The organism is Sulfitobacter sabulilitoris, from assembly GCF_005887615.1.
Classification (GTDB): Bacteria; Pseudomonadota; Alphaproteobacteria; order Rhodobacterales; family Rhodobacteraceae; genus Sulfitobacter_E; species Sulfitobacter_E sabulilitoris.
Window position 1 is genome coordinate 112,307 of record NZ_VANS01000003.1, and the last position, 55,023, is coordinate 167,329.

At 63.5% G+C, this 55,023-nt stretch carries 54 protein-coding genes and 1 tRNA gene (2 of these 55 only partly in view); 19 read left to right on the forward strand and 36 right to left on the reverse strand.

The genetic code is table 11. From position 1 onward, the window contains the following. The 5 genes from trhA to rimO all read right to left on the reverse strand — a co-directional run. A protein-coding gene (gene trhA / locus FDT80_RS12825) for a PAQR family membrane homeostasis protein TrhA (protein WP_138662711.1) crosses the window boundary here: on the reverse strand, window positions 1-286 show its 5' end (the start). It extends 356 nt beyond the left edge of the window; 286 of the gene's 642 nt are visible here — the first part of the coding sequence; its start codon is at window positions 284-286; its stop codon lies off the left edge, out of view. Window positions 287-366: 80 nt separating this feature from the next. Continuing rightward, entirely contained in the window at window positions 367-747 is a 381-nt protein-coding gene (locus FDT80_RS12830; protein WP_138662712.1) for a thiol-disulfide oxidoreductase DCC family protein, read from the reverse strand. Between the two features lie 57 nt (window positions 748-804). Continuing rightward, window positions 805-1,149 (reverse strand): hypothetical protein, encoded by a 345-nt coding sequence (locus tag FDT80_RS12835; RefSeq protein WP_138662713.1) that lies wholly within the window; start codon window positions 1,147-1,149, stop codon window positions 805-807. A 112-nt stretch (window positions 1,150-1,261) separates the two neighbouring features. Continuing rightward, a complete protein-coding gene (locus FDT80_RS12840; protein ID WP_138662714.1) occupies window positions 1,262-1,504 on the reverse strand; it encodes a CDGSH iron-sulfur domain-containing protein in 243 nt (80 codons plus the stop codon). Between the two features lie 84 nt (window positions 1,505-1,588). Next, a complete protein-coding gene (gene rimO / locus FDT80_RS12845; RefSeq protein WP_138662715.1) occupies window positions 1,589-2,986 on the reverse strand; it encodes a 30S ribosomal protein S12 methylthiotransferase RimO in 1,398 nt (465 codons plus the stop codon). Window positions 2,987-3,086: 100 nt separating this feature from the next. Here rimO and FDT80_RS12850 point away from each other — a divergent pair, with 100 nt between their 5' ends. After that, window positions 3,087-5,036: an AsmA family protein gene (locus FDT80_RS12850; protein WP_138662716.1), complete on the forward strand. Its 1,950-nt coding sequence runs from the start codon at window positions 3,087-3,089 to the stop codon at window positions 5,034-5,036. Between the two features lie 126 nt (window positions 5,037-5,162). On the opposite strand, the gene FDT80_RS12855 is transcribed toward FDT80_RS12850, so the two are convergent. The 5 genes from FDT80_RS12855 to FDT80_RS12875 all read right to left on the reverse strand — a co-directional run bounded on the left by FDT80_RS12855 (window position 5,163) and on the right by FDT80_RS12875 (window position 11,006). Then, a complete protein-coding gene (locus FDT80_RS12855; RefSeq protein WP_425472014.1) occupies window positions 5,163-6,602 on the reverse strand; it encodes a phosphomannomutase/phosphoglucomutase in 1,440 nt (479 codons plus the stop codon). An 80-nt stretch (window positions 6,603-6,682) separates the two neighbouring features. Continuing rightward, a complete protein-coding gene (gene kdsA, locus FDT80_RS12860; protein ID WP_138662718.1) occupies window positions 6,683-7,516 on the reverse strand; it encodes a 3-deoxy-8-phosphooctulonate synthase in 834 nt (277 codons plus the stop codon). Between the two features lies 1 nt (window position 7,517). Next, window positions 7,518-9,269: a KpsE/RkpR family capsule polysaccharide export protein gene (locus FDT80_RS12865; RefSeq protein ID WP_138662719.1), complete on the reverse strand. Its 1,752-nt coding sequence runs from the start codon at window positions 9,267-9,269 to the stop codon at window positions 7,518-7,520. Further along, window positions 9,247-9,906, reverse strand: coding sequence for an ABC transporter ATP-binding protein (locus FDT80_RS12870; protein WP_138662720.1), 660 nt, complete (start codon window positions 9,904-9,906; stop codon window positions 9,247-9,249). Before FDT80_RS12870 ends, FDT80_RS12865 begins: the two co-directional genes overlap by 23 nt. Before the next feature lie 197 nt (window positions 9,907-10,103). Continuing rightward, the gene (locus FDT80_RS12875) at window positions 10,104-11,006 is read right to left on the reverse strand and encodes a cation diffusion facilitator family transporter (RefSeq protein ID WP_138662721.1); all 903 of its coding nucleotides are present in this window, start codon (window positions 11,004-11,006) and stop codon (window positions 10,104-10,106) included. 150 nt (window positions 11,007-11,156) lie between these two features. Between FDT80_RS12875 and FDT80_RS12880 the strand changes: the two genes are divergently transcribed. From FDT80_RS12880 to FDT80_RS12890, 3 genes are all read left to right on the forward strand, one after another. Beyond that, a complete protein-coding gene (locus FDT80_RS12880) occupies window positions 11,157-11,753 on the forward strand; it encodes a uracil-DNA glycosylase family protein (protein WP_138662722.1) in 597 nt (198 codons plus the stop codon). Next, entirely contained in the window at window positions 11,750-12,544 is a 795-nt protein-coding gene (locus tag FDT80_RS12885) for an SseB family protein (protein WP_138662723.1), read from the forward strand. Before FDT80_RS12880 ends, FDT80_RS12885 begins: the two co-directional genes overlap by 4 nt. 197 nt (window positions 12,545-12,741) lie before the next feature. Beyond that, window positions 12,742-13,266 (forward strand): YHS domain-containing (seleno)protein, encoded by a 525-nt coding sequence (locus FDT80_RS12890; RefSeq protein ID WP_138662724.1) that lies wholly within the window; start codon window positions 12,742-12,744, stop codon window positions 13,264-13,266. A 135-nt stretch (window positions 13,267-13,401) separates the two neighbouring features. Here the strand turns inward: FDT80_RS12890 and mdoH are convergent, their stop codons facing one another. From mdoH to FDT80_RS12920, 6 genes are all read right to left on the reverse strand, one after another. Continuing rightward, a complete protein-coding gene (gene mdoH / locus FDT80_RS12895; protein ID WP_138662725.1) occupies window positions 13,402-15,294 on the reverse strand; it encodes a glucans biosynthesis glucosyltransferase MdoH in 1,893 nt (630 codons plus the stop codon). Next, a complete protein-coding gene (locus FDT80_RS12900) occupies window positions 15,291-16,814 on the reverse strand; it encodes an OpgD/OpgG family glucan biosynthesis protein (protein ID WP_138662726.1) in 1,524 nt (507 codons plus the stop codon). The genes mdoH and FDT80_RS12900 overlap by 4 nt, the downstream gene beginning before the upstream one ends. Beyond that, window positions 16,814-18,025 carry an OpgC family protein gene (locus tag FDT80_RS12905; protein ID WP_138662727.1) on the reverse strand — a complete coding sequence of 404 codons (1,212 nt, stop codon included), beginning with the start codon at window positions 18,023-18,025 and terminating at the stop codon, window positions 16,814-16,816. Before FDT80_RS12905 ends, FDT80_RS12900 begins: the two co-directional genes overlap by 1 nt. Window positions 18,026-18,072: 47 nt before the next feature. After that, window positions 18,073-19,422: a tetratricopeptide repeat protein gene (locus tag FDT80_RS12910; protein WP_138662728.1), complete on the reverse strand. Its 1,350-nt coding sequence runs from the start codon at window positions 19,420-19,422 to the stop codon at window positions 18,073-18,075. Window positions 19,423-19,597: 175 nt separating this feature from the next. Further along, window positions 19,598-20,806: a CaiB/BaiF CoA transferase family protein gene (locus FDT80_RS12915; protein ID WP_138662729.1), complete on the reverse strand. Its 1,209-nt coding sequence runs from the start codon at window positions 20,804-20,806 to the stop codon at window positions 19,598-19,600. Beyond that, a complete protein-coding gene (locus FDT80_RS12920; protein ID WP_138662730.1) occupies window positions 20,793-22,427 on the reverse strand; it encodes a thiamine pyrophosphate-binding protein in 1,635 nt (544 codons plus the stop codon). The genes FDT80_RS12915 and FDT80_RS12920 overlap by 14 nt, the downstream gene beginning before the upstream one ends. A gap of 176 nt (window positions 22,428-22,603) precedes the next feature. Between FDT80_RS12920 and FDT80_RS12925 the strand changes: the two genes are divergently transcribed. Next, entirely contained in the window at window positions 22,604-22,939 is a 336-nt protein-coding gene (locus tag FDT80_RS12925; RefSeq protein WP_138662731.1) for an SHOCT domain-containing protein, read from the forward strand. A 117-nt stretch (window positions 22,940-23,056) separates the two neighbouring features. On the opposite strand, the gene FDT80_RS12930 is transcribed toward FDT80_RS12925, so the two are convergent. Continuing rightward, window positions 23,057-23,641, reverse strand: a complete 585-nt coding sequence (locus FDT80_RS12930; RefSeq protein WP_138662732.1) for a GcrA family cell cycle regulator — start codon at window positions 23,639-23,641, stop codon at window positions 23,057-23,059. A 404-nt stretch (window positions 23,642-24,045) separates the two neighbouring features. On the opposite strand from FDT80_RS12930, the gene FDT80_RS12935 reads away from it, so the two are divergent. From FDT80_RS12935 to FDT80_RS12945, 3 genes are all read left to right on the forward strand, one after another. Further along, complete coding sequence (locus tag FDT80_RS12935; RefSeq protein WP_138662733.1) at window positions 24,046-25,221, forward strand: aspartate aminotransferase family protein; 1,176 nt, start codon at window positions 24,046-24,048, stop codon at window positions 25,219-25,221. A 76-nt stretch (window positions 25,222-25,297) separates the two neighbouring features. Continuing rightward, on the forward strand, window positions 25,298-26,203 hold the full coding sequence (gene argF / locus FDT80_RS12940; RefSeq protein WP_138662734.1) for an ornithine carbamoyltransferase: 906 nt from the start codon (window positions 25,298-25,300) through the stop codon (window positions 26,201-26,203). Beyond that, window positions 26,193-27,221, forward strand: a complete 1,029-nt coding sequence (locus FDT80_RS12945; protein WP_138662735.1) for a 2-dehydropantoate 2-reductase — start codon at window positions 26,193-26,195, stop codon at window positions 27,219-27,221. Before argF ends, FDT80_RS12945 begins: the two co-directional genes overlap by 11 nt. 7 nt (window positions 27,222-27,228) lie before the next feature. Here the strand turns inward: FDT80_RS12945 and FDT80_RS12950 are convergent, their stop codons facing one another. Beyond that, a complete protein-coding gene (locus FDT80_RS12950) occupies window positions 27,229-28,710 on the reverse strand; it encodes an inorganic phosphate transporter (protein WP_138662736.1) in 1,482 nt (493 codons plus the stop codon). Window positions 28,711-28,814: 104 nt separating this feature from the next. Then, a complete protein-coding gene (locus FDT80_RS12955) occupies window positions 28,815-29,273 on the reverse strand; it encodes an NUDIX hydrolase (protein WP_170311860.1) in 459 nt (152 codons plus the stop codon). Window positions 29,274-29,503: 230 nt separating this feature from the next. Here FDT80_RS12955 and gndA point away from each other — a divergent pair, with 230 nt between their 5' ends. Beyond that, entirely contained in the window at window positions 29,504-30,901 is a 1,398-nt protein-coding gene (gene gndA, locus FDT80_RS12960; protein WP_138662737.1) for an NADP-dependent phosphogluconate dehydrogenase, read from the forward strand. On the opposite strand, the gene FDT80_RS12965 is transcribed toward gndA, so the two are convergent. Both FDT80_RS12965 and hrpB read right to left on the reverse strand, forming a co-directional pair. Beyond that, complete coding sequence (locus FDT80_RS12965) at window positions 30,886-31,446, reverse strand: sugar O-acetyltransferase (RefSeq protein WP_138662738.1); 561 nt, start codon at window positions 31,444-31,446, stop codon at window positions 30,886-30,888. The genes gndA and FDT80_RS12965 overlap by 16 nt on opposite strands. 46 nt (window positions 31,447-31,492) lie before the next feature. Continuing rightward, window positions 31,493-33,940 (reverse strand): ATP-dependent helicase HrpB, encoded by a 2,448-nt coding sequence (gene hrpB / locus FDT80_RS12970; RefSeq protein ID WP_138662739.1) that lies wholly within the window; start codon window positions 33,938-33,940, stop codon window positions 31,493-31,495. Between the two features lie 94 nt (window positions 33,941-34,034). On the opposite strand from hrpB, the gene meaB reads away from it, so the two are divergent. The 4 genes from meaB to FDT80_RS12990 all read left to right on the forward strand — a co-directional run bounded on the left by meaB (window position 34,035) and on the right by FDT80_RS12990 (window position 36,462). Continuing rightward, window positions 34,035-35,024 (forward strand): methylmalonyl Co-A mutase-associated GTPase MeaB, encoded by a 990-nt coding sequence (gene meaB, locus FDT80_RS12975; protein ID WP_138662740.1) that lies wholly within the window; start codon window positions 34,035-34,037, stop codon window positions 35,022-35,024. 140 nt (window positions 35,025-35,164) lie between these two features. Further along, entirely contained in the window at window positions 35,165-35,464 is a 300-nt protein-coding gene (gene rpmB, locus FDT80_RS12980; protein ID WP_138662741.1) for a 50S ribosomal protein L28, read from the forward strand. A 106-nt stretch (window positions 35,465-35,570) separates the two neighbouring features. Then, window positions 35,571-35,927, forward strand: a complete 357-nt coding sequence (locus tag FDT80_RS18990; protein WP_212733854.1) for a hypothetical protein — start codon at window positions 35,571-35,573, stop codon at window positions 35,925-35,927. 49 nt (window positions 35,928-35,976) lie between these two features. After that, entirely contained in the window at window positions 35,977-36,462 is a 486-nt protein-coding gene (locus FDT80_RS12990) for a copper chaperone PCu(A)C (RefSeq protein ID WP_246039945.1), read from the forward strand. A 19-nt stretch (window positions 36,463-36,481) separates the two neighbouring features. Here the strand turns inward: FDT80_RS12990 and FDT80_RS12995 are convergent, their stop codons facing one another. Together FDT80_RS12995 and FDT80_RS13000 are read right to left on the reverse strand one after the other, a co-directional pair. Then, window positions 36,482-37,201 carry an NAD-dependent deacylase gene (locus tag FDT80_RS12995; RefSeq protein ID WP_138662742.1) on the reverse strand — a complete coding sequence of 240 codons (720 nt, stop codon included), beginning with the start codon at window positions 37,199-37,201 and terminating at the stop codon, window positions 36,482-36,484. After that, the gene (locus tag FDT80_RS13000) at window positions 37,198-38,184 is read right to left on the reverse strand and encodes a LysR family transcriptional regulator (RefSeq protein WP_138662743.1); all 987 of its coding nucleotides are present in this window, start codon (window positions 38,182-38,184) and stop codon (window positions 37,198-37,200) included. Before FDT80_RS13000 ends, FDT80_RS12995 begins: the two co-directional genes overlap by 4 nt. 296 nt (window positions 38,185-38,480) lie before the next feature. On the opposite strand from FDT80_RS13000, the gene infA reads away from it, so the two are divergent. The 4 genes from infA to FDT80_RS13020 are packed head-to-tail and all read left to right on the forward strand — an operon-like array spanning window position 38,481 to window position 40,498. Beyond that, window positions 38,481-38,699, forward strand: a complete 219-nt coding sequence (gene infA, locus FDT80_RS13005; RefSeq protein ID WP_005978431.1) for a translation initiation factor IF-1 — start codon at window positions 38,481-38,483, stop codon at window positions 38,697-38,699. 4 nt (window positions 38,700-38,703) lie between these two features. Beyond that, on the forward strand, window positions 38,704-39,279 hold the full coding sequence (locus tag FDT80_RS13010; RefSeq protein ID WP_138662744.1) for a Maf family protein: 576 nt from the start codon (window positions 38,704-38,706) through the stop codon (window positions 39,277-39,279). Further along, a complete protein-coding gene (locus tag FDT80_RS13015) occupies window positions 39,276-40,301 on the forward strand; it encodes a ribonuclease E/G (protein ID WP_138662745.1) in 1,026 nt (341 codons plus the stop codon). The genes FDT80_RS13010 and FDT80_RS13015 overlap by 4 nt, the downstream gene beginning before the upstream one ends. After that, a complete protein-coding gene (locus FDT80_RS13020; protein WP_138662746.1) occupies window positions 40,298-40,498 on the forward strand; it encodes a DNA gyrase inhibitor YacG in 201 nt (66 codons plus the stop codon). Before FDT80_RS13015 ends, FDT80_RS13020 begins: the two co-directional genes overlap by 4 nt. A 9-nt stretch (window positions 40,499-40,507) precedes the next feature. Here the strand turns inward: FDT80_RS13020 and FDT80_RS13025 are convergent, their stop codons facing one another. From FDT80_RS13025 to FDT80_RS13040, 4 genes are read right to left on the reverse strand one after another with little or no spacing between them, the layout of a single operon-like run. Continuing rightward, entirely contained in the window at window positions 40,508-41,239 is a 732-nt protein-coding gene (locus FDT80_RS13025; RefSeq protein WP_138662747.1) for a proteasome-type protease, read from the reverse strand. Between the two features lie 60 nt (window positions 41,240-41,299). After that, a complete protein-coding gene (locus FDT80_RS13030) occupies window positions 41,300-42,097 on the reverse strand; it encodes a transglutaminase family protein (protein ID WP_138662748.1) in 798 nt (265 codons plus the stop codon). 29 nt (window positions 42,098-42,126) lie between these two features. Next, a complete protein-coding gene (locus FDT80_RS13035; RefSeq protein ID WP_138662749.1) occupies window positions 42,127-43,068 on the reverse strand; it encodes an alpha-E domain-containing protein in 942 nt (313 codons plus the stop codon). Between the two features lies 1 nt (window position 43,069). After that, a complete protein-coding gene (locus FDT80_RS13040; RefSeq protein WP_138662750.1) occupies window positions 43,070-44,497 on the reverse strand; it encodes a circularly permuted type 2 ATP-grasp protein in 1,428 nt (475 codons plus the stop codon). Window positions 44,498-44,792: 295 nt separating this feature from the next. Between FDT80_RS13040 and FDT80_RS13045 the strand changes: the two genes are divergently transcribed. Further along, a tRNA-Phe gene (locus FDT80_RS13045) sits at window positions 44,793-44,867 on the forward strand. A gap of 399 nt (window positions 44,868-45,266) precedes the next feature. Here FDT80_RS13045 and FDT80_RS13050 read toward each other — a convergent pair. The 4 genes from FDT80_RS13050 to FDT80_RS13065 all read right to left on the reverse strand — a co-directional run bounded on the left by FDT80_RS13050 (window position 45,267) and on the right by FDT80_RS13065 (window position 50,050). Beyond that, entirely contained in the window at window positions 45,267-46,580 is a 1,314-nt protein-coding gene (locus tag FDT80_RS13050; RefSeq protein ID WP_138662751.1) for a reverse transcriptase domain-containing protein, read from the reverse strand. Window positions 46,581-47,107: 527 nt separating this feature from the next. After that, on the reverse strand, window positions 47,108-48,667 hold the full coding sequence (locus tag FDT80_RS13055; RefSeq protein ID WP_138662752.1) for an endonuclease NucS domain-containing protein: 1,560 nt from the start codon (window positions 48,665-48,667) through the stop codon (window positions 47,108-47,110). Window positions 48,668-48,977: 310 nt separating this feature from the next. Beyond that, a complete protein-coding gene (locus tag FDT80_RS13060; RefSeq protein ID WP_138662753.1) occupies window positions 48,978-49,178 on the reverse strand; it encodes a hypothetical protein in 201 nt (66 codons plus the stop codon). Window positions 49,179-49,267: 89 nt separating this feature from the next. Beyond that, a complete protein-coding gene (locus tag FDT80_RS13065; RefSeq protein ID WP_170311861.1) occupies window positions 49,268-50,050 on the reverse strand; it encodes a hypothetical protein in 783 nt (260 codons plus the stop codon). A gap of 258 nt (window positions 50,051-50,308) precedes the next feature. On the opposite strand from FDT80_RS13065, the gene FDT80_RS13070 reads away from it, so the two are divergent. Beyond that, the gene (locus tag FDT80_RS13070; RefSeq protein ID WP_138662755.1) at window positions 50,309-50,566 is read left to right on the forward strand and encodes a hypothetical protein; all 258 of its coding nucleotides are present in this window, start codon (window positions 50,309-50,311) and stop codon (window positions 50,564-50,566) included. 358 nt (window positions 50,567-50,924) lie between these two features. On the opposite strand, the gene FDT80_RS13075 is transcribed toward FDT80_RS13070, so the two are convergent. The 5 genes from FDT80_RS13075 to FDT80_RS13095 form a co-directional block, all read right to left on the reverse strand. After that, complete coding sequence (locus FDT80_RS13075; RefSeq protein WP_138662756.1) at window positions 50,925-51,917, reverse strand: AAA family ATPase; 993 nt, start codon at window positions 51,915-51,917, stop codon at window positions 50,925-50,927. Beyond that, a complete protein-coding gene (locus FDT80_RS13080; RefSeq protein WP_138662757.1) occupies window positions 51,914-52,870 on the reverse strand; it encodes a DNA-primase RepB domain-containing protein in 957 nt (318 codons plus the stop codon). Before FDT80_RS13080 ends, FDT80_RS13075 begins: the two co-directional genes overlap by 4 nt. 90 nt (window positions 52,871-52,960) lie before the next feature. Next, window positions 52,961-53,185, reverse strand: a complete 225-nt coding sequence (locus FDT80_RS13085; protein ID WP_138662758.1) for a helix-turn-helix transcriptional regulator — start codon at window positions 53,183-53,185, stop codon at window positions 52,961-52,963. Between the two features lie 132 nt (window positions 53,186-53,317). Further along, on the reverse strand, window positions 53,318-53,959 hold the full coding sequence (locus tag FDT80_RS13090) for a hypothetical protein (protein WP_138662759.1): 642 nt from the start codon (window positions 53,957-53,959) through the stop codon (window positions 53,318-53,320). Beyond that, on the reverse strand, window positions 53,893-55,023 hold the 3' portion of the coding sequence (locus tag FDT80_RS13095) for a tyrosine-type recombinase/integrase (RefSeq protein WP_246039946.1). The gene runs 60 nt beyond the window's last position; only the last 1,131 of its 1,191 coding nucleotides appear in the window; its start codon lies off the right edge, out of view; its stop codon occupies window positions 53,893-53,895. The genes FDT80_RS13090 and FDT80_RS13095 overlap by 67 nt, the downstream gene beginning before the upstream one ends.

Sequence of the window (55,023 nt, forward strand, 5' to 3'; positions counted from 1 at the left end):
CCAGCGGCGTGTAGGTGCCCGCGATCTTGAGGTAGATCGCGGCGTGATCGATCCGGTGCAAAAGAGGACGGGTGCGATCCCAGGGCAGCAGATGATAGGCGGCCGACGCGCCAAACGACAGCAGCATCATCGCGGCATATAGGATGACGGCCGTTGTCGTACCCGCCTGTGCCGCTGGCGCCGTCTGCATCAGCAGCGCCACGACGGCGATGATCGACGCACCAAGGGCGAGCGCATGCACCGTACCGTCCGCAATCGTCTCTTCGCGTGAATAGGGATAAGCCATATTCACGAACTTAGAAGCGTTCAGGCGTTTGCCAAAGCGTTTCGTGGGGTCAATCCTGTGTGGCGCAGGCGGTTCATCGCCTAGGCCTTGCCGCGTTTCAACCGTGACTTGTGCCATGCGAACAGCAGCGGCGCGAGAACGTGATCATAGGCCAGAACCGCAGTACCATGCAGGATCGGAAGGCTGACGACACGGGCCAGCCAGCGATAGCGCGGCATGTCTTTCCACAAGGCGATGAACGCGGGGATGCCATCGAAAATCTGTCCGTCCTTGCGCACATGCAGGCGCCGTGCGGCCTGCGCCGGGGTCAGCCCCCAAGCCTCAAGCTCTGCCGTGGTCAGATCCTCGTAGACGACCGGCAGGTCACGCGCTTCGGTATAGCGCTGATAATGCTCGATTTCGCGGCTGCAGACCGGGCAGCTTGCATTGTAAAGAACGGTGGTCGGTTGTTGATGATTCATAAGTAGAGAAATAGGCCGCCCGGACCCTGCATCGAAGCGCCGTTTCGTCGCAGCCGCTCAACGCGGTTTGTTTCCGTCGATCCAGCGTGCCATCAGCGTCTTGTCCTGAAAGCACTCGCGCGGAATATCGCGGCGTTTTATCCGCGCGATCCGCTCGGCAAAGGCGACCTGCCGCGACGATGGATAGCTGGTAAATCGCCCCTCCGGCACTTTCGGTCTGTGCGCCTCTATCCATTTCGACAGAGCCGCGCGGTCCGTGGCCCCGGGCATCGCATCCCCGGTCCTGAGCGCCAATTGCCGCGCGTAAAGCATCTGCTTGTGCGTGGGCGGCAGGGCGGGCTCAACGGCCTCGGCACCCTGCCGATGGCTGAATAATCCGGGGAATTCTGGTTGCAGGGACATGCTCTGCCCTCCTTGTGACGACTTATCCACAAGATAGAACAAAATGAGAACATTATCAACAGGCGTTCCGAATGGCGCTCAGCCCTGTGCGGACCGGATTGTCATCGCCGGGTCAGAGCCTGGAATGAGATCCGTCGCACAGCGGCGCATTTCCGGTAGCCTTGCAACCACACAAGAACACGCGTTTGTCCGCTTCGGCGGTGTATTTCACCGGCGCAAGCCCGGTGTCCTTGTGCGATCCGTCGCAGAACGGCTGATTGGCGGATTTACCGCAGGCGCACCAGAAATAGGTCTTTCCGGCGGTCACCTCGACCGGAAAGGGCGACCTCTGGGCGATAATCGGGGTGTCGGGCATCGGGGTCTCCTGCAAGTTGCCAGCGCCCAAGCCTACCGTGCCCGCGCGCGAAAGGACAGCGTTGCAGTACCCGGCGGGCAGCCCTCAGGCCAGCCGCCCCCAAAGATCGTATTCGCCCGCTTCGTCCACGTCGACCGTGACGATATCGCCGACGCTCAGCGCTTCGAACCCCTCGTCGATAAACAGGTTCCCGTCGATTTCGGGCGCGTCGGCCTTGGTGCGGCAGGTGGCGGCATCCTCGTCGATCTCGTCCACGATCACATCCATGCGCCGACCGACCTTGGCGGCCAGCTTGGCCTCGGAAATGCCCTGGGCCTTTTCCATGAAGCGGTCCCAGCGCTCCTGCTTGACCTCGGGGGCAACATGATCCGGCAGGGCGTTGGACCGCGCACCGGCGACGTTCTCGTACTGAAAACATCCCACCCTGTCCAATTGCGCCTCGTCCAGCCAATCAAGCAGGGTCTGGAACTCCTCCTCCGTCTCTCCGGGATAACCGACGATAAAGGTCGATCGCAGGGTGATATCGGGGCAATCGCGCCGCCACGCCGCGATCTCATCCAGCGTGCGGGCCGCGGCGGCGGGCCGGGCCATGCGTTTCAGGACATCGGGATGCGCGTGCTGGAACGGGATGTCGAGGTACGGCAGCACCAGCCCGTCGGCCATCAGCGGGATCAGGTTGCGCACATGCGGATAGGGATAGACGTAATGCAACCGCACCCAGGCGCCCAACGACCCGAGGTCGCGCGCCAGATCGGTAATATGCGCCCGGTGGCCGCGATCTGTCGCATGTTTGATATCGACGCCATAGGCCGAGGTGTCCTGCGAGATGACCAGCAGTTCCTTGACGCCGTTCTCGACCAGCTTTTCCGCTTCGCGCAGCACGGCATGCGCCGGGCGCGATTGCAGCCGTCCCCGCATGTCGGGAATGATGCAGAACTTGCACTTGTGATTGCAGCCCTCGGAAATCTTGAGATAGCTGAAATGGCGCGGTGTCAGGCTGACGCCCGAGGCAGGGAGCAGATCGACGAACGGATCGGGGCTTGGCGGTACGGCGGCATGGACCGCATCCAGCACCTGTTCGTACTGATGCGGCCCCGTCACCGCCAGGATGCGGGGGTGATGCGCGCGGATATACTCCGGCTCCGCTCCAAGACAGCCGGTGACGATGACACGGCCATTCTCCGCCAGCGCCTCGCCGATGGCCTCAAGGCTTTCGGCCTTGGCGCTGTCGAGGAATCCGCAGGTGTTGACGATAACCGCATCGGCGCCGGCGTAATCGGGCGACACGCCGTATCCTTCGGCCCGCAGCCGCGTCAGAATACGCTCTGAATCGACCAGCGCCTTGGGGCAGCCAAGGCTGACCATGCCGATGGTCGGCTGGCCCGCGCGGGACGGATCGGCGCGCCCCGGCGTGGCGGCGGCATCGTCAAACTGCGCTTTTGGCGCAAGGTCGGGACGGAGGGTTGGTGGGTTTGTGCTCATGGCCTGCCTATACGCGATGTCTGCGACGTCGGAAAGGCTTGAGCACACCTGTCCGAGCCCCTAGCGTCAAGGAGGCCAGTACCGGGAAAAGGGGACCGACATGAAGTGGATTTTGCGGGGGATCGGGCTGATCCTGTTTGTCGTCCTCGTGGCGGTCGTGTCGCTGATGTTCCTGCCCGCCGACCGCATCGCGCGCATTGCCGCCGATCAGCTGCGAAGCTTCACCGGGCGCGACGTGACGATCACCGGCGACGTGTCGATGACATTCTGGCCGGTGCTGGGCGTCAGCGCCGGCGGGCTCGAGGTCGGCAATGCCAGCTGGACCGACAAGGGCCCGATGCTGACGGCGGCCAATGCCGCGATCGGCGTCGATGCCATGAGCCTGCTGCGCGGCGATATCCGCATCACCAACATCGAGGCCACGAGCCCCACGATCCGGCTCGAACTGCGCCGGGATGGCCGGGCAAGCTGGCAGTTCACCGACGCCAGCGGTGCGGCGCAGATCGAAACCGCAACCACCCCCGCGCGGCCCGCGCGCCCGATCGGGATAGAACGGCTCAAGGTCACGGATGCGCGGCTGATCTATGACGCCGAAGGCAGCGATCTTGTGGCCTATGAAGGTGTGGACCTGACACTGGACTGGCCCGAACGGCTGGGCACGGCAGAGATCACCGCGACGCTGCGCCCGGCGGGCGAGGCCGTCACCGTAACGGCGACGATTGACCGTTTCGCCAGCTTCATCACCGGCGCGGTCCAGCCCGTGGTGGCCGAACTCGCCACCGGCGGCGACACCCTCGGCTTTGACGGGCGCGCCAGCACTTCGGGCGCGGTCGCGGGCGCCTTGCGCTTGGCCACCACCGACACCGGCGTCTTCCTGCGCAACATCGGCCTAAGCGGCGCGGACCTGCCGCAGGGCCTGGGCCGGAGCATCGACATGCGCACGGATCTGACGCTGACCCCCGACCGGCGACTGGCCCTGCGCGATCTGGTGGCGGATCTGGGTGGGAACCGGGTGACGGGGGCCGCCGACATCACGCTGCGCGGCGTCCCGCAGGTCAATGCGCAACTGAACGCCGGGGCGCTGGATCTGACGGGGGCCACGGGCGGCAACACGGGCGGCGCGGGCGGCGGCAACGGCAACGTGGCCCCGGCTGGCAGCGGCTGGCCCACCGACCGCATCGACGCCGGCGGCCTTGCTGCGTTCAACGGCGAAATCGCGCTGCGGGCAGACAGCATCGACCTGGGCGGATTGCGGGTTGGCGCGACGCGGGCGCTGGTGCGCAACGACCGGTCGCGCATGGTCATCGAATTGCGCGAGGTCGCGGCCTATGCGGGTCAGGTGACTGGCGAATTCGTGATGAACAACCGCTCCGGCCTGTCGGTCGGTGGCACGCTCAACGCCCGCGGGATTGAAATGCAGCCGCTCTTGACCGATGCCGCCGGTCTTGAACGGTTCAACGGCAGGGGCGATGCAGATCTCAGTTTCCTGGGCAGCGGCGCTTCGGTGGATGCGATCCTGAAATCGCTGTCGGGCAAGGGGGCGATCAAGGTCGGCCGCGGCACGATCACCGGCATCGATCTGGACCGGCTGATGCGCGCGGGCGATGCGGGCGGCGGAACGACGGTGTTCGACAGTCTGGGGGCAAGTTTCGACATCGCGGGCGGCGTGCTGCAAAACGATGACCTGTTGCTGTTGCTGCCCAATTACCGCGCGACCGGCACCGGCGTGATCGACATCGGTGCGCAGACCCTCGACTACCTCGTCACGCCCACGGCGCTGCGCGCCAACGCGGGGCGCGGCGTTGCGATCCCGGTGCGGATCGTCGGGCCCTGGTCCGCACCGCGCATCAAGCCGGACCTGCAGGCGGTGATCGACCTGAACTTCGCCGCCGAGAAACAGGCGGTCGAGGCGCGCGCCAAGGACAAGCTGCGCGAAACGCTCCAGCAAGAGCTGGGCGTGTCGCAGCAGGACGGTCAGACGGTCGAGGACGCGGTCAGGGACAAGGTCGAGGACAAGCTCAGGAAAAAGCTGTTCAAACTCCTGGAATGAACCGGCTTTGATGTCCTTTGGCTGCAAACACCTCCGCCGGAGGCAATAAATCTTTTCGGGTGCTCCGAAAAACTTTCTTGCCTTCGGCGACGGTATTTTTGTCCATTTGGAATGGAACGTGGCGGATCAGAACGTCTGGTCGTAGTCGCCGACATTGGCCTCGGTGCGGATGACGGCGTCCAGATCCTCGAAAATGGCGCGCAGTTCATCCTCGGAGGCGGGGCTTTCGCAGACCACGACGAGGTTGGGTGTGTTGGACGACGCGCGCACCAGGCCCCAGGCGCCGTTGTCGAGGATGACACGGGCGCCGTTCACGGTGACCACCTCCTTGATCGGGCGGCCCCCCAGTGTCTCTCCCGCGGCGTGCCTGGCCACCAGCTTGTCCACGATCCGAGCCAGCGTGTCGTATTTCTCGGTGTCGGGGCAGAATGGCGACATGGTGGGCGTCGACCAGGTTCTGGGCAAGGCGCGGCGCAGATCGGACATGGATTTCGTCGGGTTGCGGTCCATCAGCTTGCAGATTTCGACCGCGACGCGCATCCCGCAATCATATCCGCGCCCGATCGGTTCGGCGAGAAAGTAGTGCCCCGATTTCTCGAACCCCGCCAGCGCGCCGATCTCCTTGACGCGTCGTTTCATGTGGCTGTGACCGGTCTTCCAGTAGTCCGCCTTGGCACCATGCGCCTGCAACTCCGGATCGGAGGCGAACAGCCCGGTCGATTTGACATCCGCAACGAAGGTCGAGCCGGGGTAGAGCCTGGCAAGGTCGCGCGCCATGATGACGCCCATCTTGTCGGCAAAAATCTCCTCTCCCTCGTCGTCGACCACGCCGCAGCGATCGCCGTCGCCGTCGAAGCCCAGTGCGAAATCCGCGCCCGAGGCTTTGACCGAGGCCGACATGTCGTGCAACATCTCCATCGCTTCTGGGTTCGGGTTGTAGTTGGGAAAGGTGTAGTCGAGCCGGTTGTGGCTATCGACCACCTCGACGCCGAGCCGTTCGAAGAGTTCGGGCGCGAAGGCCGACGCGGTGCCGTTGCCAGTCGCGCACACGACCTTGAGCTTGCGGGTCATCTTGAAGTCGCCGACGAGGTCATCGAGGTAGGCCTCGCGCACGCCGTGGATGAACTCGTACCCGCCGCCCGCGCGCGTCTCGCCCGCACCGGACAAAACGATCTCGCGCAGCTCGTCCATTTCGTCGGGGCCGTGGGTCAGGGGGCGCTCGAAGCCCATCTTGACACCGGTCCAGCCGTTGGGGTTGTGGCTGGCCGTGACCATCGCCACCGCGGGCGCATCAAGATGAAACTGTGCGAAATAGGCCATCGGCGACAGTGCCGGGCCGATGTCCTTGACCGTGATCCCGGCCTGCATCAGCCCCAGCATAAGCGCGTTCTTGATCGACAGCGAATAGTCGCGATAATCGTTGCCCACCGCGATCACCGGTGCGATCCCGCGGCGGTGCATCTGCGTGCCAAGCCCCAGGCCAAGCGCCGTCACGCCAGGCAGGTTGATTTCGTCGGGATATTTCCAGCGGGCGTCATATTCGCGAAACCCTGTCGGAGCGATCATCGGGTCGCGCAGGAATTCCCAAGTGTTCTGGGCAACGGTCGTCTTCGGTTTGGTCACGGGTAAATCGCCTTTGTATCACATCAGAACGTCAGGGGGTGCGCCTTGGCCAGGGCGTCGAATTGCATCAGCGTCCTGATCAGGCCGGGCATCTGATCGAGGTAGATCATGTTGGGCCCGTCCGAGGGCGCGCGATCCGGGTCTTCGTGGGTTTCGATGAACACCGCGGCCACACCGACCGCCACGGCGGCGCGGGCCATCACGGGTGCGAATTCACGCTGCCCGCCCGATGATCCGCCCTGTCCGCCCGGTTGCTGCACGGAATGGGTGGCGTCCATCACCACCGGATAGCCGGTCGCGGCCATCTGCGGCAGGCTGCGCATGTCCGCGACCAATGTGTTATAGCCAAATGACGTGCCGCGCTCTGTCAGCAGGATGCGCCTGTTGCCGGTGGATTCGATCTTGGCCACCACGTTGGGCATGTCCCAGGGGGCCAGGAACTGCCCCTTCTTGACGTTGATCGCGGCCCCTGTTTCGCCGGCCGCCAGCAGCATGTCGGTCTGGCGGCACAAAAACGCAGGGATCTGCAGGATGTCGGCGGCTTCTGCCGCCACCGCGCATTGCGCCTCGTTGTGGACGTCCGTCAGCACCGGCACACCGATGGAGTGGCCCACCGATTGCAGGATCTTGAGCCCCTCGTCGAGCCCAAGGCCCCTAACACCCTTGAGCGATGTGCGGTTCGCCTTGTCGTAGGATGCCTTGAACACGAACTGCGCGCCCGCCGCGTCGCAGGCTTCCTTCATCTGACCCGCGATCATCTGTGCGTGATCGAGGCTTTCCAATTGGCAGGGCCCTGCGATCACGGTCAAGGGGCGGTCGTTGCCAATGACCAGATCGCCGACGGTTACGTGTGTCATGTTAGGATGTTACCTGTTCCCGGAGAATGGACGCGGTGAGCGAGATCATGAGGTATATGCCCGCGAAGATAAGAAAGGCCAGTATCGTGTTCTCGAAGCTCCTGGGATAGGTGGCTTCCTGGCTGGGCACCGGCTCGACGCTGGTCGTCAGATAGCGCACTTGCCGGTTGGCTTCCATACGGGTCTGTTCCATCTGCTGCAAGGCCGATTGCAGCAGCATGTCGCGGGTGGCCAGATCGGCCTGCGCCATCTGGATGTTCACGCTCAGCTGTGCCAGCGAATTCTCGCCCTGGCTGACGTCCGTCATGCGCGCGTTCAGATCTTCGAGTTGCGCGTTGAGGCGGCGGATATCGCCGCGAACGCCATCGACGCGCGATTGGTTGGGACGCGGGTTGTCCAGCAGCGCCGCCAATTGCAGATCCTTGTCCAGAAGCTGCAATTCCACGCTGTTGATCTGGCTGCGCAGCCCCGCGATCACGGCCTCGGGGTCCAGCGTCGCACCCTGCAATTGCAGGTTCACAAGCTGCTCCTGCGCCATCCTGCGCTCGGCTTCGGCGTTCTTGAAACTCGCCTCGGCGTCGGCCATCTGGTCGCCGCGCTTTTGCTGGCTCAGGCTGTTCACCCGGTCCTCGGCATAGCCGATCAGGCTGCGGGAGAATTGCGCGCTGACATCGGGATCGGCGGCCACGACTTCCATGCGCAGCACGCCTTCGGTCGGATCATAACCGACCTTGATGTTCTTTTTGTACAGCTTGTAGGCCTGTTCGTTGGTCGGGGTGTCCTCCAGCCGCTGAATGGGGTCGATGAAATCCTGGGTGAAATGCGACTTGAACCCGACATCCCTGTCCAGTCGCAGCATCGCATCCTTGGATTGCAGATAGGACTGCACCGCGATGCTGTCCTGGCTGGTGGCGAATTGGGTGCCGGTCAGCAACCCACCAAGGCCCGAGCCCCCCTGGTTGTCGGCCTGCAGGATCAGGAATTCGGACTTGGTGCCATACATCGGCGTGGCGATCTGGTAGAAGTAGTAGCCCGCCAGAAACGTCGGCAGCATGACGAAGAACGCCAGCCGGGTCAGCAGCAGCCCCAGTTTCTTTTGCCGCCGGCGGGTGATCTCGCGCTGGATTTCGGAAATTTCGCGCGTGCGCCGCTCGGTCGGGCTGAGCTTGGTGGAGGGCAGCGTTTCGCGCCCCAGCGGCACGGTCTGTGGCAGTTTGACATCATCGCCCTTGCCCTGGTCGGTGCGCGCGGGCAGGCCGCCGATGCCGCTCTCGATCGGTTCCTCGTCGTTATGGGGGACCACCAGTTCCAGCATGTTCGAGCGCTGGAACGGATCGATGCCCTGCGCGCGCAGCAGCCGCACGGCGTCGAAATCGGAGGTCGGCGCCAGCCCGTGCTTTTGCGCCACGCGGCGCGCCATTCGCAATTGGCGTCCCGTCAGTCCTTCGCGGCGGATCGCGTCGATATCCAGCTCTCCTTCGACCTCGCGGGCAGAGGATACATCGCCGTCGCGGGCGCGCGGTGCGGGCGGTTCTGCGGGGGCGGCCGGCTTTGGCTGCGCGGCCTGCTCCGGGCGCGGGCGGGGCGGTTGTGGCGCGTCCGCAGTGTCGCGGCGCGCAGAGACAGAGGGCTCGGACGGGTGCGGCGCGGGTGCCGCGTCCACCTTCCGCTCGCTGGGATTGGCATTCTCGGCGCTGGGCGCGGGCGTGCTGCGCTTGATGCGAAACTTCCTAGCCTTGGGTTTGGTAATCATAGAGCTCTTTCGCTTCTTCCAAGGTGTCGAACATGTGAAACTGCCCATCGACCAGCACCGCCGCCGAGCGGGCGAATTTCTCGAGGGTGCTGGGGGAATGGGACACGATGACGATGGTCGTGGTGCGCAGGCGTTCCTGCAGGATTTCACCTGCCTTGCGATTGAATTCGACGTCGGTGCTGCCGGGCATGCCTTCGTCGATCAGGTACATGTCGAAATCCAGCGCCAGCATCAGTGCAAAGGAAAACCGCGACCGCATGCCCGACGAATAGGTGCCAAGCGGCTGGTCGAAATATTCGCCAAGGTTGCACAGCCATCGGCAGTAGCTTTCGACGTAATCGGGATCGAGCCCGTAGAGGCGCGCGATATAGCGGCAATTCTCCATCGCCGACACCTTGGACACCACCCCGCCCATGAACCCCAGCGGAAAGGAGATGTTGCAGCCCCGGCGGATTTCGCCTTCGTCGGGTTTCTCCAGCCCCGCCATCATGTTGATCAGCGTCGTCTTGCCCGTGCCGTTCGGTGCCAGAATGCCCAGGGACCTGCCGAGTTCGACCTTGAACGACACATGATCCAGGATCACCTTGTGCTGTGATCCGGTCCAGAAGGACTTGGAGACATTCTCAAATTCCAGCATCGACTGCTCCGGTTCTGCGGATTGATCCGTGTCGGATCGCGGCCCTCTTTTAGCAGAGGTGTATTAAGCGTCTATCCACCGAATTTGGCCATAGTATGTCGCATCTGGAAACAATTGTACAACACCTATCGGTGCGGATTGCGCGGGCGGCGCGGGCGGGATTGCGGACCCGATCGGCCCGCGGTGCGGTGCCGTGCTCAGTGCCCGATCTCGGTCGGCTCGGCACAGGCGTCGCCGCCGTTTTCGGTCTCCAGCGTCGTGTGGCGGATGTCGTAGCGGTCCGCCACGATCCGACGGATGGCGCGGCGCACCTCGTCTGCGGCGGCGCCGTCGTCCAGCACCACATGCGCGTCCAGCGCCGGTTCATGTTCGCCCATCATCCAGACATGCACATGATGCAGCGATGCGACACCCGGCACGCGCGATACGGCATCGATCACCTGCCGCGTGTCGATGTCCGGCGGGCTGCCCAGCATCAGGATCCGCACCACGCCCGGCATCTCGCGCAGCGATTGCCACAGGATGTACCCCGCGATCAGCAGTGTCGCCGCCGGATCGACCCAGGTCCAGCCCCACAGCAGCACGATCGTGCCCGCCAGGATTACCGCGACCGACCCCAGCGCATCGGCCAGGTTGTGCAGGAACGCGGCGCGGATGTTGGTGCTCGACCGGCTCAGCCGCCAGGTCAGCGCGGCGGTGCCCAGATCGACGGCCAGTGCGACGCCGGCGACCAGCACGATGATCCACCCCGCGACCGGCGCGGGGTTGGCCAGGCGCAGCACGGCCTCGTAGATCAGGTAAAGACCGATCACGACCAGCGTGGTGTAATTGACAAGCGCTGCGACCGGCTCGATCCGGCCATAGCCAAAGGTCATCCGGCCGTCCGCCGGCTGACGTGCGATGCGCCGTGCGAGATAGGCAATGATCAGCGCGACCGCATCCGAGAAATTATGCAGCGCGTCTGCGATCAGCGCCAGGCTGCCCGCTAGGACACCGCCCGCGACCTGCGCGACCGTCAGGCCCATGTTGATCGCAATGGCCCATGCGACCCGCGTGTCGCCGCGCCTCGCGTCGGCGTGAGAGTGAAGTCCGTGCGCCATGGCCGCGTCACCTCTGGACAAAGGCTATCCAAGGCGCGTGCGGGGCACAAGCCGAAGCGGCACGCCCGAGCCTGCGTTCGGCAAACCGGGGCAGTGCAAATCATGGCCGTCCACTTGGCCCCGGGCCGCTGCTGATCTAGATACCCCACGATGACCAGCGTTGCCCCCGATATCCGCCCGCGTTTGCGCGACTGCACGATCTGCGCCGACCGCTTTGCCGCGACGGCCACGCAGCATCGGCCCAATCCGGTGGTGTGGTTCCAGCCCGGCGCGCGGATCCTGATCGCCAGCCAGGCGCCAGGCCTGAAGGTGCACCGCGCCAACACGCCGTTCTGGGATGCCTCGGGCGTGCGCCTGCGCGACTGGCTGGGCGTTGACGAGAACACGTTTTACGACCGCAGCCGCATCGCCATCGTGCCGATGGCGTTCTGCTTTCCGGGCTATGACGCCAAGGGCAGCGATCTGCCGCCGCCGCCGGTCTGCGCCCGCACCTGGCGCGGCGACGCGCTGGCGATGCTGCCCGACATCGCGCTGACGGTGGTGATTGGCGGCCATGCGATGAAATACCACCTGGGCAGGATCGCATCGGTGACCGACGCTGTGCGCAACTGGCGCGACCACGGTCCGGACACCTTTGCCTTGCCTCACCCGTCGTGGCGCAATACCGGGTGGATCAGGAAAAACCCGTGGTTCGAGGCCGATGTGTTGCCCCAACTGCGCGCCCGCGTGAAAGAGGCCCTGAGATGACCCAAGAGACACCGCTCGATGCCGCCCATGCCGCGATGCAGGCCGCGCCCGACGACGATGCGATCCGCCTGCGCTTTTATGAGCGTCTGGCCGAGACGGAATTGTTCATGCTGCTCGAAGCCGAGGCGGAGGAGGACGACGACACGATCACGCCGGAATTGTTCGATCTTGGCGCGGAATCCTGCGTGCTGGTATTTGACCGCGAGGAGCGGTTGGCGGCCTTTGTCGGTCGCGTGGCCCCCTATGTCGCGCTGTCGGGCCGGGTGATCGCGGGCACGCTGGCCGGGCAGGGGATCGGGCTGGGCGTCAATCTCGATGTGGCGCCCTCGTCGATCCTGCTGCCAGGGTCCGCCGTGGACTGGCTGCACCAGACCCTTGGCAATACCCCCGACGAGGTCGAGGCCCGCATCGCCGAGGTGCACCCCCCCAAGGGCCTGCCGGAAACCCTGATCGGCGCCATCGACAGCAAGCTGGCCACTGCCGCCGGACTGGCGCAACGGGCCTATCTGGTGGGCGTCACCTATGACAGCGGCGCGCGGGGGCACATGCTGGGCTTCGTCGGCGCCGTGCCCGAGGCGCAGGGCGCGCTAAGCCGTGCGGCGGGCGAGGCGCTCACGTTTTCGGGCATCGAGGCGGGCGCGATGGACATCGGATTTTTCGATGCCGCCGACAGCGTCGCCGAGCGGCTGGACCGTGTCGGCTTGCGGTTTGATCTGCCGCAGCCCGAGACATTGCAGGCGGTGCGCGCGGCGCCCGGCAGCGATCCGGACAAGCCACCGCTCTTGAAATAATCGCGGGCGCTTCGGGCGCGGATCCTCACGAAACGATCACGCGCCAGCCTTGCGCGGTCACACCTGCGGGAGGTCACGCCATTGCGAGATGCGCGCAGGCCGGCGCCGCGCCTATGCTCGGATCACCGTACCTTCACGTGCCGCACCCGCGCCCGCGCTCCCCGCTGGCAGGGGCGGCCATAGTCTCAGGAGCATTCATGACCCGCTTTCACACCTTTGTCGCCGCCACCGCGGCGGCCCTGACCCTGACCACCGCCGCCCGTGCGGGCGAGCAATACATCGATCCCAACGGCTTTGCGGTCTCGGGCTACGACGTGGTGGCCTATTTCGACCTGCCGCAGTCGCCCGTCGGCACGTCGCAATCGCCCGGCGTGCCCGGCGACAAGGATTTCACCGCCACCTACAACGGCGCGCGGTTTGCCTTTTCCAGCGCCGAAAACAAGGCGCGGTTCGAGGCGGATCCGGCGGCATTCGTGCCGCAATACGACGGCCACTGCGCCTTTGGCGTGGCCAAGGGCGGCAAGGTGCCGGGCAATCCGAACCTGTGGCGGATCATAGACGACAAGCTGTATCTCAACATCACCAAAACTGTGGTGGGCTTCTGGGAGGAGGACATTTCCGGCAACCTGACGCTGAGCGAGGCCAACTGGGTCGACATCGAGCCGCAGGCGGCGTCCAGGTCGGTCATTCCGCAGTTCCGGAGCGCGGCCCCCACAGACTGATCCGTCGCGTCCCGTGGCATGGCCCGAATGCGCGGCCGCGCCGCACGACATGCGTTTGACGGCTGCCGCCCGCAGCCGTCAAACGCGGCCTCCGGCGGAGGTGCTTTCAGCCCAAAGAAACCGGGCCGGCGCCGATCAGTGCGTGGTGTCGAGCAGGCTACGCAGGCGTGACCGTTCGGCGCGGGCATGGGAGACGATGGCCGGCTCGCGCAGCGTGAGCGGGCTGTCCATGCGCAGACCCGCCATCCCGCGCGACAGATCGACCGCGCTGAGCGCCGACAGCGGCACGGCAAGGCACAGGCTGCCGACGATGGGTATCAGCCAGAGCGAGACCAGCCCGGAGACCAGTCCCGCGAGCAGCAGCAGGCCCAGCAGCGTTTCCACCCAGTGGAACGCGGCAAGGGTGCGCAGCGGATAGGCGCGCGCGGTGCGCGCCTGCGGGGTCCAGGGGTCGGGCCGGCCCGAGAGCGAGCGCAGCACGGCGCGGGTCTGCTGGATCATCAGGATGGGTGCGTAGGCAATGGACAGCGCGATCTCGACCGCGAAGGCCGCCACGAAGGCGGCGCGCCCGCCATAGGGGCGCGTCGCCTTGGGGTGGGCCGCGATGATCGCCGCGCCGGCGATCTTGGGCGTGAGCAGCATCGCGTACATGATCGCCAGAAACACCGCGCTGTCGATATGGCTCATGGCGGGGGGCCAGTCGGGGAACAGCGGGTTGGTTTCATTGAAGTAGCGGATCACGTTGGTGTCCGCGTCCTTGCCCAGAAGCGCCCATATCACCAGCAGCACGAACCAGGCGGGCGACAACAGGTAGGCCACCGCCCCGTGAAGCAGGTGGAACCGCGATACCGGGTGCAACCCCTTGGTGGCCAGCAGGCGCAGGTGTTGCAGGTTGCCCCGGCACCAGCGCCGGTCGCGCAGCACATAGTCGATCAGCGTGCCGGGGGTTTCCTCGTAGCTGCCCGAGACGCGCGGGAGAAACCGCACGCGCCAGCCCGCGCGCCGCAACAGCCCCGCCTCGACGAAGTCGTGGCTCAGGATCAGCTGATCGTCTCCTCGGCGCGAGCGCAGGTGCGGCAGGCCTGCCGACTGTGCAAAGGCGCGGGTGCGGATGATGGCATTGTGGCCCCAGTAGTTGCCTTCGCCCCGCGCCCAGATCGCCAGGCCTTCGGCCAGCAGCCAGCCATAGGCGATGGAGGAAAACTGTTGCAGCCGGGCAAAGACCGTGGTCGCGCCGATCGGCACCGGAAAGCTCTGGATCAGGCCCGCGTCGGGGTCGACCGAGAGTTCGCTGGCCAGCCGTTCGATGGCGCGGCCTGTCATCAGGCTGTCGGCGTCCAGCACCAGCATCGCCTCGAAGGCGGCGCCCCAACCGGTGATCCAGTCGAGCAGGTTGCCGACCTTTTTGTCGGTGTTTTCCGCCCGGCGGCGGTAATGTACGGACACGCCCGCGGGCGCGCTGTGGCGCAGGGTCTGGAAGGCGCGCCATTCCTGATCGGCGATGGCATCGTCGCGCGTGTCGGACAACACGAAAAGCGTATAGCCGTGCGGCCCGTTGCGGCGCGCCAGATCATCCAGCATCGCGGCCGCATTGCCGAAGACGTCCCAGGGCACCTCGTTGTAGATCGGCACCAGCAACGCGACATCCAGCGCAGGCGCGTTTTCGGGGCCGCGCGCGGTGCTGTCCTCGCGCGCCAGAAGCCCGGCGATCGCCACGCCTACCGTGCTGACCGACAGCGTGACCCAGACGAAGGTTGCACCGATCATGGTCAGCAAGGCCCATTCGAGGCCCGTCATGCCAGTCTCTGCCAGCCAGCCGAACAGCCCGTAGATCAGCAAGCCGGTGCCCAGAAGCGCCGGTGCGAACACCGCAATCCGCCAGCCCAGTGACCTTTGGCTGCCGTGCGATGCCGCCGTGCGGTGCTGGACGCGTGCGGGCGACGACAGATCTTGGGGCGCCATTTCGAGCGGGGCAGGCGGCGGCATCGCGTCTGATACTGCGCCGGGATCGTGTGCGGGGCGGGTCATGTCCGGGTCCACCTGTAGAGCCAAACTTCGCTGAGCGCGGCCCCGTCCAAGCGCAATTGCGCGCGCAGTTCCGACAGGGGGGCATCGCCTGGCTGGAACGTGAACGCAAGACGCGGCCCATCGGTTTCGGGATTGCGTTGCACGATGCCGGGGGTCAGCGACCCTTCGCTGGATTGCAGGTCGATGGTGATCCGGTCCAGGTCTTGCGGCACCGGCGCGCCGGCTTCGAAATCGATCGCAAAAACGAGGCCGCCTTCGGGTCTTCCGCCCGACGCGGTGTCGATGACGCGCAGCGCGCGTTCGCGCCGGGGCGCCGGGTCGCGCCCCCAGTCGAGCGTATAGCTCAGACTGTGGTCCGTTCCGGCCAGGATCGGTGCGGCGGGCCGCCAGTAGGCGACGATATTGTCGTAGATCTCAAGGTCTGCGGGGATTTCGACCAGCGTCACGGCGCCGCGGCCCCAGCCTTCGCCGGGGGTGATCCAGGCCGATGGGCGCTGGTGATAAAGCGCCTCCAGATCAGCGAAATCCCTGAACGCGCGCGGACGCTGCATCAGGCCGAAGCCGCGTGGGTTTTCGTCGGCAAAGGCGCTGATCTGGAGCGAGGTCGGGTTGGCGAGCGGCCGCCACAGGGCCTCGCCCGCGCCATTGTGGATCGCAAGCCCGTCGCTGTCGTGTACCGCGGGGCGGAAATCCGAGAACCGATGCCGCATCGTGGCGTCGAACAGGAACATCGACGTCAGCGGCGCCAGCCCGACGTTCACCAAGTCGTCGCGGGCGAAAAGCCGTGCGCTGACGGCCATGTGCAACGCGTCGCCGGGCGTGATCTCGAACCGGTAGGCGCCCGTGCAGCTTGGGCTGTCGAGCAGCGCATGCACCACGACGGATGCGGCGCCGGGGGCCGGGCGTTCCAGCCAGAATGCCGTGAAATCGGGGAATTCTTCGCCCATCGGGTCGCCGGTTTTCAGCGCCAGACCTCGTGCGGACAGCCCATATGTCTGGCCCGTGCCGATACCGCGAAAATAGCTTGCGCCCTGAAAGACCGCGTATTCCTGAAAGATGCCCTGCGCTTCAAGCTCGGCGCGCAGGCGCAGACCGGAATAGCCCAGCGTGTCATCGACGGGCAGATCGGGAAAGCCGTCGGTGGTGTCGAACACACCCAGATCAAAACGCAGGGGCCGGGCCATGCCGTCCTCGACCGCGTTGATGGCGACGGCGCGCGGGAAATACAGACCAGGAGGAAACACATCGACGCGCTGCGGCGTGTCCGTTCCGTTCCAAAGCGCGTTGCGCCCATCGAACCAGATCTGGCGGTACTGGTCATAGCTCAGCGCGCGCCATGGCTGCGGGATCGTGGGGCGGGGCGCGTAAGGGGCGGCGGCGCGGTCGCGCGCCAGATCGACGACATGCCCGGCGTCGAAGGGAACGGGTGTTCCGCGGTCCAGCCCGCTGTCCCCGGCCCAGGCCGCGGCAGGGACGGCGGCCAGCGCCGCAAGGGTCTTGAGAGCATCGCGGCGCAGCATCACGTGGCCGCCTTATGCTTGCGCCAGGGATGCGATTTGAACCAGCCGACGCCGTAGGCCACCGCCACGAGCACCGCGGCTCCGGCGGCATTCACCAAAAGCTGCGCGCCCAATCCGCGCGGCAGCACGTCAAGCGCCACGCCCAGAAGCCGCGCGGTGAACATCGACGTGATGAAGACCGCCAGCGACTGCTGTCCGACCTTCATGATGACCGCCAGGATCCTGCGCCACAGCCGCGCGGCCAGGCCACCGGTCTGCGGCGGCAGGATGCGCCGCCCCGCTTCGCCCACAGCGATCCAGGCGACATAGGCGAGCGCCAGAAAATGCACATAGCGCAGTATGCCGAAATCGGTCTTGGCGATCAGCAGGGTGTTGGCCTGTCGCCATGCCTGGATTTCGGGAACCTCGCGGATGATGCGGAAATAGGCCAGCGGCACGATCACCACCACGGTGGCCAGCGCCGCCAGCACCAGCGCCCGGTGACGCGGCGGCGCGGGGATCCAGCCGGACATCAGCGCAAAGCCGGTGAAGAACACCAGTTGCCAGCCGAAGGGGTTGAAGAACCATTCGCGGCTCGACCACGGCTCGGCGGGCAAGGCAAAGCGCCCGGTCTGCGCGCCGGCCCAGACCGCCAGCACCAGCGCCAGGGCAACCAGCGGATGCACGCGGTGGCACGCAACCACCAGCGGCATCATCGCCAGCACCACCAGGTACATCGGCAGGATGTCGAAATAGTTGGGGACATAGGTCAGCGTCAGCAGACCCGGCAGGTTGCGCATCGGGTCATTGAAAAACGGGTGCAGGTTCAGTTGACCAACGTAGTCCGTGGTGAACAGACCCGAGCCGTTCAGCGCGACCATGGTCACCGCGATCGCGAGAAACAGGCAGACATGCGCCCAATAGACCTGCCAGCAGCGGAACGCGACGCGCGCCGCGCCCATCAACAGCCCCTGATCGCGAAACACCGATCCAAAGGCAATGGCCGATGCCATCCCCGAGCAGAACACGAAAACTTCGGTCGCGTCGGAAAAGCCAAAGCGCGCGGGGATCCACAGCGTCGCCCAGTTGCCGGGCGTGTGCGCGATCAGGATGATGAACATCACGATGCCGCGAAAGAAATCCAGCCGCGGATCGCGCGTGCGCACGGCGGACCGCGCACCAAGCGCGGTCACGGTGCGGGCGGGCATCTGGCTGGGATCTGCATATGTCATGCGCGGCCTTTAGGCTTTATTTTCAATGCTGTCACCGGTGTCGCGGGTCACTGCGCGGGAATGCGCCGGGCATGGTCGAGGGTCGCAAACCGGCTGGCGGTAAATCGGTCCTCGGTGCCCGCGCGCAGGGCCATGCGCTGCATCAGGATGTCATGCGCGGCATCCGAGCGCCCGGCGCGCAGCGCGGCGTCGATGGTCATGCGTTCGAACACGTCGCGCTGGGCGTGGCTGCCGCCGATCTCCTGCATGCGGGGCCGCGCCGCATTGAGCTGCACAAAGGCCGCGTCGTATCGTCCTTCGGCAAAGGCATTGAGACCGTCGAGCGCGGCCACCCCGGGGTCGGCCACCCGCGCCGCCATGTCGCCCTGCCGCACCGCATCGCGGGCAAAGCGCGCGGTCAGACGGGCCTTTGCCTCGGGTCGGTCGGCACCGCATAACGCCAGCATGTAATGCAGATCGGCAAACACCAGGCAGCCGTCTTCGGTGCGCCGTTCGGCCAGATCGGCCAGTTCTTCCCAGCGAGGGCCAACGTCCAGTCCCTCCAGCGCGAGCCGCATCAACAGCGACGTGGCGTTGGCGATGTCGCGGTAATCGTCGGTCTTGTCGGCGCGGATCTGCGCATCGTAGAGCCCAAGGGCCACGTCCAGTTCGCCGCGGTCCATGTGCAACAGCGCCTTGTGCCACCACACATGATAGCGAAAGTTGTTGGACTGGCCCCAGGCGGCGGTGTTGCTTTCGATCAGGTCGATGCCCTGGCTTGGGCGCGCGGTCATGTCATAGACATGCGCCACCGCGTGAAGCCCCCATGCGTCGTCGGGCGCATGGACCAGCCCCGCACGCCCGACGGCCTCGGCCCGGTCGTACTCTCCGGTTTCCTCGAGCGTGAAGGCATGGCAGCCCATCGCAAAGCCGCGACAGGCGTGATCGGCCCCATGCGCCGGCAAGACACGTTCGATCGACGCGCGCATGCCCGCCGCATCCCCGAGGATGAAGCGGATGCCGTGGACCAGCTTGGCGGTCAGCGTGTCGGCGGGGGTTTCTGCCAGGATGTCTTCAAGCCTTTGGACGGCGGCGGCGGGGCGACCCGCCAGCCAGTGATCCAGCGCCGCGATCCACCCCGCCGCACGCGCGTCCGGGGCGGTGGCCGTCGCGGCGGCATGGGCGGCGTCGCCGGCCTCGCGCGCCGTCACGACCAGTTCGGCCCGGCCCATCATCAGCGAAAACAGCCCGCGTGCGGCATGCCCCATGGCAAACTGCGGCTCGTGCCGCAGAACCGCGCCCAGATGCACTGGGGTCTGGCTGCCATGTGCCAGAAACGCCAGGATCATCGCGTTCCAGTCGCTCAGGGCCTGGGGCGAGGTTAGCATTACCGGACTGTCGCAGACATCATACATCATTTCATTGTCACCTTTCGGATGAACCTTGCCGTCAATGGTTTACCCGAATAAAGGCGGCCGCGAACCGTTGGCACCCCCGGTCACACGCCAACGTGAAGCTCCGTGTCGGATTCCCAGCGTTATTCAGCGAATTGTTGCACATCCGGCAGGATTTCGCGCGAAAGCGTGCGGAAAATCAGCCCTTTTCGACCGGGGCGCTGGCAAGTGTTGCAAGCACCTGTGCCGTGTCCTGCCCGAACCGCGGCGGCGGACGGCGGTAGCGCACGGGCGTGCGCGACAGCTTGAGCGGATTGGCCAGCAGCCGCAGCCTGCCGTGCGCCAGGTCCGGCGTGTCCATCGTCAGCACCGCGCCGCGCGCCGCCGCCTGATCCGAGGTCAGGGCCTGCTCCACGGTGTTGATCGGACCGGCGGGCACCTTGACGGCGTGCAGCCGGCGCAGGATCTCGTCCTTGGGCAGCGCGGCCAGCAAAGGCGCCAGCACATCGCCAAGCGCGGTGCGGTTTTCGATCCGCGCAAGGTTGGTGGCAAACCGCGCGTCGTCGCCCAGGTCCGGTCGACCGAGAGCATCGCAGAAGCGGACGAACTGCGCGTCGTTGCCCACCGCGATCAGCACATGGCCATCCGCGGCGGCAAAGGCATCGTAGGGCACGATATTGGGGTGCGCATTGCCGCGCCGTTCGGGCAATTGCCCCGACGTCAAATAATTCACGCCCTCGTTCACCAGCCACGCCATCTGCGCGTCCACCAGCGCCAGGTCGATATGCTGGCCCTCTCCGGTGGCGTCGCGGTGGCGCAAGGCCGCGAGGATCCCCACGCAGGCATACATCCCGCACATCACGTCGGCGATGCCCACGCCGACCTTCATCGGCGGGCCGTCGGGCGCGCCGGTCAGCGACATGATCCCACCAAAGCCCTGCGCCATCAGGTCGTAGCCCGGCTGATCCCGGTGCGGCCCGGTCTGTCCGAAACCCGAGATCGAGCAATACACCAGTCCGGGATGCGCCGCCCGCAGCGTCGCATGATCAAGCCCGTATTTCACCAGCCCGCCGGGTTTGAAGTTTTCCACCACCACATCGGCGCGCGCGGCCAGCCGGCGCAGCGTCTGCTGCCCTTCGGATGTCGAAATATCCACCGCGACAGAGTGTTTGTTACGATTGGCGGCCATGAAATACGCGCTGAGATCGGTCGGCGCGCCGCTGGCGTCGCGGGCATAATGCGGCCCCCATCCGCGTGTGTCGTCGCCGCCCGTTCTGGGGTTTTCCACCTTGATCACCGTGGCCCCCAGATCGCCCAGCAACTGCGTCGCCGTCGGCCCCGCAAGGATCCGGCTGAGGTCCAGCACCACAAGCCCGGACAGGGCCATCGGCGTGTCAGATGCGGCCATCGTAGCCTCCCTTGTCGATCTGCGCGGCGATCACGGTAAAGGTCGGGCAGGCCAGCGCGGCCTCAAGCGCCGCGCTCAACTCACCCCGGTTTGACACGCTGTGCCCCGCACCGCCAAAGGCCCGTCCCATCGCGGCAAAGTCGTGCCGGGCGAAATCGACGCCCGCGTTGGGCAATTGCCGTCCGCGCTGTTTCAGGTCGATCAGCGCAAGTGACGCATCCACGAAAACCACGAAAATCGGCGCGATCCCAAGCTCGGCCGCCGTGGCCAGTTCGCCCGCGACCATCAGGAACCCGGCATCGCCCGAAAAGGACACCACCGGTGTATCGCCCGCTGCCAGCTTTGTGCCCATCGCCAGCGGCACCGCGCAGCCCATCGTGCAGAGGCCCGAGGATTGCACCAGCCCGCGCGGCGCGTCGCAGGCCCACATCTGGCTGAGCAGGATGCGGTGCGCGCCGCTGTCGGCGCTGGCGATCGTGCCGCGTGGCAGGATGCGGCGGCAGGTGTCGATGACCGCCGCCGGTCCCCAGTCGTCGGTCCGCGGGAAAGCCTGGGCAAGGGATGACCTCAGGGCTTCGATCTCGCCGCCGGTCCAGGTGTCGCGCGGTGTGACGCCGTCGCCGATGGCCGCCAGCGAGGCCGAGCAGTCGGCGACGATGTTCAGGGTGGATTGGTGCATGTAATGGTGGTTCGGCTCTGCCGTGATGTCGATGACGGTCTGCCGGTCCGGCGACCACGCGTCGCGCCACCCGGTGCGCATTTCGATCGGATCGTAGCCCACGCCGAGGATCAGGTCGGCGGACTGCACGAAAGGCAGCAGGTGGCTGTCGGCCAGCGGCGACAGCCCCGCGCCGCCAAGCGACAGGGCGTGATTCTCGGGGATCAGGCCCTTGGCCTTGTAGGTGGTGATCACCGGGATGTTGAACCGCTCTGCCATCGCGCGAACGGCGCCACCGGCCCCTTGGGTCATGGCATCGACGCCGACGATCATCACCGGCCGGTGTGATGCCGCCAGCCATTCGCGCGCCGATGCCAGGGCCTTGCCCGCCGGGGCGGTGGCGGCGGCGGGCGCGCGGCGCGGGCCGGACGCGTCGGGCAGGCGGGCATCGGCGACGGCGATCGGCACGTCGATGTGCACCGGTCCGGGTCGGCCTTCGGTGGCGATGGCCAGCGCCTTGTCGGCGATCACGTGCGCGGCACCGGCGGTCAGCGAGAACGTCGCCTTAGTGATCGGGCGGAAGACCGCCTGCTGGTCCAGTACCTGATGGGTATAGGTCTGCGCCTCGTCGGCATCGACGGCTCCGGTCAGCACGATTATCGGCACCCGGTCCTGATGCGCATTGGCGACCGCGTTGACGCCGTTGAGCGCACCGGGCCCCACCGTCGCCACGAGAATGCCCGGTGCGCCGGTGCGGTGATGCACCCCTTCTGCCATGAAGGCGGCGGCGTTCTCATGCTTGGCCAGCACAAATCGTATTCCGGCCGCTTGGAGCGCGTCGACGAGAGTCAGGACCTCGCCGCCCGGCATCCCGAACGCATACCGGCAGCCCGCATCGTGAAGCCGCCGGGCGATCACGTCGGCGGCGCGCAGGGTCGGAGAGGGGACGGTTGGGGCGGGCATCGGCGGCTCCTTGTCGGCGGCATCTGGGGCAGCAGAACCACGCGGGCGACAGGCTGGCAACTCATCTTTGCGTGCGCTTTGTGACAGCCGGGCTCCTTGATCCAGATCATACCGGCCAAACCCCTGCACCGATAGGCTGACTGCGACCGGCGCGGCCGGACAAGCAGGAGAATGCGATGAAACGGATGATGCAAAGCGCGGCGACAGCCGGACCGATCGCTTGGATGACGGCCGCCGCGGCCGAGGCCCAAGGGGTGCGCGGCGAAGGCTACCACGACCACATGTGGGCGGGCGGCCACGGTGCGGGCCACGGTTTCCTGTGGCTGGGGCTGGCCATCATCTTCTGGATCGCCGTGGTCGTGCTGGCCGGTGTCGCCCTGCGATGGCTGATCGGGTCCGGCGTGCTGGGCGTGGAGCGGAACGACGCGATGAGGATCCTCAAGGAACGCTTTGCACGCGGCGAGATCGACGCCGAGGAATTCAGCCAGCGCCGCAAGGCGCTTGAGGACTGAGCCGGGCAATCCGGCGGCTCGATCCCCGCTTTTGGTCATTTCCCGTGGAATTGCCCAATACAAAAGCCCCGGACGCGATCCGGGGTCATTCGGGAATCAACAGGCGGTGCCGCGCGGTCAGCGGCGGCGATCCCGGCGCGACGACATCGGCTGAAACGCAACGCCCACATGGGCCTCGCAATAGGGTTTGCCCTGTTGCACGGGCAGGCCGCAGAACCAGAAATCCTCCGTCGCCGGGTCGCCGACCGGCCATTTGCAGGTCCGCTCGGTCAATTCCATCAGCGACAACCGCTTTGCCTTCTTCTCGATCTCGCTCACCTTGGCCAGGGCCTCGGGGCTGATCTCGTTGGCCGACGGCTGCGGCGGCAAGGGTTGGCCCGCCGGGATGATCGCCTTGCGCGCGGGCAGGTTGGGCTTGGGCGCCGGCTGCGTCTCTTCGGCTTCCGGCTCCGGATCGGCGGCTTTGGGCGCGGGCTTGACCTTGGGCTCCGCCTTGGGGGCGGCGGCTGCGGGTTTGGCCTTGGGTTCCGCCTTAGGGGCGGCGCCGGACGTCGCGGCCCGGTTCGACAGGCCAAGCCGGTGCACCTTGCCGATCACGGCGTTGCGGGTCACACCGCCCAGTTCCTTGGCGATCTGGCTCGCGGATTGGCCTTCGCCCCACATCTTCTTGAGCAGTTCCACGCGGTCGTCAGTCCAGGACATCAGTATTCCCCAGTTAAAAAGCGGCCCGGATGGCTGGACCGCTTTGTTCATTCCGTCAGCAGCCTATACTAATCACCACACGCGGAGTTACAAGCGCGGAACGCAGAGAGCCCGCCGCGCATCGGCGCGGCGCGGCCAAAACCGCACATGCTGCGGGCCCGGAACGCCAAAGGCGGCAGGGCGCAAAAACAGCTTTGCGACGCGGTCGTGATCGGTTATGTCGTGGTGCATGATCAATGGCACCCATATCCCGACCCGACGACGCCTGCGCACCCGCGCCTGACGTCGCACGCCCTGATCCAACGGTCCGGCCCTGGACCATCCCCAAAAATTGTTGACCAATCCGCACCGCTCATGCACCTGTTGTGCCCTTGATGCGGTGTTTACCCAAAGGAAGCTCTCCGATGATCCCTGCCCTGTTGCCGACCTACGCGCGCGCCCCCATGACCTTCGTAAAGGGCGAAGGTTCCTGGCTGATCGAGGCGGACGGGCGACGTTTCCTGGATCTGGGCGCGGGCATCGCCGTCAACGCGCTGGGCCATGCGCATCCCGCGCTGGTCAAGGCGCTGACAGACCAGGCCGGGGCGCTGTGGCACACCTCCAACCTCTACCAGATCCCGCAGCAGCAGGCGCTCGCCGAAAAGCTGATCGAACATACCTTTGCCGACACCGCGTTTTTTACCAACTCGGGCACCGAAGCCTGCGAACTGGCGGTCAAGATGGCGCGCAAGTACTGGTACGACAAGGGCCAGCCCGAGCGCACCGACATCATCGCCTTCTCTGGCTCGTTTCACGGCCGGTCTTCGGCCGGCATCGCGGCAGCGGGGTCGGAAAAGATGACCAAGGGCTTCGGCCCGCTGCTGCCGGGGTTCGTGCATGTCGACTTTGGCGACCATGACGCGCTGCACGCGGCCATCACCGATACCACCGGCGCGATCCTGATCGAACCGGTGCAGGGCGAGGGCGGCATCCGCACCGTGCCCGACCAGTGCCTCAAGGGGGTGCGCGACCTGTGTGACGAACACGGCATCCTGCTGATCTTCGACGAGGTGCAATGCGGCGTCGCGCGCACCGGCAAGCTCTTTGCGCATGAATGGGCGGGCATCGCGCCCGACATCATAATGGTGGCCAAGGGCATCGGCGGTGGCTTTCCGCTGGGCGCGGTGCTGGCCACCGAAAACGCGGCGTCGGGCATGACCGCGGGCACGCATGGCTCGACCTATGGCGGCAACCCGCTGGGCTGTGCCGTGGGCTGCGCGGTCATGGATCACGTGACCGACCCCGCCTTCCTGGCAGAGGTCAACCGCAAGGCGGCCCTGATGCGCCAGAAACTCGAAGGTCTGGTGGCCGCGCACCCCGACGTATTCGACAGCGTGCGCGGAACGGGCCTGATGATGGGGCTGAAATGCAAGGCGGCGAACACCGATGTCGTCACGGCGGGGTATGGCGCGCTGGTGATCACCGTTCCGGCCGCCGACAACGTGATCCGCCTGCTGCCGCCGCTCACCATTTCCGACGACGAACTGGCCGAGGCGATCGACCGTCTCGACGCCGCCGCCACATCGCTGGCTGCCGCCTGATCTTCCAAATGGACCCAAATACCGCGGGGGTCTGGGGGCAGCGCCCCCATGCGCCGCGTGCAAAAGGCACTTAAAGATGACTCATTTTCTCGATATCCACACCACCGACCCCACCGACTTGCGGCGGATCATCGACGATGCGGCAGCGATGAAATCGTCGCGCGCGGGGCGCCCGCGCGGCGCGCCCGACGACGTCCAGCCGCTCAAGGATCACATGGTCGCATTGATCTTCGAAAAACCCTCGACCCGGACCCGCGTCAGCTTTGACGTCGGCGTGCGCCAGATGGGCGGGCAGACGATGGTGCTTTCGGGCGCCGACATGCAACTTGGCCACGGCGAAACGATCGCCGACACCGCCCGCGTGCTGTCGCGCTATGTCGATCTGATCATGATCCGCACCTTCGAGGAACAGACCCTGCTCGACATGGCCGAATACGCCAGCGTGCCGGTGATCAACGGGCTCACCAATCGCAGCCATCCCTGCCAGATCATGGCCGACGTGATGACCTTCGAGGAAAGAAGCGGCCCCATCGCGGGCAAGAAAGTGGTCTGGTCGGGCGATGGCAACAACGTCTTCGCCAGCTTCGCCCATGCCGCGAAGGGGTTCGGCTTCGATCTGACCTTCACCGGCCCTCCGCCGCTCGATCCAGAACCGTCGCTCGACGGGCTCTACAGCATCGAACGCGACCCGCAAAAGGCCGTGGAGGGCGCCGATCTGGTGGTCACCGATACATGGGTGTCCATGCATGATCCGCAATCCGCGCGCGAACGGCGTCACAACCAGTTGCGCGGATACCAGGTCAACGAGGCGCTGATGGCGCGCGCCAAGCCGGATGCGCTGTTCATGCACTGCCTGCCAGCGCACCGCGACGACGAGGCGACCAGCGCCGTGATGGACGGCCCCCATTCGGTGATCTTCGACGAGGCCGAGAACCGCCTGCACGCGCAAAAGGCCATTATGCGCTGGTGCCTTGGCGTCTGATCCGGACACGGGCGGATCCCGCGGCCCGCATATCGTGGTGGCGGGGGCCGGAGCTGTCGGGTGTTTCTCGGGCGGGCTGCTGGCGGCGGCCGGGCGGCGCGTGACCCTGCTGGGGCGTCCCGCCGTGCTGACCCCGATTAACGCGCAGGGCGCGCTACGCCTTACCGATTATACCGGGCTGGATCTCGTGGTTGCCGCCGACAATCTGGCGCTGAGCGATGATCCCGTCTGCCTTGGCGCCGCCGATCTGGTGCTGGTCACGGTGAAAAGCGGCGCCACCGCCGGCATCGCGTCCGAGATCGCGCGCCACGCACCCGCGCATGCCCCGGTCGTCAGCCTTCAGAACGGGGTGGACAACCGCGCGATGCTTGCCGATGCCTTGCCGGGGCGCGATGTCCGGGCGGGCATGGTGCCCTTCAACGTGATCCCCAAGGCGCCGGCCCATTTCCACCGCGCGACAAGCGGCGACATCCGGATCGGCGCGGGGCCGGGGGGGCTCTCGGCATGGCTGAGCGCGCCGCACCTGAAGGTCGGGCAGACCCCCGACATCGATGCGGTGCAATGGGGCAAGCTGCTGGTGAACCTTGCCAATGCGCTCAACGCTCTATCGGGGCTGACATTGCACGAACAGCTCTTGAACCGCGACTGGCGCCGCCTGATGGCCGACCAGATGGCCGAGGCGCTGACGGTGCTGCGCGCGCAGGGTCTGCGCGCGGTTTCCACCACGCCGCTGCCGGTCTGGACCACGCCGCATATCCTTCGCCTGCCGACGCCGGTGTTCCGGCGGCTTGCGGCGTCCATGCTGACGATCGATGCCACCGCCCGCACGTCGATGGCCTATGATCTGATGGCGCGCCGCAAGACCGAGATCGACGCGCTTCAGGGGCGGATCGTTGCGATGGGCGCGGCGGCGGGCGTGGCGACGCCGATCGCCGCCGCGGTTCTGGCCGCGATGCGCGATGCCGAAGCGGAGGAGGGGCCGCGCCGCCCGCGCGCACCGCAGGACCTGCGCCGCTAGCCGGGGGTCACGCCAGCACGCCGTACAGCACCAGAAAGATCAGCGCCGACAGGCCTGCCGTCGCGGGCACGGTGATGATCCAGGCGGCCACGATGGTCATGAAATGCGACCGGCGCACCAGCTTGCGGCGTCGGCGTTCCTCGACCGCGATGTGTTTGACCGGGCTGCGCGCCGATTTCGTTTGCCGCAGGCGCCGTTCCATGTGCCATTCGCGGTAAAACCCGACGCCGAATACCCCGCCCACGGCGATATGGGTGGAACTGACCGGAAGGCCCAGCCCAGAGGCGACGATGACGGTGATCGCCGCCGAGAGGGCCACGCAATAGGCCCGCATCGGGTTGAGCTTGGTGATCTGGCTGCCGACCATGCGAATGAGCTTTGGTCCGAACAGGAACAGGCCGAAGGAAATCCCCAACGCCCCGATCACCATCACCCAGAGCGGTATGGCCACCGTGTCCGCGAATGTGCCCACCTCCAGCGCGTGCACGATGGCCGCCAGCGGGCCCACCGCATTGGCCACGTCATTGGCGCCATGCGCAAAACTCAAAAGCGCGGCGGACAAGACCAGCGGCAGCGAGAACAGCACCTTGATGGATTTTGTGCGGTTGGCCATGCCGCGGGACTGGCGGCGGATCATCGGCCGGGTGACCAGATGGCTGAGCACACCCGTAACCGCGCCGATCGTCAGGGCGGTCGGCATCCCGACCGGGATCACATGCGACAGCCCCTTGATCGCGAGGTAGGCCGAAAACACCCCCACCATGACCGACACCAGGATGGGCACCCACAGGCGCGCGGCGGCGATCTTGTCGCTTCGGTAAAGGATCCTGGCCTTGATCAGTGCCAGAAACCCTGCCGCGATCGCACCGCCCAGGACCGGCGATATGACCCAGCTTGCCGCGATCATCGCCATCGACGACCAGTTCACCGCGCTCAGGCCGGCCGCGGCGATGCCCGCGCCCATCACGCCCCCCACCACCGAATGGGTGGTGGACACCGGCGCGCCCGCCCACGAAGCCAGGTTGACCCAGACCGCAGAGGACACCAGCGCCGCCATCATGGCCCAGACGAACACCTGCGGCGATGCCATGGCGGCAGGGTCGATGATGTCCTTGGAGATGGTCGAGACGACATCGCCGCCCGCCAGAAGCGCCCCCGCGCTTTCGCAGATGGCGGCGATGACGATGGCGCCGGTCATGGTCAGCGCGTTCGCCCCGACCGCCGGGCCCATGTTGTTGGCGACATCGTTTGCGCCGATGTTGAGCGCCATGTAGGCCCCGAACGTGGCCGCGGCGACGATGATGAAGTTGGACCCCGATGCCTCGAAAAAGACCGCCGCCGCCAGCCCGGCCAGCACCATGAAGGCCAGCGCGATCCCCGGCGCGACAAGCGGCCGTGCCACCAGCGACCCCGCCAGTTCGACCCGCGAAATGCGGTCCAGATCGGTATCCAGCGTTTTCCAGGGGCTGCCCATGGGTGATCTTGCCATGCCTGACTAGCGCCCCCCGCCGCCGCTCATGGCGGCACCCTTGGGCGCGCGGGTCGCCCTGTGGCCCAGCGGGAGGGGCAGGCCAGGGCGTTGCACGCGGCCGGTCACAGGTCTCTCAGAATGGCTTTCAGGTCCGGCTCGTCGACCAACTCGGCCGCGTCTTGCGGACTGACCCAGCGACGGCTGCGTTCGTCGGCTTCGGGATAGTCGTCTTCAAGGCTGCGGACCTTGGTCAGGTACACTTGCGTCACCACGGGAACGGACATGCCGTGATCCAGCCCCTTTTGGTATTCGTAGATACCGATGGGGTCGGCCTCGATGTCGGCCTTCGACACCCCGGCTTCCTCCCAGGCCTCCTGCAGCGCGCTTTCGGGTCCATCGAGCCCGTCGATCGGCCAGCCCTTGGGCACGATCCAGCGTCCCGTGTCGCGGCTGGTGATCAGCAGCACCTGCTTGCCCGCCTTGCCCTCGCGCGTGCAGAGCGCTGCAACTTGCAGGTGTTTGGGCCGTTGCAGGATGGGACGGAGCATATCCGTCCAGGCACGTCTGAAAACGTCAGTCATTCTAAAAAACTCGCCTCGGAATATTTTGAACGTCTTTTGTTAAATATAATAAGCACTTTAACCGGAATGTCCAATCAACTCGTGTGTCGGTTGCGCCAAGGCGCCCCTTCGGTCCCCTGAACCCGATCCGCGCGCGCGGCGCTTGTAACATGGGGGCGCTGCCCTCAAGATATGGTGAATGCGGTCGGGATGCGGCGGGCCGCGCGGTAAACGGTGGGGCAGGTGCAGCAATGACGGGCGCGCGGATCGGTGTGTATGGCTTGGGTACGATGGGCAGTGCGCTGGCGCTGAACCTGGCCGAGCATGGCTTTGACGTGGCGGTGTCGAACCGCGAAACGGAATGGATCGCGCCCTTTGTCGCGGGGGCCGGCGCGTTGCGGGACCGGTTGACCGGGGCGGAAACGCTGGCCGATTTCGTGGCGGCGCTGGCCTCGCCGCGCACAGTTTTGTTCATGATCCCCTCGGGGCCGCCGCTGGACGCGATGATTGACGCGATCCTGCCGCTCCTGTCGCCCGGCGACACGGTGATCGACGGCGGCAACGCCGATTTCAACGATACCCGCCGCCGGTCCGAGACCCTTGAGCGGGCAGGCCTGCATTTCGTGGGGCTGGGCGTGTCCGGCGGGGCGGAGGGTGCGCGGCATGGTCCCTCGATGATGTTCGGCGGCTCCGGTCAAAGCTGGGCGCAGGTCCACCCCATGCTCGAAGCGATTGCAGCGAAGTTCGACGGGGATCCTTGCGTGGCGCATCTTGGGCCCGACGGCGCGGGTCATTTCGTGAAAACAGTTCACAACGGCATCGAATATGCCGACATGCAGATCATTGCCGAACTCTACGGCCTGATGCGCGACGGCGCGGGGTGGCCCGCGCCCGCGATCGGCGCCGTCTTCGATCGCTGGGCCACGGGGCCGCTCGATTCCTTCCTGGTCGAAGCCGCGGCGCAGGTCCTGCGGGCCGCCGATGCCAGGACCGGTCTGCCGATGGTCGATGTGATCCGCGACGCGGCGGGGCAAAAGGGCACCGGCCGCTGGACCCTGATCGAGGCGCTCAAGCTGGGCCAGTCCGCCAACACCATCGAGGCCGCCGTGGGCGCACGCGCCTGGTCGAGCGAGACCGCCACCCGCGAAGAGGCCGCCACGCTGTTGGCGGGCGGCACGCAATCCGCCGCCGCCCTGCCCGAAGACACGCTGCAACAGGCGTTTCTTGCCGCGCGCATCATTGCCCATGCCCAGGGGTTCCGCATCCTGTCCGCCGCGTCGGTCGAATATGACTGGTCGCTCGATCTGGCGCGCATCGCCGAGATCTGGCGTGCGGGCTGCATCATTCGCTCGGCGCTGCTGGATACGGTCGCGGAGGCCTTCCGGGGCGATCTGCCCCACGATCACCTGATCCTCGCCCCGGCCATTCGCGACCGGCTTGCGGGCAGCATCGGCGGGTTGCGGCAGGTCGTGGCCCATGCGGCGGGCGCGGGCTGTCCCGTGCCATGCCTGGGTGCGGCGCTGGCGTGGTACGATACGATGCGGCAGGCGCGCGGAAGCGCCAACTTGATCCAGGGCCTGCGCGACTACTTCGGTGCCCACGGATTTGCCCGCACCGATGACGCGGGCGATCATCACGGCGACTGGTAGGCCGGCCGCGCAGGGGTGCCGCGGGCCATTGCCCCCGCCGCGACATCGCGCGTGACCACCGCACCGGCGGCGATGATCGCACCGTCGCCGATGGTCACGCCGGGCAGGATCACCGCCGCCCCGCCGATCCAGACCTGCGCCCCGATTGTCACCGGCAGGCCGCGTTCGATCCCGGCGCTGCGGTGGGCGGGGTCGCGGTGGTGGTCGGCGCAATAGATCTGTGCGGCGGGCCCGATCATCGTCCGGTCGCCGACAGTCACCGCGGCACTGTCGAGGATCGTGACACCCGCGTTCAGATAGACCCCCGCGCCGAGATGGATGTTGCATCCGTAGGACGCATGAAACGGCGCTTCGATGAAACAGTCCGGCCCGACGCTGCCCAAAAGTGCTTTCAGGTCCGGCGCCATCGCGCCACGGGTCTCCGGCGGCAGGCTGCGGTGCGCATGCATGGCGCGCCGGGCGGTGGCGCGCAGCGCCTCCAGCGCGGGGTCGCGCCCGTCGTACCACGCCCCGCGCATCATCTGGTCAAAGGCACTGTCGGTCATCGGCGCATGGCTCCGGTCTCTGCGAGGGTGGTCTTGTCGGGCGGTCTTATTTGCGCGGCTTGGCGCGCAGCGTCGGGTCGGCTTGGGTCGGATCCTCGGGCCAGGGGTGGCGCGGATACCGTCCGCGCATGTCGCGGCGCACATCCGCATAGGAACTGGCCCAAAATCCCGGCAGGTCGTCGGTTACCTGCACCGGGCGCTGCGCCGGCGACAGCAGCGTCATCTGCACGGGAGTGCCTGCGACGGTGGGGTGCTCGGTCACGCCGAACACTTCTTGCAGGCGCAGCGACACCTGTGGCTGCGTCCCATCGTAGTCGATCGGGATCTTGCGGCCCAGCGGCGTGACGAAATGCGCGGGTGCCTCCCGGTCGAGGGCCTGCATCTGGGTCCAGTCGAGACGCGCGCGCAGCGCCTCCGTCATGTCAAAGCGCTTCCAGTCCGCCGCGCTGCGCACACCGGCCAGATGCGGCAGCAACCATGCCTCGAGGCTGTCCATCAACGCGTCTTCCGAAAAATCGGGAAATTCGGGGTGTGCGGCATGCATCAGCCCGGCGCGCCGCATCAGCCGCGCGGCGGAGGGGGAGGGGAGCAGACCCAGTTGGCGCACGCCCTCCAGCATCGCCTGCGCCACGGCCTGCGGGGGGGCGTCGGTCCAGATGCGATCCTCGAGCACCAGCGCGCCGAACCGTTTCTGCCGGCGCGCCAGAACGCGCCCCTCGCGCCGCGACCACAGGCAGACGTCATGCCACGCGATCTGGTCGGCAAAGGTCGCGCGCAGGTCGGCCTCGCTGATCCGCGCGGCCTGCCGTATGCGGGCCTCGCGCGGGTCGCCGTCCAGATCCGTGGCGACCAGCAACCGGTCGCCCGCCATCGGATCGCCCTGCGGCATCACCGCGCCCTTGCCGCCGGCCAGCACATAGCGCGGTGCGTCGCCCGCGCGGCGCAGGCCGACGCGGTCGGGATAGGCCAGCGCGGCCAGCACGCCGGTATCGTCGGGGCCGGTTCCCGCCGTGCCGGCGGCCAGTCGCTTGGCGTCCTGCCGGATGCGTGCCAGCGTCGGGCGGTGCGGCTCGCCCCCATGCGCGCGCTGGAACGCCTGCGGATCGGTGCAGGCGGCGACGCGCAGGGCCAGATCGGCGGGCGCACCGCGCAGCACGTCGCGTTCCGACAGGATGGCCGCCAGCAGCGGTGCGCCACGTCCGCCATGCGCCACCATATGGCCCAGCCGCGGGTGCAGCGGCAGCGCCGACAACGTGCGGCCATGCTCGGTGATCCGGCCCTGCGCATCCAGCGCGCCAAGCATCCGCAAGACGCCGCGCGCCTCGGCCAGACGGCCCTCGTGCGGAGGTGTGACAAAGGCCAGTTCGTCCGCGCCCGCGCCCCAGTTGGCCAGTTCCAGCGCGAAACCGGTCAGATCGCCGGCCTCGATCTCGGCGGGCGGATAGGCCGACAGCGCGCCATCCTCGCCGCGGGTCCAGAGCTTGTAACACGCCCCCGGCGCAACCCGCCCCGCCCGGCCCGCGCGCTGCGTCGCCTCGGCGCGGGTGACGCGGGTGGTGATCAGCCGCGACATGCCCGATCCGGGGTCGAATTCCGCGCGCCGCGACAGCCCGCCATCGACCACGACCCGGATGCCTTCGATGGTCAGCGACGTCTCGGCGATGGAGGTCGCGAGCACGACCTTGCGGCCGGTGCGCGCGGGGGCGATGGCGGCCTGCTGGGCCTTGAACTCCATCGCGCCGAACAGCGGGTGCAGGGTCACGTCATCGGGCAGGTGCGGGCGCAGGGCGGCTTCGGTGCGGCGGATCTCGCCCTCGCCGGGCAGAAAGGCCAGAACGCTGCCCTGCGCCCCGGCCAGCGCCGTCAGCACCAGATCGGCCAGGCCCTGTTCGAACCGCTGCGCCTTGGGGCGGGGTTTGGGCAGCCAGTGCTCCGCCACCTCGAAGCTGCGCCCCTGGGAGGTGACCACGGGCGCGCCCATGATCGCGGCGACGGGCGCGGCATCGAGCGTGGCGGACATCGCCACCAGCAACAGGTCATCGCGCAGCGCCCCCGCAACATCCAGGCACAGCGCAAGCCCCAGATCGGCATTCAGCGAACGTTCGTGGAATTCGTCGAAAATGACCGCGCCGATGCCGGGCAGGTCGGGGCGATCCTGCACCATGCGCGTCAGGATTCCTTCGGTGACGACCTCGATCCGGGTGGAATTGCCGACCTGGGACGCGCCGCGCACGCGAAAGCCCACGGTCTGCCCCACGGGTTCGCCCAGCGTCTGCGCCATCCGTTCGGCGGCCGCGCGTGCGGCGAGGCGGCGCGGCTCCAGCATCACGATCTTGCCGGGCGTCACGCCCGCGTCCAGCATCGCCAGCGGCACGCGCGTCGTCTTGCCCGCGCCCGGCGGCGCTTGCAGCACCACGCGGGCGCGGCTGCGCAGCGCGGCGATCACTTGCGGCATGACGGCGTCGATAGGCAATGCAAAGGCGTCTTGGGTCATGGCCGATGCTTACTGCGGAACGGCGGCAGCGCCAAGGGACTGGACATTCGCGCGGGGCTGCCGGAAAAACGGGGCCAATCACGGGGGCAGGGCAATGGACATCGACGATCTGGCACAGCGGGTCATATCCGGCGAACGGCGCGCATTGGCCCGTGCGATCACGCTCGTCGAAAGCGGTCGGCCCGATCACCGCGCGCAGGCCGCCAAATTGCTGGACGCAATGCCACGCGACCGCCAGGCGCTGCGCATCGGGCTGTCCGGTACGCCCGGCGTGGGCAAGTCGACCTTCATCGAAAGCTTCGGTCTGATGCTGACGGGGCAGGGTCTGCGGGTGGCGGTGCTGGCGGTGGACCCAAGTTCCGCGCGGTCGGGCGGTTCGATCCTGGGCGACAAGACGCGCATGGATCTGCTGTCGCGCGACCCGAACGCCTATATCCGCCCCTCGCCCAGCCAGACGCACCTGGGCGGTGTCGCCCGCCGCACCCGCGAGGCCGTGAGCCTGTGCGAGGGCGCGGGCTTTGACGTGATCCTGATCGAAACCGTGGGCGTGGGCCAATCCGAAACGGTCGTGGCGGAAATGGCCGACGCCTTTCTGCTGCTGCTGGCGCCGGCGGGCGGGGACGAATTGCAGGGGGTCAAGCGCGGCATCATGGAGATCGCGGATATCATCGTGATCAACAAGGCCGATGGCGATCTGAAGGCGGCGGCGACCCGAACCTGTGCCGATTACGCCGGCGCGCTGCGGCTGTTGCGCAAGCGCCCCCAGGATCCCGCGGGATTTCCAAAGGCGATGATGGTCTCGGCGCTGGAGGATCGGGGCCTGAGCGAGGTCTGGGACAGCCTGCAGGAGCTTGTCGCGTGGCGCCGCGCCGAAGGATTCTGGGACCGCACGCGCGCGGAGCAGGCAAAATACTGGTTCCGGCAGGACGTGCGCGCGGCCCTTCTGGCGCAGCTTGACGCGCCCCCTGTCCGGGCCGCGCTCGAGGATCTGAGCGGGCAAGTCGCCGCCGGGGATCAGGACCCCGCCGCCGCCGCGCAGCAGTTCCTGGCACAATTGCGCGACGGGCTGGCGGGAAAGTCGTGATTTGCCGCTTGGGGCGGGTTGACCCCTGCCGCGATTCCCACTAAAGCCAGCGAACGAAATTCCGGGGCGCGGCCTTTGGCTGCCCCCTTTTGTCGTTACACCGGACCGCCGGTCACGACCCGAAACAAGAGGATGATCCTATGTCGCGTGTGTGCGAATTGACCGGAAAAGGCCCGATGACTGGCAACAACGTCAGCCACGCCAACAACAAGACACGCCGCCGGTTCCTGCCGAACCTCAACGACGTGTCCCTGCAGTCCGAAGCGCTGGGTCGTGCGTTCAAGTTCCGCATCTCGGCGGCCGCGCTGCGCAGCGTCGATCACCGCGGCGGTCTGGACAAGTACCTGGCCAAGGCCAAGGACATCGAACTGTCGGCCAACGCGCTGAAGGTCAAGAAAGCCATCGCCAAGTCGAGCGCGACAGCGGATGCGCTGAGCTAACCATCGCCTGCCACCCGGCACGTGATCGCGACCCTGCCCCTAATCGGGCGGGGTTTTGTCGTTTTTCCATGGTGCCGCGGCACGGCGGTGATGTAGGACGGCGCGGATGATGCGCGCGCGACGCCCGATGATGGCCTTTGGCCTTGCCCTGTGTCTGGCCCTGACCGGCCAAAGCATGGCCGTTGCGCGCGGTGCCGCCGCCGCGACGGGGCAGATGGTGCTGTGCCGGGGCACGGGATCGGCCATCGTCCATACCGACAAGGACGGTCGGCCGACCTCCGCCCCCCATGTCTGCCCCGAGTGTGCGCTGATATTGCTGTCGGCGGTCTTGCCGCCCGATGCCCTGCCCACGCCCGACCTTGCGACCGTGCTGCGGGCCATGCCCGCGACGACCGCGCGGCGGCAGGCTGCGCGGCGGATCGCCGACCGGACGCGTGCGCCGCCGTTGTCGGTTGCCGCCTGACCGACCCGATCCCATCTATGACCGATACCGACTGAACAGGAGAACCTCCATGTCTGTCCCGATGTTTCGCGCGACGGCCTTTGCCGCCGCAATCGTGCTTTGTGCCCCGGCCATGGCCTTTGCCACGGGCATCACCATCACCGACCCCTATGCGCGCAGTTCCACCCCGACGTCCCCGACGGGCGCGGCATTTCTGCTGATCGAAAACAACACGGATACCGACGACAGGCTGATCGCGGCAAGGTCGGACGTGGCCGATAAGGTCATGCTCCACACCCATGTCGAGGACGCAAACGGCGTGGCCCGGATGACCATGATCGAGGGCGGCATCGAAATCCCCGCGGGCCAAGCCCACGTGATGAAGCGAGGTGGCGATCACGTGATGATGATGGGCCTGACCCGGCCGATGGTGCAGGGTGAGGAGATCACGATCACCCTGACGTTCGAGAGCGCGGGCGACATCAAGATCGCCGTTCCGATCGACCATGACCGCGTCTCCGACCCGATCGCCGTTTCAGTGGACGCAACCAACTAGCCCCGTCTGAAAGGGCAGTCTAAAAGGGCAGTTTCGGGCGGGGTGCGGCATGGCCCAGCATCTCGTCCACCCAGCGCGGCAGCGTCCAGCTTGCCGATCCTTCGCGGTAGTCTTCGAACAGGTTACCCACGGCGGAGCGTTCGAGGTTGAATTCGATCGTGCGCGCGCCAAAACGACGGGCCTCGGCGACGAAGCCCGCCGCCGGGTACACGTTGCCCGATGTGCCGACTGCGGCGAACACGTCGGCCTCCGCCAGGTGGTCGAAAATCTCGTCCATATGATAGGGCATCTCGCCGAACCACACGATGTCGGGCCGGGCGGTGCCGCGCCCGCAGGCCGGGCAGGCATCGCCCGGCGCCATCACACGCGGCGCATCCCAGCGATGATCGCAGGCCCCGCAAAGCGCCCCTGACAACGCCCCATGCATATGGATCACCCGCCGCATCCCGGCCTTTTCGTGCAGATCATCCACGTTTTGCGTGACCAAAACGACCTCGCCGTCATACTCCGCTTCCAGCCGCGCCAGCGCCATGTGTCCTTCGTTCGGGGCGGCATCGGCGGCCTGTGCGCGGCGCGCGTTGTAGAAATCGACCACCAGCTTGGGGTCGCGGGCAAAGCCCTCGGGCGTGGCCACGTCCTCCACCCGGTGCTGTGCCCAAAGCCCGTTTTCGGCGCGAAAGGTGCCCAAGCCGCTTTCGGCGGAAATGCCCGCTCCGGTCAGGATGACGATCTTGCTCATGTGTTTGCTCCTGCGTCCTGGCTGTCGAGGATCCGCAATTCGCCGGCAAGCCACGGCAGCCGGATCAGCGCGGGGTCGATCATATGCGCTTGCATCAAGCGCCGCATCGTCTGGGCGACATCCCTGGGCACGCGACCGGCCCAGTCGGCACTGGCAAAGAGCGAAATCTGCCGTGCAAATGGCGCGAAGGGCAGGGGGTGGGCATCGACCTGATCGTGGAACCGCGCCGCCCGCATGAAGCCAAGCGGCGTCGTCACCGACCACCCGATCCCGCGGGCGACCATCGCCATCAGCGCCAGATGGCTGCCGATCTCGAACCGCTCGGCGCAAACGATCTGCTGGCGGGCCAGATGCGCTTCGATCTGGCGGCCGATCAACTGTTCCTTTTCGTAGCGCAGGAACGGCAGGTCGCCCAATTGGCCCATTGTGTCGCCGCCCTGCCGCACACGGTCGCGCGGCGTGACAAGGATAAAGGGATCGCGGGCCAGGGGATATTCCACAACCCCGTCCAACACCGCACCGGAACTGGCCGAGATCGCCAGATGCAGCCGTTTTTCCGCCATCGCCTCGGACAATTCATGGCTGGGCGCAGTGATCATCTTGAACCGGCACCGTGTCAGGCTGTCGGCCAGAACCGTCGCCAGCCGTGGCGTCAGGTCGTTGTCGAAATCGTCGATGATCCCGATGCTGAGCGCGCTCAGATGCGCAAGATCCATCACAGTAAGTTCGCTTTGCGCCAGTCGCAGTTCCGCCAGCGCCGCCTCGGTCCGGACCAGAAAGCTGACACCGGCGGGCGTCAGCCGCATGGGCCGCTTTGCGTGATCGACCAGCGCGGTATCCAACGCGGTCTCAAGATTGCGCAACTGCTGGCTGACGGCAGGCTGGCTCAACCCGGTCAACGCCGAGGCCTGCGCCACTGATCCGCTGCTGGCCAATGCCTCGAAGACCTCGAGCCCGCGCAGGGTGACCCCCTTCATCAGCATGTTCGCCTCTCCTTTGTATTCTGCTTTTGTGAAACCAGTGGCCCGTTTCGTCAATAGAACCTGCAAGTCCGCGGCTTCGCCCTGTCGCTTTGCTTATGTTTCTTTCGGCCAAATACACCTTCGCCGGAGGCCTCCGGCCTTGCCGCGCGTACGCCATCCCCGCATCGCGGGCCGTCATGGCGCATCACCACCACGCCATTTCCCGCCTCTCGTTGAATAGCCCTTGAAAATATCGACAAATGCGCCCATTTAAGCCTGCGCTCACATGTGGTGGGCTTTGCATGCAAGGAGAGACCATGGCCAAGGAAGATACGCTCGAATTTCCCGGTGTCGTGAAGGAACTCCTGCCCAATGCGACATTTCGGGTCGAGCTTGAAAACGGCCATGAGATCATCGCGCATACGGCAGGCAAGATGCGCAAGAACCGCATCCGTGTTCTGGCTGGCGACAAGGTACAGGTCGAGATGACCCCATATGATCTGACCAAGGGTCGGATCAACTACCGCTTCAAGTAAACCGTTGTTTATACTCGGGTCGGCAAGTCCGCGCCGCAAGGAATTGCTGGCGCAAATCGGCGTTGTGCCCGATGCGGTGCGCGCGCCGGACATTGATGAATCCCCCCTCAGGGCGGAGTTGCCGCGCCCCTATTGCACGCGCATCACCCGCGCCAAGGTGGCCGCGGTGACCGCAGGCCCCGACGATATCGTGCTGTGCGCGGATACCACCGTCGCCGTGGGCCGCCGGATCCTGGGCAAGCCCGAGGATGCGCAGGACGCGGAGCGGTTTCTGCGGATGCTGTCGGGGCGGCGTCACAAGGTCGTCACGGCGGTGGCCGTGCGCCGGGGCGACCGGATATGGGAACGCGACGTTCAAAGCACCGTGCGCATGAAATCCCTCTCGGACGACGAACTGGCCGCCTACCTCGCCACCGGAGACTGGCGGGGCAAGGCCGGCGGATATGCGATCCAGGGCCCGGCGGCCGTGCTGATCCCGTGGATCAGCGGGTCGTTCACGGGCATCGTCGGCCTGCCCCTGGCCGAAACCGCGACCCTGCTGCGCGCAGCGGGTTACCCCTTGAACGGAGGCGCCGCATGAAGGGCCGCAGCATCATTTTGGACCATCTTGGCGACCGCGAGGCGGCGGCGCTGATCGTGGATGGGCAGCTCGATGACCTTTTGGTCGATGCCGACGCCCCGCGCCCCGGCACGGTGTACCGCGCGATCGCGGACCGGCCCGTCAAGGGGCAGGGCGGCATGTTCCTCAAGACTCCCGATGGCCCTGCTTTTCTGCGTCAGATCAAGGGCCTGTCGCCCGGACAGGCCATTCTTGTGCAGGTCACGGGCCACGCCGAGACGGGCAAGGCGCTGCCGGTGACCGAAAAGCTGCTGTTCAAGAGCCGCTATGCGATCGTCACGCCCGATGCGCCGGGGTTGAACATCTCGCGCAGCATCAAGGACGAGGCTGAACGCGACCGCCTGCTGGAGATCGCGCACGACTCGCTGGGCGACACGCCGGGCGTCGGGCTGATTTTGCGGTCGTGTTGCGCGGGCGCCGGCGCGGAGGACATCGCTGAAGACATCGCCGCGATGGCCGATCTGGCCGCGACCGTGGCCGAAGACAGCGGCACCGGTCCGGAAACCCTGATCGAAGGGGACGGCCCGCATGTGCTGGCCTGGCGCGACTGGGTGGAGCCCGCGGATGTGGTGACGGACCCTGGCGGGTTCGAGGCGCAGGGCGTGATGGAGGCGATCGACACCGCGCGTGGCCCGGCGGTATCGCTGGGCGGTGGCGCGATGATGTACGTCGAAGTCACCCGTGCGCTGATCGCCGTGGATGTGAACACCGGCTCGGACGCATCGCTGGCGGCAGGGGTCAAGGCCAACATGGCCTGCGCGCGCGCCTTGCCCCGCGCATTGCGGGTGCGGGGCCTTGGTGGGCAGATCACGCTGGATCTGGCGCCGATGCCGAAGAAGGACCGCCGCCCGTTCGAGACGGCGCTGCGCCAGGCGTTTCGCCGCGATGACGTGGATACGGCGCTGGTCGGCTGGACCCCGCTGGGCCATTTCGAACTGCAACGCAAACGCGCGAGGATTCCGCTGGCGGAGGCGCTGACATGACCTGCCCGATGTGCGACCGCGAGACGGTGCAGAAATACCGCCCGTTTTGTTCCAGGCGATGCGCCGATCTGGATCTGGCGAAATGGTTCAACGGCGGTTACGCGGCGCCATCCAATGATCCCGACGACATGGACGATCTGGAACAGGCAATGGACCGCGCCGCACGCGACGCGGACAGGCCCGAAAAGCCGCATTAGAGGCTCGGGTCAAAGATCGAAGGTCGGCAACTGCTCGAACGCGCTGCGCAGCGCGTCGCCCCAACCGGTCGAGATGCTTTGATAAACGGCGTCCGACTGCTCGATCCGGCGTTCCAGAAGCGGCTGGAAACTGTCGTTGCGATACACCAGCAGGTCAAACGGCAGCCCCACCGACAGGTTCGACCGTACCGTGGAATCGAACGACACCAGCAGCAGTTTCACCGCGTCCTCGAAGCGCATGTGCGCGTCATAGGCCCGCACGAGGATGGGCTTGCCGTATTTGGTCTCGCCGATCTGAAAGAACGGCGTTTCCTCGGTCACTTCGACGAAATTGCCTTCTGGGTAGATCATGAACATCGTGGGCTTGCCGCCCCGGATCTGACCGCCCAGGATCACCGTCGCCTGAAACGCCGCGTCAGAGGTCTGTCCGGTGGTGGAGCTGCCCGCGATCACCTCTTTCAGGATGGCGCCGACCATGCGGGCCACCTGGAACATCGAGGGCGCGCGCAGGATCGACGGGTCGCGGTCGCCCACCGCCTTGATGCGCTCGTCGATCAGGCTGACCAGCGATTGCGTGGTCGCCAGGTTGCCGGCGGTCATCAGCGTGATGTGCCGCTCGTCCGGGACCGACCAGGTGAACATCTTGCGGGTCTTGGAAAAGTTGTCGACGCCCGCGTTCGTGCGCGTGTCGGACATGAAGACAAGACCTTGATCAAGGCGCAGGCCAACGCAATAGGTCATCTGTCGGGGTCCATGTGAAAAAGGGGCGGCGCGGCGCGCTCGGAGTCGTTTAGGACAGCTTTACTGCTGTATTTGAAGCGATACAATCATGGATTCGTTAGCATCTCCCATACGCATTCCCGAAAGCGGCGCGGCCTCGCGGTAATCGAGGCCGACGGCAAGCCGAACATAGCGGGCGTCCGGACTGATCCCGTTGGAAATATCAAATCCGACCCATCCAAGACCGTCGACATGCGCTTCGGCCCAGGCGTGGCTTGCGTCCTGATCCACGCGGTCGTTCATCATCAGGTATCCGCTGACATAGCGGGCAGGCACCCCGGCGGCGCGGGCGGCGGCCACAAAGATCTGCGCGTGGTCCTGGCAGACGCCGCTGCCACCGGTCAGGGCCGCCTCCGCCGATGTCGCGCTGTAGGTCTCTCCGATGCGGTAGGGCGCGGCCGACAGGATCGCCGCCGACAGCGCGTGCAGCCCTTCAAGAAGGCTGTCATGGCGAGCGACCTGTCGGGATATGTCGCCGATCGCATCGCCCGCCTCGGTCAGCGCGGTGGATTTCAGAAAGTACCACAAGGGCGTGCGCCCATAGGCTTGACCCAGCACACCGGCGGTATCCTGTGTCTCGACCGTGCCATGCGCGGTGATGGCGATTTCGGTTCCGCCGGGGGTGACGCTGACCAGATCGGTCAACGTGCCGTGCTGATCGGTATAGGCGGTTTCCTTTTTCCCGCCGTCCAGCGTGATTACCCAGTCGCGAACGATCTGCTGGCGGGTGTCGCGGGGCGTCAGGCGCACCTGTTGCAGCGCATAGACCACCGGCTGATCGTAGGTGTATCGCGTCGTGTGCGTGATGCGCAGCAGCATGTGCCTGTCCTCGCTCTGGGTCCACGGGATCAACCGTTGAACCGAAAATCCCGTTCGATCTGCGCGCCGAGCGCGTTGTTGTCCCTGATAAAGTCCGTGATGAAATCATGCAGCCCCTCATCGAAGACCGTGCTGATCGTCGCCGTCTTGAGCTTTGCGCGCAGGGCGTCGGCCAGATCGTGACAGATGTGGCGGGTGCCGTATTCCTGTTCGAGATAGGTCAGGTTCTCCACCGTCTGCTTGGCCGAGTAAGCCAGCGACCGGGGCAGGCGCTTGTCGAAGATCAGGAATTCCGCGATGGCGGTCGCGGTCATGTCCTTTTCGTCCAGCCAGCGGAACGACCGATGCGCCGAGACGCTGCGCAGGATCATCTCCCACTGCACGTTGTCCAGCGACGACCCCACCGCACTGGCCGAGGGCAGCAGCGTGTAGTATTTCACGTCGATGATCCGCGCCGTGTTGTCCGCCCGTTCCACAAACGTGCCAAGCCGCGCGAAATCGTAAATGTCGTTGCGCAGCATCGTGCCGTAAAGCGCCCCGCGCACCAGCGCGCTTTGCTGGCGGACCACGGCCAACGTTTCGGGCAATTCCACCTGTGTCACCGGATGATCCAGCAGATCGCGCAGGGTCATCCAGTTGTCGTTCACGGCCTCCCACACTTCGGTGGTCAGCGCGGTGCGCACGATGCGGGCATTGTCGCGCGCGGCCTTTGTCACCGACATCACGCTGGACGGATTTTCGATGTCGCGCAGCAGATAATCCATCACCTGCGTGTCGGTGAAGCCGTCGTATTTCGCGCTGTAGCCCTGCAACGCCCCTGAGGTCGTGACGACCGATTCCCATTCCGCGGCGGTGTCCGAGGACCGGGTCAGCGCCATGCGAAACCCCGCCTCCAGCAAGCGTGCGGTATTCTCGCTCCGCTCCAGAAAGCGGAACATCCAGTAAAGTCCTCCTGCGGTTTTTCCAAGCATATCAGTCCTCCAGCACCCAGGTGTCCTTGGTGCCGCCCCCCTGGCTCGAATTCACGACCAGCGACCCTTCGGTCAGGGCCACACGGGTCAGTCCGCCGGGCGTGATGTTGACCCCCTGCGGCGAGACGAGCGCGAAGGGCCGCAGATCGACGTGGCGCGGTGCCAGCCCTTCGTCCACGAAAATGGGCACCGTGGAGAGCGACAGCGTGGGCTGCGCAATGTAATTGGCGGGCCGTGCGATCAGCTTGGCGCGAAACGCCTCAAGCTCGTCGCGGCTGGCCGCGGGGCCGACGAGCATGCCGTAGCCCCCCGATCCGTGCACTTCCTTGACCACCAGCTCCGACAGGTGATCCAGAACATATTGCAGCGCGTCCGGCTCCGCGCAGCGATGCGTTTCAACATTTTTCAGGATCGCCTTCTCGCCGGTATAGAATTCGATGATGTCTGGCATGTAGGAATAGATCGCCTTGTCGTCGGCAATCCCCGATCCGGGCGCGTTGGCGATGGTGATGCCGCCCGCGCGGTAGATATCCATGATGCCCGGCACGCCCAACATGCTGTCCGGGTTGAAGGTCATCGGATCGAGGTAGTCATCGTCGACCCGGCGATACAGCACGTCGATCACCTTGTACCCGCGCGTCGTGCGCATCGCGATGCGCCCGTCCACGACGCGCAGGTCATGCCCTTCGACCAGTTCCGCGCCCATCTGGTCGGCCAGAAACGAATGTTCGAAATAGGCCGAGTTGTAGATGCCCGGCGTCAGCACCGCGACCGTCGGCTTGCCGTCGCAGGTCGGCGGGGCGCAGGCGGCCAGCGACCGCCGCAGGTTCTTGGGGTAATCGCTGACCGGCTGCACCTTGATCTGTGAAAACAGCTCGGGAAACATCTGCAGCATGGTTTCGCGGTTTTCCAGCATGTAGGACACGCCCGAGGGCGTGCGCGCGTTGTCCTCGAGGACAAAGAAGTCGTCCTCTCCGGTGCGCACGATATCGGTGCCCACGATATGGGTGTAGACGCTGCCGGGCGGTGTCATTCCCATCATCTGCGGCAGGAATGCCTCGTTGTTGGCAATCAACGCCTGCGGCACTCGCCCGGCCTTGAGGATCTCCTGGCGGTTGTAGATGTCCCACAAGAACGCGTTGATGGCGCGCACGCGCTGCTCGATGCCCTTCGACAGGCGGGTCCATTCGCGGTTCGACAGCACCCGAGGCACCAGATCGAAGGGGATCAGCCGTTCCTGCGCGTCCGTCTGTCCATAGACATTGAAGGTGATGCCGGTGCGCCGAAAGAACGCTTCGGCCTCTGCCGATTTCCGCGCCAGCCGCGCGGCATCCTGTTCTTTGAACCAGGCGCTGTAGGGGGCATAGGGGTCGCGGATGGACGCGTCGGCGCGGATCATTTCATCGTAGGTGTCGGAATTTTGTGTCATGCGATCAGCCTAGCGGCCTGCCCGGACAAGGCAATCGAAACCGCCGAAACCCGCCCGGCAGGGCCTGAAAATGCGGCGAAAGCACTATTTTTAAGCGGTATCGCAAGTGGCGCTGCCCCCGGTCGACCCGGCCCGCGCCATCGCCGCGCGCGGCTTGGGATGTGCCGTGAGAATGGATGGCGGGCACGCAACTCGAATGGCGGTGTGGCGCGATTGGATTTGGGTCAAAAAGACACTGGACAGCCCCGCCTCAACCTCCTAGAACCCGCTCACCTGACCAGGCGACTGGTCCCGTGCCCGGGTAGCTCAGGGGTAGAGCAGTGGATTGAAAATCCTCGTGTCGGTGGTTCGATTCCGCCCCCGGGCACCATTTAAATATAATTACATCAGGCACTTATGTGGCATTAAGTTGAAGTTTCACAGCTAGAGATTTGTGCTGGGTGTCGTATGGGTGCAGTCTAGTTTTGTCAATTCACTCCCCAAATCGACTTTTGGCCAAAGGCTGAAAAGTATGAGTTCGTTGAACTTGCGAGACTACTGGCCCCGAATGATATGATCGGCTCTACGTTGGCGTTGTTTCAACTTCGCTTGTTGGGGGCGTTTCAACGTTTAGATTCGAGAACGCATCTGAGACTGTTTGCGATTTATGCCGAACATGGGCGCGCACAATAGCTTTCCTCACACGTTCTTTCATTTGCTCTTTGAAGTTGCGAGCTTGCGGCAAGATGCGGTTGCCTTTAGGACCAAATGTTTGCACGGCGCGTTTTAATTAACTGTAGAAGGTCCAGCTTTTGTAGTCATCGGTCAGCTCCCCCTTTTTGACGCGACTGAACTTCTGGCTGAACAGCGAGTAATTGAAGCTTCCGATCAGTGTTGCGCTATCTGCCGAGGGGTTGGAAAGGACATGCATGGTCCCATCACGCTTTGCCGCGACCGACACCTTTCGATAGAGGCGAGAAATGGTACTTTCTCTGACATATACCTTCCTGCCATCGTACCTAAAGCCAAGGTATTCCAAGCCGTTCTTGCCTTGTGAGCCGGTCAAGTGCTCAAAGGACAGGTCTTCTCCCGAGCGTGTGAATCTGACGACACATGTTTTGGCGGCCTTTATTTCAAGCGCCTCCCCGTGGTTCTTGATCTCATCTGTCGCAAATGAGGTTGCTGCCGCAGCCTCTGTATCGCCGCCTGGGATGATCAGCAAAATGTCGTCTGAATAGCGCATGTATTTGCCGCCGCGTTCACGTGCGTACTGGTCCAGCTTCGCGTCAAAGTCGATGAGGTAGAAGTTGGCAATAAGGTCAGAAATTGGAGCGCCTTGCGGGACGCCGTGCGGCAGTGCGTTCTTTTGGACTAGGGAGGGTTTGGTTGGGTCCCCGCCGCAAATCTTAGCGCGAAAGTCGTCCGGTGAGCATAACTGCTTGGGCATCTCACGGTACGGGACCGTGAAGCCTTCAATGGTGTGCTTGCCGCGTTGAATCAGCCCAAGGTAGCCAAGCCGTCTGTAGACCGAGCGCTGGTCAACAAAGCGGTACTTGGTGATGTTCTTGAAGACAGCATAGTGGTCAGCCGGAAGCTCGTCGGCGCCCAGCAGGTCGCACCAGATTGCCTTGATCCGTGAATGGGACAAGTTCTCAAAGTAACCCTTGATGTCCAAGGCAACCGCCACGCAGTCGCCCAAGCGGTCAACCTCGTCAAACGCGTCCTTGGCGAAGTCGATGTTGCATTTCCCGCCATTCGTGCCGGGTTTTGGTATCTGTCGATATGCTATTGGGCAGTCAGATATGCCCATGTCGGCTAACCGCTGCTCATAGGGGGCGGACAGTTTGCGGCGGTAATGGGCAAAGATGTATGCGTCTCGCCTTGCCCCGTATCGAATGGGGCGCGATTTCTTTTCCGGTTTTACTGCATTTGCAGATCGGTAAGGCTGCCATTCTTCATGGTATAGGAAAAAGGGATAGAATTTGTTGGACGCTACCCGCTGTTCATCGGTCACCAACCGTTCAATCTCTTTCAGAGATATTGGGGCGTCAAAATGAGGGTAGTGTTTTAGGTCGGAATTGGTGAGTGAAAAATCGTCGGTCATATGTCCCCGCGAGTGGGGACGGAACCTCGGGTCAACGCACTTACCCTTGTCATTCCCGCCCCCGCCGTTCTGCGATGTGCGTTCGTCTACGACGTGATAGTGTATACTGTAGTAAAGCTGACAATCTGGTATTGTCGGATTACCTACAAGATGCGCTGCGCACTGGCGGAAGGAGCCCCGATTATGGAACAAGCAATCTGCACTGGCCTAACAACGAGCCTTGACAGTTTAAACACATAACTGCGGCATCCCAATCGATGCCGATACATGTCATGTGGGGATTGCGCCAACGGATCGCAAGATGTGGTCACACAAAAAAGTGAAGCAGCGACCGCATTGTTCCCGCCTGATATCTTTTGCTCTGATCATCAAGATACCGCCACTCAGATAGGTGGTTGCCAGATAGTCAGGTTTGAAGAGACTTCTTTGCGGCACCCAACCTGATGTTTTCAATATCCAGAACGGGCCTCTTTGATTGAGCTAAGCGACCACATTGCCGAGTGTTTCAGTTCTTGTCTCCGTCATCCTTACAAGTCCTGAGCGCCGAGGTCAGACGCGCTCTCGATGACTTGAGCAAGGTCTGTGAGGTAGGCCTTGTTGAACCACGCAAAGTCATCAAAAGGGCGAAACTGGGTATCGATTCCGCCTCCACGTGACACCAGCGTCTTCGAGTTATCCAACAATTTGAAAACCACTGGGATCAGCCCATGCATCGCCATGGTGTCCTGATCGGAAACCCATTCCGCGCTGCTAAAAGCCTGCAACAGTGTCGGTGATACGCCCCCATACGCATCATCCATATTGTTTGCCGCGTCTCTTGGAAACGTTTTCCCGTCCCAATAGTAAGCACCGACCAATCCTGCAGTTGGCACCTTATTGTCAGACACGATAATCTGGAAGGAAGCGAGTTGTGACACGCCACGTCGCTTTGAGAGATAGAGATCCATGAATGTATTTCGACCTCGATTGGCCTCAAATGCAACTTCGACATTCTCGGACTGGAGCGATGCGAGATAAGTCTCTGCAGCAGATCTAAAAACACTTGAAAATGACAAAAAATCTAGGAAATCCGACACCTCACGCGCGAAGTTCTTTTCCAATTGGGGCTTTGCTAATGATGTATATGTGTATTGGTTCTGTTTCGCGCCACCCGTCATCGGAGAGAAGCTAGTCATTTGTGACAGAAGCTTTTCATCTGTATTGATCAGATCCTTTGCTGACCACCGGCCAACTTTCTTGATACTTTCAAAATCAAAACGTCCTAGTAGGTTTGTCACCTTTTCGGGTGTTCCAGACCGGGCTGAGCCAGAATAGAAGGTCGACAGAACGTCTTCCTGCTCAAATATCCAGAACAATGCATCCGTTTCTGCCTTGGCGTTTGGGTGTAAATATGGCTCGAGCCAGCCGACTTTGTTTCCAACAACACTCTCGAGGTCAGGGTGAAACTCAGCTGGGATTTTCCAAATGTAGGCGACCACCAAATGGTCTACGAACTTGGAATTGGGCCTAGGATTGAGGAGCAGCAGAGCACTGCGTATGAACGGAAGTTTAGCCGCACGTTCCACCACACGATGCAAATATTGCTGTCGCGCTGGTTCGTCTTTGAAGTACATTACACAAATTTCCGGACTGATCCGGGGTGAAAATGAGATTATTTGCAATGCTTGGCGGTCCAAAACAAGCTCGCCATTCCTCATGTGGGCTTTGTAGCCACTTACATCCGCACCACAAGTCACTGCAAAAGCAGATAAAGGCAGAAGAACTTCATGCCAGTCCGTCGACACTAGGACGCATCGTACCCTTTCTTTTTGAACATCATGCTCCTGACAAAACAGGACAAGGTACTTGCTAAGTTCATTGAGTGTTGCCCTTGCGCTATTGTCGCTGCGTTTGACTTCGATGCAGACGTAATTCCCCAAAGCGTCCATCGCCAAAATGTCCACTCTCCCTCCAGCGCCAAGAGCGTTGGGCAAAGTGTGCTCAATTTCTACCAATGTCAGGTCCGGTTCGAGTATCTCCAGATGCTTTGCAATATGATCCCGAAGACCACCCTCATTTTCCCATCGACCAAGAACTGGAAGTTTCATGTATCACGCCATCCCTTATTTGGTTCACGCTGCTCAATCGTGGAAGATAACTCTGCCACATGCGTTAACTCAGGCTTAGAAGGCTATTATCGCAAATCGTCGCTTGGTGCATCTGGGTCCTACGCGAAATGCATCCAAGCATTTCAAGATGGTCAAGAGAGCCTTAAACCCGCCGTTCGGTAGAGCTTAGTCGTCTACAGAAAAGCTGGAGCAGTGTGAATGCGATCCGCCACAGATGCAGCGAACGGCAGGCTTGACAGGTCGGGTGCTACATGACCGAAGTTGCTCCAATGCCTGCAAAGTGCTGCCTCTATTTGGCCAAAACCTTTCTCGCATCATTTTCCGCGGTTGATCCTTTGACCCACTGCCAAGGTGTGCGGGGTTTGCGTGCCTTCGCCAGCTCAGGGTTCGCCTTCGCGTCACTTACAGCAGCGCGTAGCTTTTCTCGGGCCTCGCGTGGGTCGATCTTGAGTTCTTCGCAGAGGGCTTTGAGCGTGATGATTTCGGTCATGTCGATCTCCTAGGTTTCTGATGCAGATCGATAAGACGAGGTCAGCAGGCATGTCAGGGACAACCCCAAAAAAGCCAGAGCATATGGTGTTAGTCCAAATCTACATTCCAGAACCTAAGTACGTCTTTTACCTCAGCCCTTGGGTAATGAACAAAGTCATTATTAGCTAAGGCCGCCCGAAACTTCGACTTGCGCTTCTCAATTTCGGACACGATTTCAGCTGCGAATGGGGCCGTTCCCGCTGGCAATGCGCTGGGACGATCAGGACTAGGCCAGCTATGCGGATAGTGGGTTGGAATCCAACCTGAGCGTACCTTCTTAGCCTGTTCTAGAACGGAATCATGCTCGCATGCCCAACCGTAGAGATAGAATGAACAGACACGAAGAATGTCCTTTATCTCTGGGACGGTGTCCGTGAAACCTTTCAGCGGTGTCGGCAACCAGACCATATTAGCAACACAGGAGAAGTAGCGTGGGTCTTGGACAACGCTGCTTTGCTTTGCAAACGACGGATCGTCATAGCCCCAGATGTGGCAGACGGTCCAATTTTTCGGTTTAGGCGACGCAACACCAAGCGCGGCAACTAGGGATTTTAGCGCTGCTACATTTCCCTCAAACTTGTCGGCAGTAACGCCTGTCGCCTTACGCTTGTTTGTGTACTGACGCGTCCAGCCAGCGTCATAAAGAGGTCGACCTCGCGCTGTTTCGGGTGCCCAAACAGGCAACGCCTTGAACGTGTCAGGATGAACCCAACGCGCGCTCCGTTCGATCAATTCAACAATTGCAGGAATATCGCCCCTGAGCACGTCATTGCCATCAGGTACATGAAATCTACTCGCCACAACTATTCTGCCCTTAATCATTCTATCCAAGTTGCTATCTATTCATGCGAACCTCAACCCCGCAACAAATCCCTAGTGCATACGGCTTTAAGCGCGCGTGGCCGCATTACATTAAGCCAGAGGGCCTCGTGGCCGGACGTAACGACGTGATGCGACGAAAGAGCCGCTGACGCCAGTGCTGGCCCCTGTGCGCTGCGCAGACGCTCAATGATTTAGGAAATACCCTGACGTCCACCACCACTCAATCTTATTGCGCTGTTGCAACTGCAATCAGCAAAGGAGACCGCGATGGTCATTCGGGCAACATGGAAATTCAACGGGCAAGAGAAGGTCATTCTCGGAAACTGGCACAGGCTGTGGTGGCTGCTATTCGGCCCGCTTTACTATCTATTCAAGGGAATGTTCCTGTGGTCGATCTTGTCACTGATCACAGCCAACGGCCTGTGGATTGGCTTCCCGCTCTACAACCGCGCAATCGTCACGCGACACTTCCACAAAAAGGGATGGATGCAAAATGACGCTTTGGATGCCCCAACCAATGAGTAAACCCACCCATGCGGCACCCAAATCAATGATCGTAGATTGTCGTAAATACGGACCACTTGAAAAGACTCAGATATTTTGTTCCGTCCCGCTTCCAACAGCCTGATCAATAGTCCGCGTGTCGGTCTCGGGTGCATCTGGCCACCACGACCAAGGCGAAGACAATAGGCGACCACAGGGGGATGGGGGAGGCGTTTTTTTATGAAGGTGATCCCGATGAACAGACAAGTGCTGATGTGCATTTCCGAGTTTTTTGGATCGTGAGCCGATTTTGTGAAACCCGAGCACCGTTGATAACCTCGATAACCTAGTAACCTTCGCGCTTACAAAGGTTATTAAGTTACCAAAGTTATCGTTGATGTCAGGATTTCGGGAGTATGTAGCGTCCACGGCTCTGTTTCTTCACCTCGTTGGAAATCGACATCTTTCGAAGCAACTGTTTGATGTTGTTCTCTTCCTTCTCCAGCGCATCAGAGATTTGTTTGGGGCCAAGTGGTTTTTTGGCATCGGTCATGACCTTGATGATTGCATTTCGTTCGTCGGATCGTCGAACCGCTGAAGGCTCACCTAAGATTTTCCAAGCCCCGTCCGTTAGCTCGAGTGCGACTTCGATCTCCTCTATTTCCCTACCTCGGCCATAAAGGGTTGGTCCGTCTACGCCGCGTTGTAGAACCAGTGCAGCGTCGACTGCGCCAGTTAGGCCTGTGGTTCCCGAAATCATGTCAAACGGGTCATCACCGTGCATTTTGCGCAAGTGGTGAATAAGGACGATAGCAATACCGAGTTCACCCGCCAGCACCTGCAAGGGGCCGAGCGCCGCGTAATCTGCGCTATAACCAGATTCCTTTTTGCTCTGTGGTTTGATACAGGCCAAAGTATCAATTATGATCAGTCTTGGCTCGTATTCCCCGATCCAATCCCGAAGATCGTCAAGCAAGCCTTCGTCCAACCGTTTCATTGAGGTCGTAAAATGAAAGGACTTTGGCCAACGATCTGTGGTCCCATAAAGCTTGCGCATGCGCCGCTGTAAGCGGCGGTGATTGTCTTCCAGAGCGCAATACAAAACGGGGCCTTGCTCACAATTTATCGACCCAAGCGCCACTCCACCCGTCGCGATGGCCATTGCGAAATCAAGCGCCATCCAAGACTTGCCAATTTTCGGTTTGCCCGCGAGCAACGTCAGACCTTCCGCGATGTAGCCCTGTACAGCGAACCGAAGTGGTGGAAAATCCATGTGTTGCAGGTCGCGCGCCGTAAACGTCTCAATACCGTCTTTCCGGGATTTCCGCACACTTGCCTCCCTCTTTGGCCTGCTTGTCTTTGATGCAGTTCGAATTGACTTAGGATTGGTCATTTGACGTCCCCCAACTTCGAAATGATGCGTGACACCTCAGTTTCGAGCGCGGCATGGTCGTCGCCGTGCTTGCTAAGGAAATATGGGTTGTGCCAAAGCACACTGGCAATTTCGTCGCGCGTTGCTCCAGCTTCGTGAAGCCCAGAAACGATAGCGTAAATCCGATTGGATCGGTTTCCCGCTTGAACAGAACTATGTCGAATGAGATGTGCCGTTGAGGTGCTCAGTTTTCGGCGATACCGCTTTAAGACGTCGAGCGGTTTGTGCGCAAAGGGATTTAATTCCAACCTTTGTGATTTGACAGCGCGTCTTCCGCCGTTCTCCGTCAACAACTGTGGTCTCTTGGCAATCAACGCAGGATCATGGTGTATAAGGCGAACGAACGGTTTGCGGTAATCAGGTTTGTGATTGTATGAGCCGGGCAATCTCAGGAATTTCGTGACAGACCAGCCACCGACGTCTCCACCATGACGATATGTAAGTGCCTTTGAGTAGGCCTCCGATTTTTGTGGAGAATGCATTTTGTCCCAGTACCACAGTGCCTGTGACCGCCCTTCAGAGGTTTGCCAAACTACAGACGGATCAGGGGAAAACTTGAATGGGTCTGCATCATCAACGTCGCACCACCCAAGCCTTGATAAATAGGCGTGCTCTGCCGACCGATTTGGGCGCAAGAAAACATTGGGACAGAAAAACAGTTCCCAAGAATGACGGTCGCGATTTTCTAGGAAGTATTTGACGGTGTGGCGGCCTTGCAGGTTTGCAAATTGCGTGAGCATTCTTGAAGAACCTTTTTGCCGGAAACCCAATGCAACGAATAGCTCTGCGCGTGATCTGTGATGCTTGTCCCAAAGCTCGAAAAGAAAATCACATTGATCAGTTATGGTGGCGCTATCTGATGCGCCTTCTTCCCAAAGGGTCGGGAACTCAGTCTTATTGATAGACGGCTTCATTGTTTGGCCTTTCATTAGGCACAACTTCTCCGTTCACGCGATTAAGCGAGTGGCAGGTCGGTTGCGAAATTTTGGAGGTGGTGGGCGGTATTAGAACTCGGCGTAATGCGTGTGAGAGCGTTCTTCAGCGCGCTCAGCGAGCCAATGTTCGAGTTCATTCAGCAACCATGCGACGCTTGTGCCCGCAAGGCGGACACGGCGTGGAAATCGTCCACGTGCCTCCCAGCGCAATAGCGTGCTGTTGCTTACGGTAATACCAAGGCGCTTGAGATCAGCGCGTGTTGCAAGGGCCTTTTGGCCATCCGAAATATTCATTGTCTTTCCTTCTACATGTTTGCGTTTGTGAAAGAGCGCTCCGACAAGAATGAAGATGACGCGGATTGGGACGCATTGCGAGCTAAGGTCCTGAAGGTCTCAACTCGATTTGAAGTGGGGTTTTCAAAAGGCTTACATGTTCGCCTGCATTGGCCCATCTAGCTGCTCAAGCTGCCCTGTGGTTTCGAGAAAAATGCGACGCACAAAATCTGGGATCGCACCTGTAGCTATCTTGATTTCCTTGTCCCAGTTACCCCTTGAAAGCTTGAGGTTTGGGTAGCATTCGCGCAGTTCAGACAAGCAGACGTGGACAATGTAATATCTGATCTCGTGTGTGTGCGTTACTTTGCCAGCCTTTTCGCCAGTGATTTCATCTTCGAGTTCGGCCTGCAAACGTTTGGCCCTGTTCTTCAGTTCAGCTAAGCTGGCGAGAAGCGTTTCGTCGGCAACAGGCACGACTTCGCCATATCGTTCCCAATGTGCGAAATGTGGACCGTTTTCGTCGGTTAGAGCGGCTTCCAGTGTCACAATAGGGTTGATAATTTTTCGTTGGAGCCACGTGCTGCGCTGCGTCAGGGACATATCGAAAGGAGCCAATCGAAACCCATTTGGCGAAGCTTCCACGCCACGCCGAACTTTCAGGCATTCTTCTCGCAGTCTATTCCAGAAGTGGGAAAAGGTTTCGTCATCGGCAACGTTTAAGATATCTAGGATTTCTTTTCTGCACTGGTCGCCGAAGGGTTCTGCACAATCTTCGTCAGTTCGTTTGCCCATTGTTCCAGCGCCTCACGTTTCTCGTTCAAATACGTGTAGCGATTGTATGTCGCGCCGACGCCTGAGACGACCCCTGATTTATGGTTGGTCACTGCGTCGATCACATGGGGCATCACGCCAATCTTCGCCATGCCTGTGGAGGCGGTGCGCCTGAAATCATGGAAGCGCCAATCCTGTGTGTTCTCAGGTAACGTCGCTTCGATCCGATCTTTCAGACGACCAAACCCAGAAATCCCTGAACGCCCTGTCGTGGTGAAAACAAAGTCGCTGTTGAGGAACCTATGCAGTGAACGCAGGATCGCCACCGCCTGTGCAGGCAGGGGAACAATATGCAGGCGAGCGTTCTTCACACGGCTTGCTGGCAGTTCCCAAACGCCCTCATCAAGATTGAGTTCTGACCAGCGCATTCCCGACACCTCGCTTCTGCGTTGCCCTGTGATCATCAACAATTTGAGAAATGGCCCGAAAGGGTAGTGCTCAGTTTCGCTGTGCCGCCATATTGCACGAATTTCGTCATCGATGAGCACGCGATCACGTTGGATTTCGCGTGTCGGCGGCCTGAGCAGAGCCACAGGTGACGTTTCGATGGTGCCGCGCATGACACACCAGTTCATCAGCTTTTTGATTGCTGAGAGCGCCCGGTTTGCGCGTGTCGGCGTCCCGTTGGCGATAATACCGTCCAAGACCTTGGTGACGTCCTGTCGCTTGATTTGATCAAGGGGCCTGTCTTTCAAGCCATCAAACTTGCGCAGTACGCTTGCGGTGCGTTTCCAATCCTTGGTGTTGGGCTTGGCGTGGAGCTCGATAAACTGCGGGATGACTGTACCGAGGGTGGGCGCAGCATCCTCGGGGATTTCCGGCGCTACATCGTATTCACCCAGTTCGATGGAACGGGCGATCTCCATCGCGCGGCGTCTCGCGTCGGCCAAAGAGAGCACAGGGTATGGACCGATTTTGATGCGCCTGCGTTTTCCATTGGCGCGGGACATCGTGTAAAACATCCTCGCACCTGTGGTCGACACACGCACATGCAGGCCGGGTGCTTTCGCATCTTGAACCTCGTA

What these genes read in the sequence shown, in the direction of transcription:
- FDT80_RS13015 (WP_138662745.1), top strand. Translation starts at nt 39,276, where the DNA reads ATGAAGGGCCGCAGCATCATTTTGGACCATCTTGGCGACCGCGAGGCG.
- FDT80_RS13075 (WP_138662756.1), bottom strand. Translation starts at nt 51,917, where the DNA reads ATGACCAATCCTAAGTCAATTCGAACTGCATCAAAGACAAGCAGGCCA.
- FDT80_RS13060 (WP_138662753.1), bottom strand. Translation starts at nt 49,178, where the DNA reads ATGACCGAAATCATCACGCTCAAAGCCCTCTGCGAAGAACTCAAGATC.
- FDT80_RS12950 (WP_138662736.1), bottom strand. Translation starts at nt 28,710, where the DNA reads ATGGCAAGATCACCCATGGGCAGCCCCTGGAAAACGCTGGATACCGAT.
- FDT80_RS12935 (WP_138662733.1), top strand. Translation starts at nt 24,046, where the DNA reads ATGATCCCTGCCCTGTTGCCGACCTACGCGCGCGCCCCCATGACCTTC.
- rimO (WP_138662715.1), bottom strand. Translation starts at nt 2,986, where the DNA reads ATGAGCACAAACCCACCAACCCTCCGTCCCGACCTTGCGCCAAAAGCG.
- FDT80_RS12840 (WP_138662714.1), bottom strand. Translation starts at nt 1,504, where the DNA reads ATGCCCGACACCCCGATTATCGCCCAGAGGTCGCCCTTTCCGGTCGAG.
- hrpB (WP_138662739.1), bottom strand. Translation starts at nt 33,940, where the DNA reads ATGACCCAAGACGCCTTTGCATTGCCTATCGACGCCGTCATGCCGCAA.
- gndA (WP_138662737.1), top strand. Translation starts at nt 29,504, where the DNA reads ATGACGGGCGCGCGGATCGGTGTGTATGGCTTGGGTACGATGGGCAGT.
- FDT80_RS12830 (WP_138662712.1), bottom strand. Translation starts at nt 747, where the DNA reads ATGAATCATCAACAACCGACCACCGTTCTTTACAATGCAAGCTGCCCG.
- FDT80_RS13050 (WP_138662751.1), bottom strand. Translation starts at nt 46,580, where the DNA reads ATGACCGACGATTTTTCACTCACCAATTCCGACCTAAAACACTACCCT.
- FDT80_RS12875 (WP_138662721.1), bottom strand. Translation starts at nt 11,006, where the DNA reads ATGGCGCACGGACTTCACTCTCACGCCGACGCGAGGCGCGGCGACACG.
- FDT80_RS12900 (WP_138662726.1), bottom strand. Translation starts at nt 16,814, where the DNA reads ATGCTGCGCCGCGATGCTCTCAAGACCCTTGCGGCGCTGGCCGCCGTC.
- FDT80_RS12915 (WP_138662729.1), bottom strand. Translation starts at nt 20,806, where the DNA reads ATGGCCGCATCTGACACGCCGATGGCCCTGTCCGGGCTTGTGGTGCTG.
- FDT80_RS12880 (WP_138662722.1), top strand. Translation starts at nt 11,157, where the DNA reads ATGACCAGCGTTGCCCCCGATATCCGCCCGCGTTTGCGCGACTGCACG.
- FDT80_RS12850 (WP_138662716.1), top strand. Translation starts at nt 3,087, where the DNA reads ATGAAGTGGATTTTGCGGGGGATCGGGCTGATCCTGTTTGTCGTCCTC.
- FDT80_RS13020 (WP_138662746.1), top strand. Translation starts at nt 40,298, where the DNA reads ATGACCTGCCCGATGTGCGACCGCGAGACGGTGCAGAAATACCGCCCG.
- FDT80_RS12920 (WP_138662730.1), bottom strand. Translation starts at nt 22,427, where the DNA reads ATGCCCGCCCCAACCGTCCCCTCTCCGACCCTGCGCGCCGCCGACGTG.
- FDT80_RS12865 (WP_138662719.1), bottom strand. Translation starts at nt 9,269, where the DNA reads ATGATTACCAAACCCAAGGCTAGGAAGTTTCGCATCAAGCGCAGCACG.
- argF (WP_138662734.1), top strand. Translation starts at nt 25,298, where the DNA reads ATGACTCATTTTCTCGATATCCACACCACCGACCCCACCGACTTGCGG.
- FDT80_RS18990 (WP_212733854.1), top strand. Translation starts at nt 35,571, where the DNA reads ATGATGCGCGCGCGACGCCCGATGATGGCCTTTGGCCTTGCCCTGTGT.
- FDT80_RS12870 (WP_138662720.1), bottom strand. Translation starts at nt 9,906, where the DNA reads ATGCTGGAATTTGAGAATGTCTCCAAGTCCTTCTGGACCGGATCACAG.
- FDT80_RS13055 (WP_138662752.1), bottom strand. Translation starts at nt 48,667, where the DNA reads ATGAAACTTCCAGTTCTTGGTCGATGGGAAAATGAGGGTGGTCTTCGG.
- FDT80_RS13025 (WP_138662747.1), bottom strand. Translation starts at nt 41,239, where the DNA reads ATGACCTATTGCGTTGGCCTGCGCCTTGATCAAGGTCTTGTCTTCATG.
- FDT80_RS12925 (WP_138662731.1), top strand. Translation starts at nt 22,604, where the DNA reads ATGAAACGGATGATGCAAAGCGCGGCGACAGCCGGACCGATCGCTTGG.
- FDT80_RS13070 (WP_138662755.1), top strand. Translation starts at nt 50,309, where the DNA reads ATGGTCATTCGGGCAACATGGAAATTCAACGGGCAAGAGAAGGTCATT.
- FDT80_RS12990 (WP_246039945.1), top strand. Translation starts at nt 35,977, where the DNA reads ATGTCTGTCCCGATGTTTCGCGCGACGGCCTTTGCCGCCGCAATCGTG.
- FDT80_RS12835 (WP_138662713.1), bottom strand. Translation starts at nt 1,149, where the DNA reads ATGTCCCTGCAACCAGAATTCCCCGGATTATTCAGCCATCGGCAGGGT.
- FDT80_RS13035 (WP_138662749.1), bottom strand. Translation starts at nt 43,068, where the DNA reads ATGCTTGGAAAAACCGCAGGAGGACTTTACTGGATGTTCCGCTTTCTG.
- FDT80_RS12890 (WP_138662724.1), top strand. Translation starts at nt 12,742, where the DNA reads ATGACCCGCTTTCACACCTTTGTCGCCGCCACCGCGGCGGCCCTGACC.
- FDT80_RS12855 (WP_425472014.1), bottom strand. Translation starts at nt 6,602, where the DNA reads ATGATCGCTCCGACAGGGTTTCGCGAATATGACGCCCGCTGGAAATAT.
- meaB (WP_138662740.1), top strand. Translation starts at nt 34,035, where the DNA reads ATGGACATCGACGATCTGGCACAGCGGGTCATATCCGGCGAACGGCGC.
- FDT80_RS12910 (WP_138662728.1), bottom strand. Translation starts at nt 19,422, where the DNA reads ATGATGTATGATGTCTGCGACAGTCCGGTAATGCTAACCTCGCCCCAG.
- FDT80_RS12995 (WP_138662742.1), bottom strand. Translation starts at nt 37,201, where the DNA reads ATGAGCAAGATCGTCATCCTGACCGGAGCGGGCATTTCCGCCGAAAGC.
- infA (WP_005978431.1), top strand. Translation starts at nt 38,481, where the DNA reads ATGGCCAAGGAAGATACGCTCGAATTTCCCGGTGTCGTGAAGGAACTC.
- FDT80_RS13080 (WP_138662757.1), bottom strand. Translation starts at nt 52,870, where the DNA reads ATGAAGCCGTCTATCAATAAGACTGAGTTCCCGACCCTTTGGGAAGAA.
- FDT80_RS13040 (WP_138662750.1), bottom strand. Translation starts at nt 44,497, where the DNA reads ATGACACAAAATTCCGACACCTACGATGAAATGATCCGCGCCGACGCG.
- FDT80_RS13085 (WP_138662758.1), bottom strand. Translation starts at nt 53,185, where the DNA reads ATGAATATTTCGGATGGCCAAAAGGCCCTTGCAACACGCGCTGATCTC.
- FDT80_RS13000 (WP_138662743.1), bottom strand. Translation starts at nt 38,184, where the DNA reads ATGCTGATGAAGGGGGTCACCCTGCGCGGGCTCGAGGTCTTCGAGGCA.
- FDT80_RS12965 (WP_138662738.1), bottom strand. Translation starts at nt 31,446, where the DNA reads ATGACCGACAGTGCCTTTGACCAGATGATGCGCGGGGCGTGGTACGAC.
- mdoH (WP_138662725.1), bottom strand. Translation starts at nt 15,294, where the DNA reads ATGACCCGCCCCGCACACGATCCCGGCGCAGTATCAGACGCGATGCCG.
- FDT80_RS13030 (WP_138662748.1), bottom strand. Translation starts at nt 42,097, where the DNA reads ATGCTGCTGCGCATCACGCACACGACGCGATACACCTACGATCAGCCG.
- kdsA (WP_138662718.1), bottom strand. Translation starts at nt 7,516, where the DNA reads ATGACACACGTAACCGTCGGCGATCTGGTCATTGGCAACGACCGCCCC.
- FDT80_RS12885 (WP_138662723.1), top strand. Translation starts at nt 11,750, where the DNA reads ATGACCCAAGAGACACCGCTCGATGCCGCCCATGCCGCGATGCAGGCC.
- FDT80_RS12905 (WP_138662727.1), bottom strand. Translation starts at nt 18,025, where the DNA reads ATGACATATGCAGATCCCAGCCAGATGCCCGCCCGCACCGTGACCGCG.
- FDT80_RS12930 (WP_138662732.1), bottom strand. Translation starts at nt 23,641, where the DNA reads ATGTCCTGGACTGACGACCGCGTGGAACTGCTCAAGAAGATGTGGGGC.
- rpmB (WP_138662741.1), top strand. Translation starts at nt 35,165, where the DNA reads ATGTCGCGTGTGTGCGAATTGACCGGAAAAGGCCCGATGACTGGCAAC.
- FDT80_RS13090 (WP_138662759.1), bottom strand. Translation starts at nt 53,959, where the DNA reads ATGGGCAAACGAACTGACGAAGATTGTGCAGAACCCTTCGGCGACCAG.
- FDT80_RS12955 (WP_170311860.1), bottom strand. Translation starts at nt 29,273, where the DNA reads ATGACTGACGTTTTCAGACGTGCCTGGACGGATATGCTCCGTCCCATC.